The following is a 57,671-nucleotide window of genomic DNA, read 5'->3' on the forward strand; positions in this document are numbered from 1 at the left end:
TTGGTAATTCAAAGCACGCCTACAGCAGTAATTTCACCTGCTAGTTCTGGGGCAACCTTCTCTCCACCTCCTACTGGTGCCCGTACTCGTCTTGGAGTCGATGCTAGTGCTGGTGGTAAAGTTTACCGCATTGAAGTCACAGGTTATCGTGCCAAAACCTTCAATAGTATTTCCAAGTTTCGCCGTTCCAACCAAGTCTTTCTGGTGCCTTACGAAAAGCTCTCTCAAGAGTATCAGCGCATTCACCAACAGGGCGGTGTGATAGCAAGTATCACTTCTGTATAAATTCGGGTGCAAACTTAAAAAATTAAGGAGCATAAATTTCAATGGCATCCCAGACAATTCTTGAACTTTGGTCTGCTAGTGACTTAGAGGAAGTTCAAACTATCATTCGTGCAGTTTACAAACAAGTTTTAGGTAACCCTCATGTCATGGATAGTGAGCGGTTGGTGACAGCAGAATCGCAATTGTGCGATCGCTCCATCACCGTGCGGGATTTCGTTCGCGCCGTCGCCAAGTCTGATTTTTATCGTACCCGCTACTTCGAGTCTTGCGCTCCCTACCGTTTTGTAGAACTTAACTTTCTGCACTTGCTTGGTCGCGCACCCCAGGATCAACGAGAAGTTTCCGAGCATATTGTTCGCACTGTCGCCGAAGGTTACGATGCTGAAATTGATTCCTACATCGATAGCAGTGAATATCAAGCAGCCTTTGGCGAAAACGTAGTACCCTATGATCGCGGTAAAAGCAGCGAAGCCAACTTCAAGCAAGTGGGCTACAATCGAATGTTTGCTATTGATAGAGGCCCTGCTCAAATTGATAGCTCAGTCAAATCTGCACAATTGGTCTATGCTATTGCTACCAACAGTGCCAATGCCATTAATGCCTCTTCGTCTACCGTCATTGGTTCTGGCACCGAAAAACGTTTCAAAATTGTAGTGACAGGTTCCAAATTCGACGGCCCCCGCCGCATCAGTACAACTGAGTACATTGTTCCAGCTAGTAAAATGACCCCGCAAATTCAGAGGATTCATCGTACTTCTGGCAAAATTGTCAGCATTACTGAAATCGCATAGCGTTTTCCAGGGTGGGCAATGCCCACCAAGACAATTAACTTTTTTAATTTACAATTTTTCAAAAAATCACACGAAAATCTTAAATTTAGGAGGCATTAACATGGCACTTTGGATAGAAGCCGAGTCTGTTGAATTACGCCCCAACGCTACTGAGGATGATCTGCAAGGCGTGATCCGAGCAGTGTATCGGCAAGTTTTGGGCAATGCTCATGTATTTGATAGCCAACGGCTTACCAGTGCAGAGTCTCAATTGCGGAATGGTGACATTACTGTTACTGGCTTTGTCAGAGCCGTAGCTCAATCTGATCTATACCGTTCGCTGTTTTTTGAAACTTCTTCTCCCTATCGTTTTATCGAATTAAACTTCAAACATTTGCTCGGTCGCGCCCCGCAAGATCAAGCTGAAGTGGCGGAACATGTCCAAATTTACAACACTCAGGGTTACGCAGCAGAAATCAACTCCTACATTGATAGCAATGAATATATCAGGAGTTTTGGCGATAATATTGTACCCTCTGCCCGTGGTAATCGTACCCAAGCTGGGGTCAAGAATGTCGTTTTTAACCGTAGCTTTGCCTTGATGCGGGGATTTGCTGCCAATGATTTGGGCAAATCAGCAAAATTGATTAGCGACATTGGCACTAACCTAGCTACCAAAATTGTTTCCCCGCCTCGTGGTTCCGGTGCTATCAGCAATACAGGGAAGCGGTTCCGCATCGCTGCCTCCAAAGCCAATTCTGGTGTTCGGGTGAATAAAAGCATGGCAACATTTGACGTGGGATACAACCAGCTAGCCAAAAAAATTCAGAGCATCCAGAAAACAGGAGGCAAGATTCTTAGTATCACCGAAATAGCTTAACGCTACTAATGGAGAATTTCCTAGCCTCTAACATTTTGTATATGGATGATCTGTAAGGGTAAATTGGGAGATTCTCCAATTCAAAAGCAAATAGCTAAAAACACAAACCAAAGAGTTGATGAATATTACAGAATTTGTTAGAAATTCTATTGGGCGTTGGCGATCGCAACGCAGTGCCCATCATTTAGCATTCGGTCACTTTGAAGCCGTACAGTCTGAGATAGATATCATTGCTCTCCCAGATGATGATCCGGCAGTAATTGACTTGTGTAAAAGCTATAACATTGATCCTCAAACAGTTGTTTCTCCTTTTCGGATGAGTTGGGAAGGCCAATCAGACTGGGATGACAATGAAATCAAAGGTAGTTGCGTCCTAGTTCCTATCCCCGATCCAACTCATCCCCATCGTGGTAAACTTTTGCGCGATCAAGGCTATGCCGAAACGATCGCAGCAGCTGGCGATTATTACTTAACAGAAGACAGCACATTCGTGCTAGTCACCACCTACGATCACGCCGCCGCCGAAGAAAAGATATGGTTTGTCAACCCCAATGTCCGTTGTCGGGTTTCTCTAATTAAAACCAGCGCTGGTACAGGAGTTGTCACTGCCTCTTTTTCTTCCGAAATCCGCCAGAATATTCACAAATAAACTAGATATAAAAATGGCTTTCTAAATATTTTTGGTCATATATATACAACGTCAGAGCGTGCAGTTTCAATATGAACTGACCACGTTAGTTTCGTTATGTCATTAGTCTTGCAATAGACACTTTTGCCATAGCTTAAGGTCATAATTTTGAATTTTGCAGAAAGTGCGGTCTTGGGCAAAGTCTAAGAAGTAACTTTACAAAACAAATTCTGTATTGTTTATTTATCCTTATCTACTTATGAATTCTTCACCACCACATATCCGCGACAGTACATCGAATCATTTAATTACCCTAGCTCGTTGGATGTCAGGGGATTTCAGCAATTATAAACAGGCATTTGAAAATCCTAAAGATTACGCTCATATTCACGTATTATTTCGTCCATTACCATTTGAATTCTTCTCAGGAATCGGGCTTTATTCAGAACAGGTTTATGACTATGATTTATGGAGACCTTATAGACAGGGAGTACATCGCTTAGTAGATCGTGGCGATGAGATTTATATTGAAAACTACAGTTTAAAAAATGCCCTTTTCTATGCTGGTGCAGCCCGTGAGTTAAGCATTCTTAAAACCATCACCCCAGATTGTATCGCACGCAGATATAACTGCTCGATGATTTTCAAACGCGAGGGAGATAGATTTATAGGCGCTGTTGAGCCTGGAAACTTATGCTTAATTGAAAAAAATGGCTGCCAGACTTATCTCGATAGTTACGTTGAAATCACAGAAACTACTTGGGTAAGCCTAGATAGAGGGCTGGATGTCAATACACACGAGCAGGTTTGGGGATCTACCTTTGGGGCTTTGCGATTTGAAAAGCGGGAGGGTTTTGCCCATGAAGTCCCAAACATCCTATGATCTTTCCCTGCCTAATCTGGCCATTAAAGCGAATATGCTACCTCCAGAAGCGCAGAAAAAAATGCAGTGCTGGATTCGCAGCAGGCATTTAATTTGTTCAGGTCATTTCTTTGTTTTTGAAACCGTAGATTATAGTGCTATTGAGCGTTTTTCCCAATGTGTGGGAGCGTTAGGAGGAACTATTATTTCGGTTGACCCAAGTAATAAAATTTGGATGGGCGATCATCGTCAAGTGATTTTATATCAGGCAAGAGCCAGTTTGCATACACCCTGCCACAATTTGAAACAATATTGGATAAAATACGGAGGCTTTCGCACCCGATTTGATGAGCAGGCTTAAAGTTAGTAATCGCAAAGTTTTCCTCAAAAGCGATCGCCAATCATGGACTACGTGGGAGCAATGCGATTTTGTGAGGTGGGCAAGCAGGGGAGGCAGGGGAGGAAAAATAAATTAAGTGTATTTTGAAATATTTATAGTAGCACATGTTACTAAATTCTCTCTTTACTCCCCCTGCTCCCCCTGCTTCAAAAAGCGATGATTTCACATTTTCGCGTTGCTCCCGGACTACGTATACCTTAGTTACTAATAATATAAAATATAAAAGTAAGATTACTCAGAATAGTTTTATGGTTTCTCATACTGTGGCTGGACGGGGTAAATGGCTAAAAAGCATTTAGAACTTAGAAGGAAGAAGTACTTCAAACTAAGTTCACAAATAGCTCAGTTAGATAATGCACAATTGCGTTATTTGTTTGACAATAGTGAGTCGAATGAGTCAAGCACGGGTTGGGGGATGAATCACACCATCGTCCTTGGGAAATCCAAGGTCTTTGTGAAACGTATTCCGGTTACAAACATCGAATTTGACAACCTGTTCTCCACCAGAAATATTTATAACTTACCAACTTACTGTAACTACGGCTTCGGTTCCACTGGTTTTGGGGTCTTCCGGGAACTTGTTACCCATATCAAGACAACCAACTGGGTATTGTCGGGAATAATTGCCACCTTCCCATTGATGTACCATTATCGGATTATTCCTTTCTCTGGGCAGCGTGCAGATGTCGATAGTTCACGTCTAAAAGGTTACGTGGAGTACTGGGGTAATAGTGCCAACGCCGGAAATTATGTGTTAGATAGAGCGAACGCCAACTATGAGTTGCTTTTGTTTCTAGAGTACATACCGCATGTTCTGGAAACATGGCTGCTCTTAAACCCCAACAAACTTCAAAAATCCCTGGACGATTTACGCACAACGATTAACTTTTTGAGAACGAAGGGAATCATCCACTTCGATGCACATTTTCGCAACATCCTCACTGACGGTAAACAGATATATTTGACCGATTTTGGTTTGGTACTGGACAAGAGTTTTACGTTGACTACAGATGAAGAGTTTTTCTTTAAGCAGAACACATTTTACGACTATGGAGAAGTCCTGCGAAATCTTGGTCATCTTATTAGATCGTCCTATGATTTATGTTCAAAGAACGATAAACGCAAAATTATGGAAAAATATGGTATAAAAGAAGGCTTAAAACCTTATGAACTGAGGTCTATATTACTCGACAACATCGAGCAGATACATGCTGATGGGGTGATGAAGTTAGATGAGTTCTATGTTGCCAGCATCGTCAAGTACCGCAGCATCATTGCGCTGATGCAAGACTTCTTTTCTGATATGTGGGAAAATAACAACAAGGACACAAAACTTCCTCACGCAGAACTACAGCTGCTGCTCAAAGAGACAGGCTTTCTTCTTGGTGTTGGAACCCACGCCAGATAGCTGCCATCATTGGATAAAAATATACATATTTTGAGTATTTGATCAACTATCAAAACTGTGATTCTTGCAAATAGTCGAAATCCTGCATCTTGCTGCATTATCGCTTATGTTTTTAAAGTATAAAAATGTTCGTGCTATTATTTGAGCAGCGTTGTATGGAAGAGAATGAGAAACGAATTCTTGACTCATGGCAAATGAATGCTTTGTTATGGACACAAGCAATTCGTAATAAACAGATTTATAGTCGTGCGATCGCCACAGATGCCGCTATAGTCAAAGCAATAAGCCAACTTAATCCAAAAACATTTTTAGATATTGGATGCGGTGAAGGATGGCTGTCTCGACAGCTTTTTTCTTTAGGATTTGATGGCTGGGGTGTTGATTTTTGTGCCGATCTCATTGAGGCAGCAAGGCACAGTGGTGATTCTCGCTTTGTTGTCTGTTCGTACTCGGATCTTGCATCACAAAGATTTAGCACCATCAACTATTTCTCTTGCTTTATTTGCAACTTTTCAATTCTAGGCGAATGCGCTGTTGATGAGATTGCCAAGGCAGGCCATAATTTGTTAGAGGACAAAGGCAAAATAATTATTCAAACGCTTCATCCGATAATTGCTTGCGGTGATACATACTCCAATGGGTGGCGCGAAACTTCATGGCAAGCAATTGCAGACCAGCCATTTCACCCTACTCCTGGTTAAGGGGCGTAAGCGCCATATCGTTGTAGACTCTCAAGGATTATTAATTGGCGTTTTAGTGACCGAAGCTAATGCCTCAGAACGTTTAGGTGCAGTGGCTGTACTAGATGAAGCCTTAGCCTTAACTGAACTGTATTAAGTTATATTTACTGCCTTAACGAGCAATATTCACTACTTGCCAAAATAGTTTTGGTGCAATCAAGTAAATTGATAAAACGTATACGATGATACCTACAAATATGGAAACACTTAGTAATGCTAAAGGACTGATTAATGTAGAGCAGAAAAATTTAACAAGACTGATAGCAATCAACATTAATATTGTACCTACTAAAGGTATAAAACCTTGGCGTAAATAAGTGCCTATATCAATGTTGATCAACTTCCGAATCACCCAAATATCAATAGGAGCCATTACATAACTTCTAATAACATAAGCTGCTGCAACAGCAACAATTCCCCATTTAACTGATATGGCGAAAGCAATTATATTAGTGATTGCTTGTAAAAAATATAAACCTAATTCCCAAGAAGGTTTTCCTATAGCCATCATTAAAGGAGTGTTGAAATAAAAATAAGCATAAATAACTCCCATAAGATTTAAAACTTGCATGACTGGAATACTTGGTATCCACTTTGTTCCAAATATAACCACCACTATTTCAGGTGCTAATACCACAGTCGCTAAGAAACCTGGAAATGTAATTAAGCTTGCGAATTGGATTCCTTTGTAAAATGCGTTACGTAATCTTTCCGGTTCTGCTTGTAACCGAGAAAAAGTTGGTAAAGAAACTTTGACAACCACAATAGTTAGTAATTGTGTTAAATTTAGCAGCAACCGATAGGCAACGCTATAATATCCTAGTGCTACAGAACCTAGAAAATAACCAATTAACATATCGTCAGAACGACGATTTAAGAAGTTAAATAAGCTCATACCCATGACATTCACTCCAAAGGCAAATAGTTCTTTGAAGTGTTTTAGCGAAAATTTAAATCCTGGTCGCCAGTCACTTACGCACCACAGCACTAAAACTTGGGCTAAGTTATTGGCTAATTGCTGACCAACTAAGCTCCAAACTCCAAACCCCATGAATGCCATAGTTACGCCTACTATACCCCCAACAACCCCTGCTATTAATGAGCGTATAGCCAGGGATTTGAAAGCTAGTTTTCGTTGAAAAATTGCTTCTTGAACGCTACTAAAACCAGTAATTATAAAGCCTAAAGATAACCAGCGAATTATTGATGTAATCTGTGGCTCTTTGAATAAATCAGCAATCAATCCAGCACAAGCAATACTTAATATCGCTGCTAGCGCATTAACTCCTAAATTACTCCAAAAAGCAGTATCTAAATGCTCTTTTTCTAGGTCTTGACGTTGCACAATTGCTTGAGAAAGACCTTGGTCAGCAAAGATTTGCAAAAAATTTAAAAAGATAGTAGATAAGGCTATTAACCCAAAAGTTTGTGGGCCTAGCAAGCGTGCCAATACTAAGAAAACACCAATGGTTATAACTTGTCTTCCCCAACTGTCCAGAGCAGACCAAAATACTCCTTTAACAGCTTTTTGTCGTAAATTCGATGAATCTTTATTTGATTGCATTACAGAGGTTAGCTTTAGAATTACCTATGATGTAACTGTGAGGATGCACTTTAGTTTAATCCTCCAAACAAAATTTAATTTTAAAGCGTTGTTTACTTTTAATAAAGTCTTAACATTTATAAATAATTTATCAAAACTGAATTTAAATGAAGTTTATCTAAAGTAATCATGAAATTATAATATAATTTATTTAACAAATTCACTCTTAATTATTTATATGAGCAATTAAACCAATAATTTATGAAAAATCTTTAGCCTGATAATAAAATGTTACATAGCAATCTTATCTGATTTATGAACCATCTAGTGCAATACGGTTCAGTTAAGGCTCAAAGTTGTGTAAATTAAGAATTGTAATCAAGACTAGAAAGAAACTATAGTGCATCTCAAAGACTTCGCACTGTTGTCTCCAATAATACAAAGCAGTGAGCTACTAAAAGCGATAGAGACAGCCATACCGATAGCATACCTTGGCTTTTTGTCTAGTTAAAATATATTTTCCTTGCTCACTCAGGCTATCAAACCACTCAAACCCATAAAAGCCCATATCTGTAATCAGTAAACCACCCACTGGTAGGCGCTATTTGTATTTCACCCCACCAGTTGGTTTCGTTACGTTTGGCATCGGCATCGAAAAACGCCGCAACTGGGCGGTGGTTGAATGCTTCTACTACCATCAGCATTTTTCCCCCTAAAACTGCACCTGTTTTTTGTTGAAGTTGCCCCAAGTGTTTTTTGACTGCCTCCAAGGTTGACGCATCCGCAATCCATACTGCACCGAACTCTTCTACTACTGATGCCCAAACAGGTGCTATTTCATTTCTGCTTTTTTTAGCTACTAGGCGCTCTATTACTTGCTCAAATAGCTTAATAAATAAATGTGCTGGTAAGCTCTCTAGCTGTTGAGATAATGCTTGCCGACTCACAGACATTCAGTAGATCGAAAAGTTTTCCAGAAGCCTGAAGAGCCGTTCATTTGAGTTTAGGAACATAGTCTGCCGGAATCCTGTTGGAGTCTACTTTTCAAGGAACGGGCATTGTTGGTGGGTTAAGAGTGCAGTGCAAGCGATCGCGATCGTCAACCCCAAAACGTCGGCTGAAACCCTGATTATTTCGTCAACTTATAAAAGTTTTCGATCTACTGACATTGCCTTTACCCACAATAATCCTTCCACTTCCAAGCAGCGCAGCACATCTGTTAAATAATTTATTTGTCTGTACACCAAACTTAGCACTATTGCTGCCATCACTGGTAGGGGGGAGCAACGCGAAAATGTGAGATCATCGCTTTTTGAAGCAGGGGGAGCAGGGGGAGCAGGGAGAGTAAAGAGAGAATTTAGTAACATGCGCTACTATAAATACTTCAAAATACACTTAATTTATTTTTCCTCCCCTGCCTCCCCTGCCTCCCCTGCTTGCCCACTTCACAAAATCGCATTGCTCCCCTGGTAGGGTTAGTAAACGCGATGCCTACGGCGGGCTACGCCTACGCAAATTTCGGTCTTTGTCTTTTATCTCTTTGAGATTGGCAAATGTATTTGGACTGATTAACTCTAACAGCCTTGATTCTATTTCTTGGCTTGATGGGGCAGGTACAGTGACTCCATGGCAAAAATCTGGATTCCCTTGTTTTTTACGAGGTTTACTCATGACTAGTTTCAACACCACTGTGTTGAGTTCTACCATTGAATTTCTTCTACTTGACAAGACTCTAATTTTCTAAACTTGACACCAATGGCTAACACCCCATCCCACAGGAGTAGAGGTTTTCCCCAAAACCAACAGCCACGGATTACCTAATTCTGTTTGAGTGTCGTACAAAGCAGTAGCATCACTCGCTATTACTACATAGCGATACTCACGTTGATGATGTATCAAAGAAAATGCTTGACAACAGGTCAGATCAATTAAATTTTTATTATTTGTGAAAAGTTTGTGTTAGTTGCTGTATACTCATTTTTATCTTTAAATTTCGCGCTAAAACACCTAATCGGTGTTCTAAATCATGGCGAAAAACCAAGTTTTGTCAGATTACAACCCAGAATGTTTTCTTGTAAAAGTCCTTAAAACAAGATTGATCATACATTGTTTTATTAGTGAATCGTTATTCTAGCAGGTCTTGGGAGCAGTAATAGACTTATTGATGCTATCACCTATTAATAAAACCATGAAATATGTCCGAACAACAAATGAACGGAGAGGGACAACACGAAAAACTTGAAATCCAAAAGGGTAAATATCATTCTGCAATATGCGAATTAATCTTCACCAAGTGATGATAGCAAAGTCTTAATGAATTTTAATGTGCAAATTGCTTACAAAGACTGTGTAATAGAGATTTATAACTATGGTATTGTTCACACAATCAAAACTACTAACTAAGGAACAATTACAAATAAAGATTGTTGAAAACCTTGAAGAACTCAAGCCTCATTCAGAGAATTGGAATCAGCTTGCGTTTGATTCTACTCAACAGTTACCAATGACTTCTTATGCATGGGTATCATCATATTTTGAACACTATGTGGAAGTTGATGAATCGTGGTTTTGTGTATTTGCTTATAGGAATTCTGATCTGGTAGGTGTGTTGCCGCTAATTGTAACTTCACAACGGTTATTTGGATTCAATTTTTCTTTCTTAGTTACACGTAGGTCTTCGCAATCATGTTCGCTTGATATTGTAGCCACATTGGGGCTAGAAAATATAGTTATTCCAGCCCTGATTGATGCTGCGATAAAATTTTGTCCTCATCATATAGGAATAGTATTTAACCGTTTACCAGAAAACTCACCTACTATTGCTGCTTTAGAAGAGATGTCAGATATTACCCTCATTAAAGAGCTTGATTGGATGAAGGGAGCGCACTTAAAAGTAGCTAGCTGTTTTGAGGAATATCGCAAAACCCTTAGTGGGAATTTAAAAAGTACTATCAAAAGGTCGAGAAAGAAACTGTATCAACTAGAAGGTGTAAAAACTATTTTCCTCCAAGGAAGCGATGCTACTGAAAAACATTTACCTCAACTAATAGAAGTGGAAGCTGCTAGTTGGAAAAGGACGAAAGGCAAATTAATTGCAAATTCATCAATAGATGTATCATTTTACAAAAATCTTACACGTAGACTATCAGAAGCTGGTTGGCTTGAATGGCAATTGCTTGAAGCAGGAGGTAAAACAATGGCGATCAATTTAGCGATTAAGTTAAAGCGTTCAACCATTATTTGGAAATTGGCTTACGATGAGAGTTATTCCAAATTTTCTCCTGGCACTATTCTTTTTGAAGAAGTAGTTAAGTCAGCTTATACAGATAATGTTGAGGAGATTAATCTAGTTAGTGATTTTCCTTGGTATGACAATTGGAATATGGATAAACGCCCACACTATACTATAAAAGTATATTCGCATCAACCTATTTCTCTAATATTTGGATTGATACCTGCATATATTATTAATAAGCTGAAAGTCTTTAAAATAAGATTGGTAAAGCTGTATAAATTTTTAGTGCTTAAGTGTAATAAATAAAGCCATTGGAATTAACCAAAATTCCTATTAGGGCACTATTTAACACTCAAGGAAAATTGTTTCACAGAGGAAAGGCGATCGCATTCAAACTAGACCGCCTACCTCACGTTTATTACTTTAATCCTGACTGTTCTTTACTCTTGAGCTTGTCATGCTCAAAAGTAACGGTGATTTTTGAACCATCAGGATTTTTCCAGACAAATGTTGCTACTGTTGCGATCACTGTGGGGAATAATGCTTTTATCCGTAGAAAATCACGTTATTTGTATCATATTCGGAATTTTTATCTAAGGAGATTTGCTGAAAAAGAAAGAAAAGTTGACATTTACTAGGTGATCAGACCTTAGAAGTATATTCAGGTGCAAGAGAAGAAGGTAAAATAGCCCAAAATCCTTGCATCACAGTGGTCAGGCACAACATTGTGTATTATAAATCACTATGTACCGCCAAGAAGAATCAACTCTAATTCCAGCGTCAAACTTTGAACTGCCATTTGAAGGAAAGTTATCATTAGATAATCGTTGGGTACTCATGGCGAGTTTAATACCTTGGACAGAATTTGAAGAGGAATATTCTTCCTTTTTTTCTGGTGAAATGGGAGCACCAGCAAAATCGTTTCGGATGGCATTAGGCGCGTTAATAATCAAAGAGAAGCTAGGGATAAGTGACAGAGAGACAGTAGAAGATCTTAATCTACATAATCTGTTAGTATTTGCTCTTCAGTAGTGTGATCTGAAGCTATTGGGCGGCTACCATCTATTTCTAGAGTATCCTGAACTTGCAAATTACTCTTAGTGATTGGACGTTGACCGTCTATATCAAGAATCTCCTCAACATTTAAATCACTAGGGTCAATTGGACGCTTACCGTCTACATTTAGCATCTCTTGTTCTTGAAAATCGCTCTTAGTAATCGGGCGTTGCCCATCTATATTAATTGTTTTATCATAATCAGTTTCATTCTTCCCAATTGGGCGCTGACCATCTATATTAAGTGTTTCTTTTATTTCAAAATTACTTGGATCGACTGGGCGTTGACCATCTATATTAATTGTTTTATTTGTCTGTATCAGTTTATTAGATGATGAAGACATATCAGTTTCATTCTCTAGCTCCTGCCGACTCAGATTATTTTTATTATTACTAACTTCGTTTGTGTTATTCATGTTTGCTATCGTGATTATAAAACTACTTATCTACTACCAACATGACCTTAAAAAATTTTTATCTCTAAGCAAGATACGCTAAAAATTAGGTAGAGAGCATAAAATTATGATTTCTCTAACAATTCCTTTATTTAAGGATAATACTGAAGTAGAAGCAGAAAATCCTCTATCACAGCACAGAATGAATCTATAACTTGAGACGGATTTATCATTTATCAGCGCTGATAAATTTCTTAGAAATCTTGTGCGCGGCTGGGCATTGAACGGGTTAGTATCAACACTTTCCGCAGCAGGTGCTTGGCTAACCGGGAGCAAGTTGATGCAAATTACTTCTCAAAAGCTTGACAAACATCCTAATACTACTTTTTCTCCTCAGCTAAGTCAATCTAGGAGTTGGTAGTCTTGAAATCGTTAACTGTAACGCTTGCATTTGAGGAAAATCGCGTTTAATAATCTCGATAGCTTTTCTTTGACTATCTTGATTTTTAACGATCAGTTGTGCAGTGCCATCGCCTTGAGAACCCACACCTTTTCCTCCGAAGATGTAAGGCTGAAGTGGCTTGTGATGGAGAAGCAGATGCAGCCTTTTCGCAGTTAATTGATTGGGACAAGCCGGAACTACGTACCGATCAAATTCAGCTTGGGCTTTCGTCATTAAAGCTCCAATAAGCTGGGCATCTCCTCTTTGTATTGCTTCAACTGCTGCCTGGGTAATTTTAGAGCTAATAGAACCAAAATATTTTTGGACATTTTGCTGAATTTCATTAGTAGCGAAAGGATAACATTGATTCAATGCTTTTAGTATTTCTTGTGTATTTTTGCTACCGCCGAGATCGACAATCACAAAAAACAAATCTTCACTAACTTTTAGTTCAAGCAGGTCGATTTTTTCACCATCAAATATCATCAATATTGGGCGATTTCCATAAGCACAAGCCTGATCCATACGACCGCAAAGACTAGGAGTAATTCTTTCTCCCAGGTAAGCAAACTCCATTTCTTCACGAATTGTCAATTTCAAGTCATACAAACGATTAAAAGCCCTCGCAATCAGAACACAAAAGGCAGCACTCGAAGATAATCCTTTTTGAATGGGTAAGTCGGTTAGATAATTATCAACCTCAAGCCCACCGACACCATAGTGAGTAAGAAATTGATAAGCTGTACCAGCAGCATAACTAAAAAAACCACCCTTTACTGCTATGCATTTCAGGGTATTAGATTCCATAGGTAATCTCAGTGGGCCATAACCTCTGCCATCATTGAGAGAAGCACGAATAATTAACTCGGTAGAATTAGGCAAAACATCAGCATAAATTCCTTGATTAGTACCAACAATTAAGGTGTAGCCCTTTTCGATCAGAGGATTAATACTACGATATTCTCCTGCCCAATCGCTATGTTCTCCGAACAAGCAAAGACGGCCTGGAACAAAAATTCTCATTTGAAGTTTCCTGTTGTTAATCGAGGTATATACTATCCTTATTAACTTGAATTAACAACACGCCATTCATCACTTCGATAGTCCAGATCAGCAGCACTTTCGTCAATCTTAGGAGAATCTATTGTTGCTGTTCCCAGACTCAACACGGTTCAGATAAGCTTTTTTCTCCCGCCTGCTCCCCCTGCCTGCCTCAAAGGATAAATTTCTTAACTCATCAGCACCCTATCATCAGCAAGCATATCCTGTTATCTGCCAGGGCATCTGTTCAAAGTCGCAAATTTCATCTTTTATAATGTTTTTTTATTCAATGTGATAACTCTAAATCTAAATAAATTCTGGCACAAATGAACGAAATCCTTCTTATAATAGATATGCAAAATGGTTTTATGTCTGAAAAATGCAGACATATTATTCCTAATGTCATTAAGCTAATTGAACGATTTTTAATGGCTGGTAAAGTCGTTGAATTCACAAAATTTATCAATACTGCTGACAGTAATTATGTCAAATTAATTCAATGGTCAAGGTTGATACATGAACCAGAAACGAACATTATTGATGAACTTCAGCCTTATATAAATAATGTTTATCAAAAATATTATTACTCAGCATTTACGGAAAAATTTTCGACTTTTATTTTTCTTAATAAAATCAACAAAATATATCTTTGTGGAGTTGAAACTGATAGCTGTATTTTGAAGACAGCAATTGACTCTTTTGAGCGTGGTATTGAACCAGTCATTATTGAGGATGCTTGCTTTAGTGATGGTGGTCAGCAAGCACATGATGCGGGTATTTTTTTGCTGAAACGTAATATAGGAAGAAACCAAATTATAATGACTGATGAGATTCTTGAGAAGATATTATCAAAAGAAACAGAAACCTAAGTGAGTCTTAGAAATCCCCGACTGTTTACGGCGGGGAGGATGGGAATTATACAACAGCGCCCCCTTCATATTGTGTCCGGTTAAAGACCTATTATTAAGATTGCAAGGGGGCGGGGGGCAGGGAGTAGGGGGAGAAAGGGTTTTCAGGTTTTTGCACAGATGCGAAAATTATGACTAATCAGCCGGACATGATATCAGACTGTAAATCTATCGTTTGTTTGCGTTTCCAAGCAAAATGTAGGATATTTATTCCTAACTCTTGAGCGGTTCTTATGTCAGTTCGCGATCGCTGCAATTCTTCATCTAAACCCCATAATCCGCCCAGATTGCCGATCGCCAGAATAATTCCCCCGCCAGATAAAAGTTGAATTCTAGTTTGATCTATTATTGGCAACGCAGAAAATAGAAACGGCTTTATCCGCAAGGGATGGTCACGACGGGCTTCTTGTAAAGACTTTAGTGGTGTTTGCAAATGTTGAGCTAGTGCTTGGACTGATTGAATCAGTTCTGTACTTTCAACCGAAGCATCAACCAGCAAAGTACCCCCCGACTTCAGGTAGCTTTCAAGTTTCGAGAATTGATGGTTATTTAGCGATAAACCCTGATGCCCAGTCAGATATAGCAGATCGTAGGGGTGGATATCTTCATCCCAAGTGACTCGATCAACAGTTTCTGCACCTTTTAAGGATGGATAGATATCTTCAACAGCACGCAGTAAGTAGGTGAGATTGAAAAAATTTCGGCTACAGTCTGGATCGTCAGAGTTAATTTCAGCAATTTGAACCAAACCTTGGGGCCTTGCCTGGGCTTGACGGCGATAACGTAAATCTAAATCGCCGTATCCCGGAAAAAAGATATCGGCAGGTGTGCGAATCATTTCCTGCTGCGATCGCCGCAGCAAAATCCGACAAAGCTCCACATCTGAACGTTCAGGGGGACGGCTTCTCTCGTCAATTCTGAAGGTTTCCTGTACAACTTCCTGATCGGGGCTTCCCCCCAGGCGATCGGGATCTCGATACTGAGCAACCAAATAAACAGTGACAGGTTCCGATTCCTTTAACTCAGTTGCGATCCGAAAATTGATTTGATGAGGCACAACAATCGGATTCCCTTCTAAATCGATGGCAATTCCCGGCTGAATTTGCACCCAGCGATTGTCTCGATATTGAGCAGCAACTTCTTCTGGGGCTGGAATGACCCGTACTCCTAACCCGCAAACAATCCCTGGCTGATTGATTGACTGATAGTGAAGATTTTGGCGTTTGCGCTGATAGTCATGGGCGCGTTGCCAACGCTCGGCAGTTAGCAGCAAACCATCTCTGACTTGTTGGCGCTGCATGGGGGCAATAGTAGGGTTTGGAAAAGGATGACCCACAAAAATTTCTCCAATTCGATTGAATAAGTTTCAGATGAATGCTCAGTAATGGTCTGTTTTTATCTAGTACGCCACGCGGCGGAAATAGAGTAACTATTTAAGATCCCTAAAAAGCTGATTCCATAATACTTTTGACTTTTGACTTTTGACTTTTGACTTCCGCCTTGCGGTACTAGTCTGTTTCTATCCGCAAGCTGTAGGAGCAAAATGCAGGTTTCTCTTGCTCGATTATTCGCCGAACCAGCTGCTCATCAATTGGGCTGTTTGGCTGGGCCCGCAAGCGGACATCAAAGTGATAAGGCTTGCCACCGCCTATAACCGCATCTTCTCCCACGTAGGCTAGTCCAAATACACATCCTTGACCAAAGGGTTCGGTAATGCAGATTGATTTATCTTCTTCCCGGTCAATTTGTTCGTCGAGTGGTAAACCAGTATATAAATGTAAATAAAATCGAAGTCCCTTACGGGTTCCCCGACAGCGATAAATTTCTACAGCGCGTCGAATCAGCCGCCTTTGATGGTTTAAATCTAGCTGTGCATCAATTGGCCAGTCTACCCAGTGAGCTAGAAACGGCAAGAGCGTCTGAGGTGCAGTTAACGGGTCTAGATGCGCCCACATTGAACTGAAGCTATTGACTACCGGCTCGAACGCTTGCTCAAAGATTTTGATGAAGCGATGAATGTAGTCAACTTCTTGATAAACTATCGGCAAAAAAGCAGTATAGTTGCTCCGTGGTCGAACATTTAGCTCAAAATTGGATTCTTGAATCGGATGTGGACTTGACCCTTGACTCAGGCTTTGACTAGCATAAATCGACAGACAACCTCGAAAGTTGAGTTGGTTTCCCTTGCTTCCCTGAAGGACATCTTCACCCTCAAAAAAATCGTTAGGAATCAAAAACCATAAGTCAGCATGTCTGCTTTTCTTGGCAGCTACTTCTAGCGTTACGAGGTTGATAGCAGCCTCCATTACAGTGCCTGAGAGTTGCGCTACTGAGTTCTGTTTGACTGTCCCAAATTCAGGGGCGGTGGAAGCATCTATCTGTACCTGACACCATTCCAAAGGGAACGTCCCATCTAGCTTTAAGTTGAGTTGTTGAGGTTGAGACTCCCAGTTTTTAATCTCAAGGGCAACCCGACAGAGTTCTCCTGGGTAAACGACAATTTCAGATTGCTGTTGCGAACCTTCGATGGCTTCAGTTCCCAGCATCAGACTGCCTCCTTGGGAGGTGGTCGCAGAAATCTGCATAGGAGAGATATGAAGACTGGCTGATTTGGAGGTAAGTACTGGCACCATACCCTAAATCCTCATCGCAGATTTGTCTGTGAGAATATTGACACTATGTCCTGTGCGTGCCTGCGGATCTGCCCAAGAGCAGAGTAAACCCAAGGAGCCGGGATCTATGTAGTTTACAGGCATTGTTTGCCTCTGCCAAGATTCCCCATTTTTTTGAATAGGAAACAGCAGGATAGCGCCCAAATATTGAATCCCTGGTGTTTGCTGAAGGAGAGCCATTATGTCTGACGGATAAAGGGGGCGACCAAAGGGCCAGCCTGTCATCTCTACGCCGCCAGTTAAAGGATTGAGGTAGCGATAGAGCGCAACTTTGAGTTTCTGGATAATCTCGGCTTGAGCGCTTGGGTTATTATAGGCAGGCTCTAGGGTAACTTCGGCTTGAACCGATACGCCAACATAGTTGGGCTGCTGTAGCTGCAACTGAATGCCTAGCAAACGTCTTTCATCTAGATAGTGCAGAACCCGATCGCACAGAGCCGAATTTAAATTGAAGTTTTCTGGAGCAATCCCGTGTCCTAAGTCAATCAGATCGGTATTGGCTTGAGGCACAACGCACACGCTGACGCTCCCGGCAGTTTGGCTGGCAGACATCGGTAAGCACAATGCGCGAGCGATCGCACCACCGCTACCTTTGAGAGTTAAGGCTTCAAAATCTGAAGCAGTAACAGCTCGATCGTGCGATCGCAGCATTTGAGGCGCTCTCAAGACGGCCCGCTCTAGAGACTCGGCATTAGCACCGTTGACGGCAGGATGATAATTGGTCACGCGGTCTACATAAGGAATTGCCGTCTTCATAAAATTCAGCGTATTTGCCTGTACGTTTCCTTGTTTACCGCCCCCGGTACGATAGGTAAACATAATTTCAGCACCACGGGGAGGAATTGCCCCATACTGTTGCTCAATCATTTGAGGCTGAAGGTCTCGATTAGGTGATCGATCTGTTGGCTGCACTTGCTGTAAATAGGCACGAGTTTGCGTTTGCTTCTTAAGGGTTTGAGGTTCACGAATCAATGGCCCAAACTGAATAGTGCCTGCCAATACATCAACGACATAATGCCGATCGTGGGGTTTTGATTCAGCAAAGTCTTCAACCTCCTGCCAAATTTCAGGGGGCTTCCCAAGAGGAAGAACAAGCAGTTGCTCTTCTCCCCGGCGCTCCAGAATAGGCGCAGTCTCTACTTCAAAGCTCTGCCCCGGTCTTCCGTCGCTGATACCTAATATTTCCTCCTGGATCAGAACGCATTGGCTAGCTTGCACTGATCCGCCAATAGCACGCATCTCAATTGTTTTAATTCGAGGAGAATTTGAATATCCCGGCTGACGAGGGCCAGGTTCGATGAGGGTGCAGCGAATCCAACGACCTCGGTAGCCATCAAAACTAGATGTAGGCCAGCGTTCGGGCAGATGTAGAATCACATCACCGCTCTGCTGTGAGCCATCTCCCGTGTTCTCATTAAAGCTAAAGCCATTGGTGGTGTCGTCTGCTTCCTGCAAGAGTACCTTTATCCATGACTCGCCGTCCCAGGCTTCCCAACTGCGGGGAGGATGGTTCGGATCGATACCCGTAGGTGTACCTTGCGCTCCTGTGAAGGCGATCGCCAAAACATTTCCTTCTAAGGGGGTATCAGGCTCAATCACTAGATAAAAGCTATTACCAGACTGCGGCTTTTGTGGAAATAGGTGGAATTCGTGAGTCACTGCAAGACTGTCATTTTCATGATGCCATTCTCCAGTGTGGTCATGGAGCGATTGAGGAGTATTACCCGCCTCTGGTGCAGACAATATATGTTTTAAGGTCGGTTGAGCGATTAATAGGTCTCGATCAGTGGTAAAAATAATAGCTTCTTGAGTTTCAGTGCGCTCTGTTGCAACTTCTGTTCCGCGTGGAATGGTGTAGTTTTCTAGTAAATGAGTGCTGAGGTAGAAAGTCAGCCTAACTTGAGCTGGGGTTGGTGGCTGTAGACGGATTCCTAATAGTTCTAGAAAGGCTATATAGTTTTTACGGGGAACCTGATTGAATCGCATCAGCATCTGGTCGGTGAGCCAAGCAAATAGCTCGACTAAAGTAATACCAGGATCGCTGAGATTGTGATCTGTCCACTCTGGACAATAGCGGGGAATACGCAGTAGGCATTCTTCTACTAAATCGTCAAAGTTGCGATCGTCCAGACGAGAACTGGGAAGCCGAGGTAAAAAGTCAAAATTCACGATTACTCCACCTCTGAAGCTAAATAGAACGGGTAGACAAAACTATAGGGGTCGGGATGAGATTTGAGGCGATAGTCAATGATAATATTGACACGCCCTACGATCGCATCAGGATCTGCGCGAACTTCATCAACGTCAATTCGAGGCTCCCATTTTTGTAATGCTTCCAATACGTAGATCCGAATTCTTAATAAAGTATCTTTATTTAAGGGAGCAAAAGCTAGTTCTGATAGGCGACAGCCAAAATCAGGACGGTATAAACGTTCGCCCAAATCGGTACGCAAAATTAACCAAATAGATTCTTTAACCTTCTGAGCTTCAGAACTTAGCTTGATTCCTCCCTGCACATTGGTCTGCAATGGGAAAGATAAGCCTGTACCCAAATACTTTTGTGGCTGCTCGTTTATTAAGTTTGCCATCCTCATTGTCTCTAAACTTCGCTTATAAAGTTTAGGATATCTGGCGATCGCAGAAATTATATCAGCCGAAGGTCTATATGCTCAGAAAAGGGCTAAAAGTACAATATAAATAGACAATCACAGTCAGATAGTTTCTGAAATACAGAGTTTTTTCGGCAAAAATTTCTATTCCGTCTTCATACCTTTGTCTGATAGACCTTAACAATAAAAATCTATAATATAGTGTAGATAGACGATGCATAATTTGTCAAATAATTCAACATAAATTTGAAAGTTAGTCTAGCTCAGAAAGGTATCTGCACATAGAAACAGAAAATTCAATCACTAATACATCGAGGATATTATGGACAGTGGTAAGTATATTTCCAGACAGAAAAATAGCAATAGAAGAGAAGAAAGCTCACAAGGAATTGAACTTCAAAGGTTAGGATCAAACGGACATATTCAGAGCAGACCTGGAAGTAGTCAGAGTAGCATCTCTCTTCCCGAATCTCTACATGCTCCAGAATTGCAATTAGAATTAGTAAAGGAGGAGGTAAGGAAGATGAACTTTAAATACGGTCAAGGCAGTGATTGTAGAAAGTTGGCGATGGACACAATTGATTTAGCAGAAAGCAAAAACATTAAAGCTACACTACAAAAAATGCAGAAAGCAATGTTAGTAGAAAAGGGAACGATAAAAGGAGATACCCGACAATCAAATACCGAAGGCAAAGAGATGTGGTATTTTGAAGAACATTTTTGGTGCGACATTCAGGGGATTGAATACGACCCTTTGTTCGATAAACGGGGTACACCAGAAATGGATCTTGAGAGGGAGCGACCAAATTACAAGGAAGTCTATATCTCGAAATTTAATTCGGGAAAAGCTATGGTTCATGAAAGCCGCCATTGCGAGATCCCGATCACTGCCGATACAGTATTTCAATCCTACGAAGAGGCAACAAAATTTGTCGATGACAAAAATCCAAATTATACCTCAGATTCGGAATAGGAAAGTTCGTGAGCATGGCGTCAGCACCCCTACAAAAAGCCACGACAAGCAGTAAGATGCCGCTTTTGTAGTACAATCACATGAGTTTTTAGTGGTGTATTTACTGATATTTCATAGTCTGCTGAACTAGCCTGAACTTAATTGAAGCTACTTTCTACTATCGTTTCAACTACAAGGTGAAAATCATGGAATCAATTGGATACTTTTTTGGTAGAGTTTTCGGCGGATTTATTGATAGACTATCCGATCAACTGAGATACAAAATAACCGATATTGCTGAATCTAAAATCAGAGAAACGGTTGAAAGCCCATTTAATAAAAATGCAACAACCAACCAGCAAACAACAACCGATAGTCAAGAGCAAAATACTAAATCTTAATAGAGAGTATATGACTTTATTGAGCAATACGCTTGGGTTAAGGATAATTGTAGGTTGGGTTGAACTTTAGTGAAACCCAAAAAATACCCGAAAATGTTGGGTTTCGTTCCTCAACCCAATCAACGCAAATTTATTTTTCTGGCTTAACCCAAGCGTATTGCTTTATTGAGACAAAATTAGAGCAATCAAAATTGTCTATTAGCCCTAAATAGGTAAGAATAGATAGCTCTAAAACTGTAGCAAATGATTATAGCAATGGATGAAATACCAGATAGCTACCAATAATATAACTTTCTAATTTTTTGGAGAATGACAAAGTTTCTTTAATCAAACGTGAAACTCTTGGACGTAAAGCACAGTTAAATCTCTCAATGCCGTTAGTTTTAGCACTAGTTTTGCTAATAGCTTTTTGAATTACGAAATTATTGCAAAGAACAGAGCGATCGCTCTGTTCTTGAGTGTTTAATAATATTTCAAGCACCCTGGCTTCTGTTTTATCTAAGAAGAAAGTTATAAGACTAATATTCTAACTCTAGATTCACGCGCTAACTAAACAAGGATGAGTTTCATGCATTGCCATTTAATTTGAAGTATGATTCAACTCAACTTGCAAGCAAATCAACCCATCCTGACCTAGCTGTAATTTATCTCCATGACTCAATGGATGAGGTGCTCCACGAGGTAATAATTTATCATTGAGGTAGCTACCGTTTCGGCTATCATCAACAATCATGTAAGTTTGTCGAGCAATATCCCAGTAGAGATGAGCATGGGTACGAGAGATGATACCTGCATGGGGCAGTCCTGTTAAATCGATTTCAGGTCGCATTCCGTTAGAGAGATTTTGACGACCAATCACGCCAGATTCCCTAAGCAATAGAAAACTTTGTTTGCTGGGATGAAGCAACTTTAACTGAGGACGTTCCTGATTATTGATTGTTGATGATAGCTGGGGCGAGGGGGTCGAGGTTTGAGTATAGCGGGCTGTCGAGGCTACCATAGCAGGGGGTGGTTGTACTGCCTGTGCTAATGAAGTACCGCACATTGGACAGATTTTAGCGTTGTGCGGTAATACCTGATTAAAGAAAGAGCAGCTTGGCTCTGGACAACGATGAGTTTGGATTGCCATAGTAATTGCACTCCTTAACGATTCAGAATAGATGACGATAAAGTGTAGTTTTTGGGTGGAGTTTGTAGCGGCACAAGACCTGCTTGCTGAAGGAGATACTGCCCATCTTGAGTTTTGAGAAAATTAGCAAAGAGCGGCCCTGATACATTCCCAGGCAAATTATTATCTCTAGGATATGCAATAATCAACGGCGTGCTGAGTGGATAGGTAGCTGTATGAAAAGCCGATATATTAAGTAAGGGCTTTTTCTCCAGACAGAGATTGTCTGATGGAGAAATAGGTTGCATTACGCCGTTGCTAGTCTCTTTTAGCAGAGGCTGTACTGGGTCTAGATTTTTTTGGGCAATAGCTAGGGGGTAAATTTTGCATTGATCCCAGGTTTGGGTCAATAGTCCGAAACTAATTGAGCCAGCCTCAGTTTTTTGCGCCTGCTTTTCTCCAACTGCGATGGAACGCAAGGTATTAAAGGTTGAACGTTGCTCAATCTTGCTAAATTGGGCAATCAGACTCGGATCGTTGCCTAAAACTTTCTGTTGGAACAAGCGTAATGCTTCAGGTTCCATCGGTCGATAGGGTTTGATCGGCAGATCAGGAAAATCTGAACCTAGCTGTTTCCAGTTGGTAAGTTGCCCTGTAAAAATTTGCTGCAATTGGGCAAGACTGATCTTACCTTGTAATGCACTTGGTAGATTTTGACTCTTATAGGCAGGTACATAAACTAAAAGACCATCGTAGGCGATCGTTTCCTGAATTAACCCTTCGGGTAGTTGGGTTGATAAACTAGCGATCGCAAAATTTGCCTTGGTGTTCGCTTCGAGAACTTCAGTAAGGGGAGATCGTTGAGGGGCATAAGTTCGGTAGTTAAAAATAGCTGCTATATCCAACTTGGGCTGAGTTAGGAATACTCTCAGTTTGCGATCGCTCGCGGGTTTCTTGTCTAAAACTATTGTCCAAGTTCCCAGCGCTTCTCCCGTATACGGATACTGTCCTGGCCCAATACCATTAACGTCTGCAAAGGATGGCAAAAGCTGCTTAAAGTTAGCCATCTCTGCATTAGAATTTGATATAGATCGGGGCAATAGCAACCACAATAGTCCTCCCAATAGAGGCAAAGCAAGTAAACTCAAAAGCCAATACTTTCGATTCGGTTTCGCTGGAGACTCTGGGCTAAAATTTACATGAAAACCAGCAGCCGTTTCAGGTTGAGGCAGTTTAATTAAAGCCTGACGCGCCTCTGCCGCAGAGTTAAACGGGGTGTCTAACCCTAGTAAACGATGCAGAAAATCTCTCAGGGGTGGATCGTTCTGGGGCCAATGTTGAGCCTCGCGTGGATTTAGCGGTGCGTTAAACCCAGAGTGAATCTCTTGAGCCGTCCAGAGAGCAAAGGCGACCGATCCAAGATCGATTAAGTCTTGTTCCGGTAACAGCATTTGGCGCGGCGCAGGGATAAAAAGCTGCTCCCAGGATGCCAGATCGCAGACATAGACGTAGCCGCTATCACTTATGAGCAGGCTGTCAAGCCCTAAGTTGCCGTGAGCAGTTCCTATGGCAACAGATGCAAAACTTGATGGCTGACTATGGAGGAAATGTAGCGACTGGAGCATTTGATTTAAAACTTGTCGCACTTGCGATGCAGAAAAGGCTCCTGTCTCTGTCAAAGTTTGCTTCAGGGTAGGAAGTGCCGCGATTTCGCCTGAAAAAATCAGATAGACGCGATCGCTCAATGGATCTGCAATAATTTCTGATGGACTGACCAGCCGAAACTCCCGACCCTTCGCGGTGGTCAAATTGCCCTTTGCCACCTGACTCAAGGCTGTTCTGCGCTGTTGTGCTTCCACAGCATTAAAATATTGCTTAGGCAGTAAATACTCTTTCACCACAACGGATTGACCATTGCTGATCTGAGTTCCTCTGTAAAGCCGTCCCATTCCCTGAGACCTAAGTATTTCAGAAATGCGATAGGTGCCTAAGCTGCCCCGGAGTTCAGTTTGAATTGGTAATGTAGTGGGGAATCCGCATTCCAGACAAAACTTAGCACCCGGTATTTTCTCAGCAGTTTCTATTGGCTTTTGACAGCTCAGAGGTGCATTTTGGGTACATCGGTAGAATTTAGCTAGTGCATTAGAATCAACAATAGGCATAGAATCTTCTCGATAGTTAGGGCTAAACCAAAAGGGAGCATTCCAAATGTGCAAGTTTATTTTTATATGGGATTTTGGCTTAGAACAATAATCAAATAACGAACCGCCCTTCGGGTGACGCTCCTTCTCTGCGAGACGCTACGCGAATGTCGCTAACGCTACGCTAACACCAGTCGCCTACGGTGGGAAACCCGCCTACAGCGCTGGTTCATCAAGGACGCCAAGAGCGCCAAGGAAAGAAGTTTGTACAGGGTTTTTGTGTCAGTCCTGTACCTTTTGGCTTGCATTGGGATGCTCTCAACCAAAATGATTGAACCCAATTACGACTGAACCAGATTCATCTTGATGGCTGCTACAATAGCTTGTGTCCGGCTTGTTACCTGTAGCTTCAGAAAAATATTAGTGATATGAGTTTTAACAGTAGACACTGAAATGTAGAGTTGCTTCGCAACTTCATCGTTTGAGGCTCCTTGAACGAGCCAATATAAAACATCGCTTTCTCTCTCGGACAGAGTGCAAGGCTGACCAATCTGTGAAGGTAACGAGGCTTGGGCTTTTTGGAATTTTCTAAAGAACCCAGTGGCAACTTCAGGTGGTAAATAAATTTGGTTCTGCATAATAGTAGCGATCGCATCTAGCAACTGCTGTGAAACCTGACCCTTAAATACATAGCCATCCGCCCCCGCCTGCATAGCCTGATAAATCCAGTAGTCTTCTTGATGACCTGATAGAACCAGGGTTTTACTCGATGTATTGTTATCTTGGAGCTGCTGTAATAGAGAGAGGCCATTTCCCTCAATTAATTCCATGTCAATCAGAATCAGGTCGGGAGTATGCTGCTCGGCAAGGGATAAAGCCAGAGCCGGACGATTCGCTTCCCCAACCACCTTAATGCCTCGATCCTGAATCTGGGAGAGGCTTAGGAAGGTTCTGATTCCAGCCCGAAATTGATCATCATCATCAACTAAAAGCGTCGATAGGGTTTTGGTTTGTTCTACTTGGGTTAACATGCGGTATTGTCCTCTGATAAGTTAATGCATGGAATCAATCGAGGTAGGCTTATCGAAAATTCTGCACCTTTTTTGGGAGCATTTCTTGCCCATAATTTCCCTCCGTGGTCGAGTACAACTTTTTGGGCAATAGCTAACCCTAAACCTGTTCCCTCCGAGCGGCGGGTATAGAAAGGCTTAAACAACTTCTGTAAATCCTCGGTGGATAGACCTGGGCCTTCATCTCTCAAGGTCAGTAAAACATCGCCCTGTTGCTCTTGCCAATCAATGAAAATTTTTGCCCCTTGGGGACTAAAATGAATGGCGTTACTCAATAAATTGCTGATAGCCTGTTTGATTTGGAGTGGATCGAGTTTTAAAATAAGTGTGCGATCGCTGCAACAAACCTGAATATCTTTCTCCGAAATCCAGCCTTGAAATTCTTCTAGTGTTTTATGGACGAGGTTACGAATATCTTGCGGTACAATCTGCAACTTTTTACTACTTGCACACTGCACAATTTCAGTGAGAGTTTGATTTAAGCTGTGAGCAGTCTTGCAAATAACTGAAGCTTGTTCTTGCTCTTTACTCGGAGCCAAAAGATGAGTAAGATTATGGGCATAGAGACTAATTAAACCCAAAGGATGACGTAACTGATGCCCCACTCGTTGAACAAGATGCTCTAAAATTTGAATCTTCTGGCGGTGTTGCCAGTTTTGTTGATGTTCGTCTAAATATTCACCGATACTAGCAGCAGTTCGCTTAATGAATTGCCGTTGAGTATGAGACAAAGGCCCCTTAGCAAATAATAATAAGTATTGATTAGGCTGACTTGATTCACCAAAATGACAATAATAGAAGCCTTTTTCTATTGTCTCTGCATCAATCGGCTTTAACGCTAGAGCAGATGAAACATTAGCTAACCAACCTTCATTCTGTAAGTAAGCTAGAGTCTCTTTCGCAAAAGAAAAAGGCATTTGAGAGGTTTCAATAACTTGTTGGCGATCGGACATCTGCGGATCTTGATAAACCACTCTCGTCCATTGAATCTGCGGTTGAGCTGCCAGTTGCTCGATCTGTAGCTGCAAGAAATGCTTTAGTTTCTGGGTGTAATATTGGGGAGTCCCTTTTTCGGACTGAGGACTCAAATTTTTTAAAAGTTTAAGACCTATGCCTGGGTTATCTGTGAGACTATCCATAACTTTCCTCCAAATTATATGCTTTACTTCTGGTTCTGTTGCAAAAAAGGTTGTGTTGCAAAAGTGAATCAGATGGTAAGGTAGTAAAGCCTTCTTGTTAATGATCGGCTTCCTATGAGAGAGCAGTGCGATTTTGTGAAATGCTAAAAATTAGGCTATAAATCACCTATTTAATAATATGTAGGTGTAGCACTAGTAGGCATCAGAGCGATATAGGGCGTTGCATAAATACGGGATTAATTGGTGGGTGAAATCATTGGAAATACGTTATAAATTGTGCGAAATCATCCCCTAATTCAACAACCCCCGATATAGCTGTTTTTATTGATAATTTAGCTTGGTAACTGAGAATTAGAATTCGATTAATAAAATTGCATTGTTTCCTTTCATTTGGGCATTTTCAAGATTTCTTACTTGGAGTTGGTAAAGCAAGAAATTCAATGAATGCAGTCAGTTTATGTTGTAACTGATAATTATGGCTTCAAGCGATGTTATCTCAATTCCGCAATTTTGTTAAAAATAGATAGTTATTAGGGATGTTTGTCAGCAAGCATAAGTAACGACTTAAAGGCAAAGCCGAGCTTACGCTTCTGTATCACTCATTGGGATAACTGAAATCAGAATATGCAGCCTTTAAGATGATTATTGCTATTTAGGCTAAGAAATCACAAAATGACCCAGAGTGGAATGGCACTAAGATAACGGCAAATCCCTTGTTCATAATCTTCATGTTTTGGCTCAAATGCCACTTATGAATCCAATCCAAAATACATGCATAATTATATTGATTTGTCAATAGCTTCTATTAAACTGGCACTAAGCCAAGATTTCATCTTTTCTTAGTGCCATTCGACCCAGAGTGAATTAGACAGAAGTCGGATCTATTCCAATCAAAGTTGTTATTCAATATTAAAATAACCCATATATCTCTTTATTATGCTTGCCAGCTCAATTATCGATGCTAGCTTGACCAAGCAAAATATAGCCTTTCGCCCCGGTGGGCCATCAGTTTCATTTGGTGTTTCGGTGATCAACCGCAGCAATCAGTTTGCGTCGTTTCAACTTGAAATTAAAGCGGCGGGAGCAGGCGAGCAGAGTAACTGGTATCATCTTTCTCCAGATGTATCTACAGCTAAATCACCGGGCGATCGCACTGATTTTCAAGTTGAGATTTTAGACTCTCCCATCCCTGATTTCGTTGGGATCGTCAATCTAACGGTGCGGATTTTTTCGCCCCAGCTCTCTGAAGAACGACGATTAGTTCTGCGATTAACGTTAGAACCTAGTGGTGAATTAAATCTACTGCGGATCGCACTACCTGCAAAGCGGTTTCAAGTTTATCCTCGTAACGTCGTGGATATTCCCGTAACTGTTAAGAATGTGGGGTCGCAGCCTTCAGAAGTGCGCTTGCAATGTGCAGAACTTGAGTCTTCCTGGCTAGTTGGTAGCTCAGAACAGTATATAGAAGTTCCAGCAAATGGAGAGACAACAGCAACTTTCCAATGTCAGCCCCCTAGAGCAGATCGAGTTCCGAGCCGCGATTATCTTTTTGTCATAATTGCCAAAAGTCATTTGAGTTCTACCGTTGAAGTGCAAGGAATTTTAGAAGTTCTGCCCGTTGGCTTCATGCAGTTTGAAGTCCAGCCTCAGCAGCAATGTATCCCAGCTAAAAGACCCTGGCTCCCGAATTGGCGATCGCGTAGCAGTACCTTCCAATTGATGTTTAAGAATAATAGTAATCTGGTGCAAACGCTCGATCTTGAAGTCCGAGGCCAAGACGCGAAACGATGCCAAATTGAGGTTAGTCCAGAAAAACCCGTTCTCGCATTGGGAGAAATAACTTCTACAAACCTAACCCTCTCTCCCCGTCGTCCCTGGATTGGTTGGTCACGAAAACTCAAGTTTGAACTCAAGCCTTGGCTATCAGACCCAAGATTAGGGAGTAGCGATCCAGCAACCCAGATTTTATTTTTAAAGGTTTTCCCAATTGTACCTCTATGGTTATTAGTAGCATTGCTCTTAACAATTGCAGCTGCTGTGTTTAGACCAACGCCCATCACTCATTTGGCTGGCGTTAATGCCGTGCGACTCAGTGGCACGAGTGGCAGATCGCCGCTTGTAATGAGTGTCTCAGACGATTGTTCAATTCGCACTTGGGGCGTGACAGATTGGGGAACGCTAACCGCTCAAGGTAGCTTGAGCAAGGGGACGTTAGCCAAAACCTGCACCAATGCTCAACCTAAGTCTTCTAAGGGACTTCTGGCAATTACTCAGCAAGCAATCCGATCGCTAGCATTAACTCCGGTGAAAAATAATCAGGTCTTTGCAGGTTTAGAGAATGGAACCGTTCAGGTTTGGGATATCAACACTGGCAAGGGACTCTATACGCTCAAAGATCCCAAAGATCAGACAAGCGATCGCATTTTGGACTTGATTTTTACTCGTAATTCTCTGACGCTATATACTAGCTATGGAAGCGGAACTATTCGGAGTTGGCAAAGACCAAGGGATGTCCGTTTTGACTCAAAGCCTGCCAAGGTTTTGAAGGTGCCCGATCACTTCGCATATCAAGCCTGGTCTTTAGCACTCAGTCCAGATGAAAAAATCCTTGTGAGCGCCGGACAGTTTAAGCGGCTTGTCTTGTGGGATGTCGCAAACTCGCAACCCCGGCAGCTAAAGCTTTCAGACAATGCTCAAAATCGCGGAGAAAACGACTTTTTCTGGGATGTCAGCTTTGCGCCCAATACTCCTATACTAGCTGCCTCTGATTCTGATGGTTACGTTACTCTTTGGGACTTAAGTAAATGTCAGAAAGCAGCGCAAAAAGGGTCGCCTAAAGAGCAACTTCCTCAGCAAAGCTGCGAACAACGGGCGAGGTGGCAGGTTTCAAAAACATCGGTTCGCAGCATTTTATTTACTCCAGATCAACGATGGCTCATCAGTGCAGGTGATGATGGTCAGATCCTGGCCTGGCGTCTAACCGCAAACTTCACTCCCGATCTGACTCAAAAACCGAAGCAGATCGCAACCCTGTCCAGCAGAATTACTTCCTTAGACTTGATTCCTAAAGAGCAAGGAGTTTGGATTGCCAGTGGCTCTGATGATGCACAAGTTCGCCTCTATCGCTTTAACCCAGATGAATAAAAGTTACTGACAAAAAATAGTCCAGTGCCATGATTGATAAATATACCCAGAATTTTATAATGTGCTACTTATCACTGAGTATACTTGTATTACTCAGCAGTATATCTTTAAGTCCACAGGTGGGCAGGATAGCCTTCGGGGATACCGTCAAGATTATCTGCTGACAGAGAATGGCGTTGTTTCTGCGGAAGTTCAAGTACCAATTCTGCACTTACCCCAGATAAATAGCACATGACAGGTTGTCTTGTTTGTAGATTTTGGTGTTGACTGGAATAGTTCTGGTAGAGAGAATCCCGATCCTAATACTCTAGCTGCTGTTGGTCTGGGGTTGCGTTGGTTACAGAGCGATCGCTTCACCGTTCGTCTTGACTAGGGCGTTCCTTTAGTATTTGTTAACTCATCAAATGAGAGAACATTACAAGAAAACCGCCTATATTTTAGTTTACTTTATAATCCCTTTTAAAATAAAGCAATAAAGAGCTATCTGAATGTTAAACAGCAAGAATAAATATTAAGTTGACTGCAAACCAAAGAAGCCGAATTTATCAGAACGACAACCATTTTTTCTAATTTCGATAAAGCTGCATTCTGGACATTTTCTTTTTTTGTGTAACTACCATTCCATTTGGGCAACGCCATAGTCCTTTACTGAAGATGCTGTAGAGATGTTGAATCTTATCACACCACTCAAAGTTATACTGAATCCTCCCACCCGCCTAGAGGGTTTTCCAGGGGAGAGCGTTACCCTTGACATTAGTCTGATTAATCAAGGCGAACAGGGAGCCACAATTGATGTGTTTGTCGATCCCACGACTCAAACCCTACTGTCATGGTGTCCATCTGCAAGAAAGCGGGTCGCCCTCGACTCCCAACAAGCTTGTGAAGTCAGCCTGCTCTTTGAGATTCCCTCAGACGCTCTACCAGGAAGTTATCCCTACACGATAGTAGTAGATGCCCCAGAGCATTATCCAGAAGAGACTCCGATTCATTACCCAGGCCGTCTTGAAGTTCTAGTCAAAGAGCAGACTGTTATACGGTCACAAAACCTTACCTTTTCACTTAGCCCAGCAACTAGTCCCGTTCAGCCTTTACTAGTTCAGCCCAACCAGCACCAGAAGCTATCAGTAATCGTGAACAATCACTCCAATCGAGTGGATCGGTTTCGGCTCTATTGTCTTGACTTGGATAAAACGTGGTTCACGATTCAATATCCTTCTAATGAACTGAGTGAGTTAGGTATCGTTTCCAGTACCGATGGTTTGGAGCTTAATCCGGGAGGTCAAGGCGAAATCATTATTGAGTTCCATTATCCAATAAACATGCCTGCTGGTCATTATTCACCGACTCTCCAGCTCACTTCTGATAATGCTCCAGAGCAGGTTTTTTTGGATCTGGTGTATTTAGAGGTAAAGCCAAAATTTAACTTGAGTGTTGAACTGGAGACTATTCTTGGAAAAGTCAGTCACAGTCCAGGACAGTATCGACTCACACTGACAAATCACGGAAATTCAATTCGAGAATTAGCCGTAAGTGCTAGCAGCCGAGATGAAACGGAATTGTGCAACTATGTTTGCAGTCCGTCTTCTGTCAATTTGTTGATTGGGGAAACAGCAACAATTAGTCTAACTGTTTATCCTATACAGAAATGGCGACGTCCCTTCTTTGGGTATGGCTTAGAGCTACCGTTTCAAATCCATCTTCAAGATATTCAAGCATTACCGACGCCAGAAAAGTTACCGATGGGGTTATTAGTCTGGAAAGCACGCCCTTGGTGGCAATTTCTGCTGTTGCTGCTGGCAGGGGTTGGTGCATTGTCGGGACTCGGCTTTTTGATTTGGTTTGTGTTCTTTAAACCCACTCCAGAGCCAATCCTGGCAGAATTCAAACCGGATAGTGCTAGTTATACGGAGGGAGGCAGGGTACGCTTAAACTGGACGATCTCGAATTCAGATAGGCTTGAGCAGCTGGTAATTTCTGCAACCAAAGATCAAATTGCGAGCAGTCCCCAAGTTTACGACTTTCGTCAAGGCTTACCGACAGAACTGAACCGTTATTGCCAAATTCACGATCGCGATCGCAATTTAACTTGTACCAACGTCGATACAGGTGCCCGACTGGCGGGAAAATACACCTTTCAACTTCAGATTAAGGCAAAATCCGCAGAAAAACCTATTCAGCAGAAACTTGATGTCGTAATTCAACCTAAGCCACTGCCTCAGGTGGCAAGCATTACAGCACGCCAGTCTCAACTCGAAAAAGGGAAACCCTTAACTCTTAGTTGGAATATCAAAAATTTTAGCCAACTCGTTCAGCTTCAGGTTATTAGTCAACTCAAAGAGGATAAACCAACGCTCCTCAAGACTTATGATTTTCAAAAACAAATTCCTCCAGAACTAACAAAGCAATGTCAACCTCCAGTCAACGAAACATTGAGTTGTTCCAACGTGGATATAGGGCTTCCAGCTAAACCAGGCGACTATACGATTAGCCTTCAACCTGTGTCTAGTGGAAGTCAAAAACAATCGCCACTCTCTAAAGCAATTCAAGTCCAGTTAAAGGCAACACCCCTTCAAATTATTGACTTTACGCTCAATAATCAAAGTTCAGAAACGAATCCCTCAATGTTCTTAAAAGTTGGACAAGTTGTGACTCTCAACTGGAAGGTACAGGGGGATGGTGCTAAGGTTAAACTCGAACCTTTAGGTGATGTCCCAGCTAGCGGTTCTAGGACACTGAAAGCGACCACAAGTCTTTCTCAAATTGTCCTCACGGCTGAAACCGAACAAGGTCAATCAGTCAAACGTGCGTTTTTGCTCCAAGTTGATACGCCAAAACCGCTTCAGAAGCCGACTAATACAGATTCTTTAAAACTAAAGCTACAGATGACAAAGCAAAATTAGCGAGTTCAACACGAACTTTAGTTGACTTAAAATGTCAGCTTTTTTGATGGCTGAAATTTATCCTTTCTTCTGCCCAGCAGGATTAATGGCTTGATACTAACCTGAGTCCCAGTACACCTGCCAAAATTAAGCCAATGCAAATAAAACGCTTTACTGAAGCAGGTTCACCAAATAAAACTACCCCTAATAAAGCCGTACCCATTGCCCCTATCCCAGTCCAAACGGCGTAAGCAGTACCTACTGGTAATGTGCGTAGTGCTATCGATAAAAAGAAAAAACTCAATATCATACAAACAACTGTGGGAATACTGAAAGCCAGCTTAGTAAAGCCTTGTGAATATTTCAGACCAATTGCCCATGCAATCTCTAACAACCCTGCAACCAATAAATATACCCACGCCATTGTTTATTTTCCTGCACATTGTAGAAATTAAAGCTTTTATCTTCTTAACGATTTTTTCTTATATTAAATATAAAGAAATATTACAGAAGCTGAATGCATGACACAAGACAAGCTATTCCAGACGTTTAAATTTCAACTCGCCACGAAATTCACGCAAAAAGGTTGGGTTTTGCGATCGCAAAATCCAACCTATAATTATCCTTAATATCAATTTCATGTGAAGCTGCACAAAATGATTAACCCTCTATTCTTGGCGTTCTTGGCGGTTCGTTTTTAATTCTATGCATCTTCATAAAGAATTGGTATAAGTCAATACACTTGGTCTAAAATCCAATTTCAATGGTGAAACTGCGAATCTTTCCTGTATCTGCGTCAGCCTGATCTGCAACTTCTAGAGTCCAGGTTCCTTCGGGACTTTTACCTTTTAAAGCAGCAAGTTTAAGGGTATTTATCTCATGATAAGTAGTTTTAATATTATCTGTAGCTCCGCCCTGGCGATCGTGCAGAATTACAGGAAGTACGCCTGTTTGCACTGGGGGAAGGAGAGTAACTATAAGATCCCCAATAAAAGTATGCTCGATGTCTACATTAACTTTGATAGATTTTATCAGGTTAGTACTAGTGATCGCCAACGATAATGTTGATTTTTGTAAGTCGTTAATTGGGACATCTTGCACTGCCTGAAATCTGCTGATGGGTGATGTTTCAGGTGGCTTGGCCAATTCTACAGCTTTCAAAGCATTCATTCGACCGTAACCGTAGAAAGGACTACGACCATTAGTATCATATTTACCTCCAGCTTGATCAATGCGATCGCAAGAGCGTTTAATAATATCTCGCACTTCGTCCCAACGCAGATTTGGGTTTCTAGCAATAATTAGGGCTGCAACACCAGCCGCACCCGGACAAGCACTAGAAGTTCCGCCGAATTGATTCGTGTAGTTACCTGGAACGTCACCCAAATTCCGATTACCAGAATTGTAGCCAACTACACCAGAGCGATCGCTTGTCCAAATTCCAGGGGTTTGAGAACTATCGCCATTATTGCTGGGGAAGGCACACCACACCGCCTGACCAAAGTCACTGTAAGCGCTTCTCGTGCCGTAGTCGTTACAAGCTGCCACAGCAATCACCTTTTGATAGCTGGCGTAGCCATCATTATCGACGCTTTCGTTACCATTACCAGCTGCAAATAAAATTACACAGCCCTTACCGTTACGTCCTTTACTAATTGCAAACTCCATAGCAAGGCGTGTGGAATCAGGCAGAGGTACTTTCTGGTTATGTAGAGGATCGTTTGGCTCATACCAAACACCATCTGCGGGCCCCCAGCTACAAGAAATTACATCAGCACCATTTTGAGCCGCCCAAACAAAAGCATCAGCTTCATCCTGCGACCCCAGCGCCGAAGCTAAACGAATCGGCATCAGCCTTGCACCGGGTGCTACACCAGATGCACCAAAGTTGCCGTTTCCACAAGCTACTCCTGCACAACTTGTCCCGTGGTTATCGTCGTTTCCGGGTCTGGGATTGTCAGTTTTACGTGTGACATCACGCGGGGCAACAATTTTTCCAGAGGAACGGAACTCTTCATGCTCAAGATCCACACCGTCGTCAATAATTGCAATAATCGTCCCAGTGCCATTGCTCAATTTCCAAGCTGCCTCAACGTTGGCATGGGCATTAATTACATTACCATTAATTGTTGTTTGCTTTAAGTGCCACTGTTGCGGAAAAACCTGACGTCGACGTGATTCACGCACTAGTTCAGGATGGCACAGTTCAACTGATTCTTCATTCAAAAGTCTTTCGGCGATGTCAAAGATAGCTATACCAGTATTTGTAGGAGCATTGACAAAATAAGCATTTGGTGCATATTCCAGTTGGCGTTTAATTGTTAAGCCGTAACGTCTTAAGACCTCTTGGCAGACAGTTAACTCTTCTTCATTATTGAATTTAAGGAAAAGGTTTTCGGTGTAAATTATCGGTTGACTGGATGCTGGATCGATCAGAACCCGTCCGGCAAATTGGACTTCAGACTCATTGTTGAGAATATCACGGGCGCGATCGCGCAAAGCCACACCTTCAGTCGGAACTTTCGTTCGCAAAATTTCTACACCTGCTTGCCGAAACCGTGTTGTTAACTCGAATTGATTCAGGATGCTGCGAGCTGTGGGTGATATTGGTGCGACTTCAAAGGGTCTGGCACCAACAAGACCACTGCGGCTTTCGGTACGCACTACAACGTGTTCCTCACTGATAGCAAGTTCATATTGTTGGCCATTCTGCCCACCATAGCGAACTTGAACCATAATTTTATCTCCTGGGATATTTGAAATATTACTATCTTAAAAATTAGGCATTTGGATGGGAAAAACTGCATCATACGTTATGTTCTTGCAGTGTGCGCTTGGGATTTACGTTTAGTTTATGGATGCTTCTGATTTCTTATGTTATATGTGTATTACGGTTTAAAAAGATACAACTCAAACAGAATTTAATTTATCTAAGTTCATACAAGCCTTTGATTCGTCTTTCCAGAAAAAAGGGATTCAAGGTCAATGAAGAGGAAAGGGGGCAGGGGGCAGGGAGCAGGGGGGAGAACCCCATAAATAAATTTAGAGGCAAGAAAACGGACGCATTATTTCTCGTGCTACGCATCGACGCTCGATAGCGTAGCGTTAGCGACGTAGGAGCGTCTGACTCGCTAACGCTGCGCTATCGAAATAAATATTTTTGCCTTTGGGCATAAATAAATTTAGGGGGTTGAAACCCAAATGGCAGGGGAAATGAGCGAATCTTTCTCCTCTGCTCCCCTGCCTCTTTGGTCAGGCTGTTTTAGGAATCTTCAATATGAATAAAGGCGTATAGCTCTGCATTCCGATGGAAGATTTGTATTCCACATCATTGAAAAACGCTATAACATCATTAGAACTTGAAAAAATGTTTTATTTCCCGGCAGAGTATTTTCTACAGGTGTACTCTTTACCCCTGATTCCTGAAGTGAGATTTCAAAAAGATTACTTTTCTGAATATCCTGAACAAATTCGCGTTGGCAGTGATGCCTACGCCGGGCTACGACTACGCAATGTTATATCTTACACTCGTAAGCCTGGATATTATGCAATACATTACAATCAACCCAAGACCATAGTAACAGGAGCAATTTTACAACTTAACGATGGTAAAATAGCAGTTTTTCCAGGTGAACCCAATCAATCAGAACAGGGAACACTAAGTCCAATTTACACATTACAATCAAATGGTTCCCTAGCAGTACCAACCGGACTGGTTTTCATCCGCTTTGCTGAAAGCGTTGATGTGAAGTCGCAACGCGAGGTAATTAATCGAGCCGGTTATGAAATAGTAGAAAGCCTTGACTATGCACCTCATACGGCTTGGTTACGTGCCCAATCAGGTAATATTGTAGATGCGATCGCTAGGATTCCTCAGTTAGAAGCGATACCTAAAGTTGAAAATATCGAACCTCAGATGCTTATGGAAAGAGGCTTGAGACTAGGGTATTGATTTCTTTAGAAATGAGCCTAAGATTTTTCATTAATATATCAATCCTATGCTGATAACAAGAGAGCTAAAAACTGCGGGGATGAAAGCTTTTTGACTCCCTAGTACTGAAAGGCGATCGCAGTGGTCACAATTGCGAGAAACTGAAAACAGATTAATTAGGAGAGGAGAACCTAATGAGTTGGACTAAAGTTCTTGCAGTCGAAGCACTTTCACCAGGTACGCGACAAGTGGTGAAAGTTGGCAACCGGAAAATTCTGGTTTTGAACCACGAAAATCAGCTTTATGCAGTAGATAACAACTGTCCCCACTTAAAATTACCGTTGAAAAGTGGGAAAATCACTGAAGATGGGGCAATAGTTTGTACCTTTCATCGCAGTGCTTTTGATCTGCGTACAGGTGAGGTAAAAGACTGGTGTTCTTGGCCACCTGGTGTAGGTAAAGTACTCTCAATGGTTTCGCCACAAAAAGTATTACCAGTATTTCCTATTCGTGTGGAAGAAGGTAGCATCTGGGTTGATGTTCAAGAGGAATAGCGCTATCTATTTTTTAGGAGTTAATACCAATGCAAAAAAATGCGACAAATAGATCATTTGTAGAGACGCGATTCATCGCGTCTTTACCCAAGGATGTGTTGCAATCATGAATTGAAATGGTATAACCGACAAAAACCCCAGTCGATAAGTTTGGCTGGGGTTTTTCTCAAAATGCAACTATTTCACAGATATAAGAACTATTGAATCAGAGAGAACATTTTCTCAAGTAGCTTAAACGTTTTGTTGTGATGTAATATTGGGTTGTGTATTACCATTGCCAGCTTCTATAGAAGCTGTAGCACTTTGAGAATGGCCTAAATTCACTTTAAATACCTTGTTTTGCTCTTGCTCCAGTTTAGGTAAAGTCAGAATTAAAATGCCATCTTTCATATCTGCCTTAACTTGTTGATTCTGAACTTTGCTTGGTAGAGGAACTACTCTAGTAAAGCTGCCATACCGAAATTCAGAATGAACTTTAGCGTTAGATTCGGAATGTTTTTCGTAACGATGCTCACCAGCAATCGAGACTGCATCTTGAGTAACTTGAACATCTAGGTTTTTAGCGTCCACGCCTGGAATCTCAACTCTTAAGATGAACTCTGAACCATTGTCAGATAATTCAACAGCAGGAACCCACGCTGTTCTTGATGATGCAGAAATATCAGAGTTACCGCGCTCGGCTGCTGTAAGCTCAGAGAACAGTTGATCCATTTGACGACGTAGAATTTCCATTTCACGGAATGGTTCCCAACGAATGAGTGCCATATCTCAATCTCTCCTTAACTTTTTAATTGACTTTTGAGTAATCAAACTTAGTTTTAGAGGAATGTAGAGATTTCAGATATTTAATCAATTATCGAACCTCTACGTTTTGAGAGAGAAGCTTTGTTTGTTTTGTTTCATCTCTCTAGAAACTAATTTAATAAAAGAAAAATCTAAAAAAAGTTGGGTAAACCGTACAGGCATAAGTTGGATTTACCGTATCAAACAAAAAAAGGATGGAAAGATAGAGAATAGTTGATGTCAAAGTATCTTCTTGGCGTAGCAATTGACTTATGCACAAGAACGAACAGCGACTTCTCCATTCATGAGCAGTGAATGCCAAACAAATCGCGGGCAAGCAATGTATAGTTTAAAACAAGCTTCTTCAGTGTCGTGTTCTTGTCGCAGACAGAGCTATTGTATAAACTGTATAGGACTTAGGCAGAAAGGCAGTTACGTTATAAACTTGTGCAAATGGGGAACTCTATGATTAGAGATTGATCGTTTAAATTATTTTTTGTTTGGAATATCCACAAGAGGCGCTTGTTAATGATTAGTATAATTACACCAGTTTATAACGGAGAGAAATTCATAGAATCTTGCATTCAAGTTGTCATTGACCAAAACTGTTTAGAAGTGGAGCATATCATTGTCGATGGAGGTTCAAGCGACAAGACAATAGACATTATTAAGAATAAAGCCAATCAATATCCCCATATCCGATGGGTTAGCGAAAAGGATCGAGGGCAATCTGATGCTCTCAATAAAGGAATTGCTATGGCACAAGGAGAAATTATTGGTGTTTTAAATGTTGATGATTTTTATGAAACAAACGTTCTTAACCGCGTCTGTGAAATTTTCAAAAATTTACCAGAGCCTAGCTTGATTGTTGGTAACTGTAATGTTTGTAATTTGGAAGGTGAACTAACTTTTATTAATAAAGCTAAACAATTAAGGACGATTGATTTATTGTTAGAACGACGAATTAATGACGATGGAATTATCGATGCTTCTTTTCCGTTAAATCCTTCTGCTTACTTTTATCACAAATCATTGCATCAGCAAATCGGACTATACAAAGTAGAAGAACATTATGCAATGGATGTAGATTTCCTTTTGAAAGCGGTTAGATCATCTCATGTTAAGTATTTCAATGAGACTTGGGGTAATTATAGATATTATCCAGGAACCAAAACATTTGATGATTCTGCAAAAGGAATGAGCTTAGTGCGAATGAGGCAATTGTTTAATGATTATATGAAAACATTACCACTAATAGAACAATGGCAAATTTGGTTAGCTCGTAACATTAATTTTAGTTTATTAAAAATATTTTATTTCTCTAAGCATCCAGAACAATTATCTGAATCGATTAAGCAGCGATTAACTAATATCAATTCCTGAAAATCCCAATCCATATATAGAGTTCTTATTTGATTTTGAAAATACACGTAATGGCGCTACAACGCAGCCAAACAAAGAGGGATGCTTACCGTGAGCTACGCTCACGGTAAAAAATACTAGTTTATAATCCAGTTTTTCAGAAAATGCACAAAAGCTGATTTTTAGAGAACACGATAAACTAAGCTAATTGCTTTACTATTAGCTTTTATTGTATCGTCCTGGTGACTATATTCCATTAGAGTTGTATATAGAGGGGTAAGGAGGCGAGCGACGTTCGCCTCCTTACCCCTCCCTTATCATTGTTAACAAGATAATTTTGAGTATTTTAACTGATTGACAAAAAAATTATCTTAACCTCTCACGGATAACAACCTTCTAATTAGCAATCCTAAGCAAAAGTCAGTTTTTTGCTCAAAAAGCTAAGTAAACTTTTGTAACCAAAATCCGATACTCGCGTAAAAAAAGTTGCAGTAACAAGAGAAACAAATAGGGGCTGTATCGAAACTACATAGGTTATGAGTATAAAAAACTCCACCCATAAAAGAATAGAGGCTACCATCGCTTTCAATGAATTCAAGAAAATAAAGTCTGATTTAAAGGATTGAAATGCTTTCATAAATTTGCAGGAAGCGGTAATTCTGATTCGAGCAGCTTAGTGATGAAAATTCATATTTAAAAGCTTATTCAGTAATTGCAGTGACTTGAACTATGTTTATTAGCAACCGCATTTTAGAGCAAAATAATTTTCCAATCAGACTGCTACTAGAAAAAGAGTTACAGCATACTAAGTCCGTAATTGTTGATATGGAAGATGCAGTTTTCTGGGTAAAGCCAAATGCGCGGTTTCTCTACGCTAATGATGCAGCGTGTAATTTGGTGAGATGTTCTCGTGAAGAATTACTCTCTATGACTATGCACGATATCAAACCAGACTTTTCGCCAGCAGTTTGGTCAAAGCATTGGAGAACTATTAAAGAGCAGGGCTACCTATATTTTGAATCTTTATATAGAACTAAAGAAAAGCAGACCTTTCCCGTAGAAATTACTATTATCTATTTGGAATACAACTCTAGCGAATATGGCTGTATCTTTATCCACAATATCAGTCAACGTCAGCAGGCGTCTATTGTTTTACAAAAGGTTAATGAAGTATTAGAGTGCAAAGTGCAACAGCTTATAGCTGAATTAAGAGATGCTAACCAGAAATTATACCGAGAGAAAATTTTGCGCCATCAGGTAGAGACGGCTTTAGAACAAGAAAAACTACTCATTGAACACAAAGCGCACTTTTTCTCTATGCTTTCTCATGAATTTCGCACTCCGTTAAATGTCATCTCACTATCCGCTAGTTTACTGAAACGTCATCTTCATCGGTGGACTGAAGAGAAAAAATTACAATACTTGCAACGCTTGGAAATGGCAGTGCAAGAAATCAGCCAATTGATGGATGAAATTTTTCTCAACGCTAGGCCAGAAACAGAAAAGCTCAAGTTTGAGCCAAAACCACTTAACCCGATCCAATTGTGTACTGACATATTGGCAGAAATGAATTTGAACGAAAGCAACGCCAGTTGCTTGATGCCGGGAGACCCTTTTGAAGTTTTTTCCCGGGAAGAACCACACGACTTGCTACTACCAAAAGAATCCCCCGTTGTGTCTCCCAAAGGAGAAGTTTCGAGTAAAAAAAGCTTCTACTCCAACAATGGACAAAAGAAAAACTTCCCAATATTCGCGTCCCCGGAATCCCCTCACAACGTAGTCACCTTAATTAGCCAACGTGATTGTACAGTCTGTGCAGATCAAAAATTGTTACAGCCTATTCTCAGGAATTTACTCTCAAATGCAGTCAAGTATTCTCCAAGTGGTAGCACGATTGATTTAATAGTTTCTCGCCAGGATGAAGAAGTGATTTTCCAGATTAAAGATCGAGGAATTGGCATTTCTGTAGGAGATCAACAACGACTATTTAAGCCATTTCATCGCGGTACGAATGTCGGTAATATCCCCGGTAATGGATTGGGATTAGCACTTGTCAAAAAGCTTGTAGACCTGCATGGTGGTCAAATTTCAGTTGCCAGCGAGGTTGGGATAGGTACTACATTCACAATTGCCCTACCGGTGCAGTGACAATCTCTGCAACAGGACAGCCAGAAAGTCTATGAAAATTGATAATTCATCTGACGCTTAACATCAAGAGGACACTATGACTAAAATTCTAGTGATTGAAGATGAGCAAGAAAGCCGAGATATATTTTTAGACAGTTTAGAAGCAGAAGGGTTTGAAGCGATCGCTGCGGAAAATGGTCTTGTTGGTATTCAGCAAGCACAAGAACACTTGCCTGATTTAGTGCTTTGCGACATTCTGATGCCAGAACTAGATGGTTATGGTGTCCTGAATACATTGCGCCAAAACCCTTTAACAGCAACAATTCCCTTCATTTTTCTCAGTGCCAAATCTACAAAAACTGAGGTTCGTCAAGGGATGAATTTGGGAGCAGACGATTATCTTACCAAACCCTCGACAGTAGAAGAATTGTTGGAAGCGATCGCTACCCGATTAGAAAAACAAGCAACCATGCGCCAGTGCTATGTTGCTCAGTCCCCACCAGTTCCAGAACTCCAAAGTACTGATGCAGACACATTAGCAAATTCCCAATCACTCTTGCCTACTTGTCCTCAACTTAAAGAGGTTTTCGACTTTATCGAAGCCAATTATTATCAATCCATTACCCTGTGTGACGTAGCCCAAGCAGTAGGTTACTCCGCAGCTTACTTAACCGATTTAGTACGACGCCAGACAGGAAAACCAGTGAATCATTGGATTGTCGAGCGCCGGATGGCAGCAGTGCGTACCTTACTTTTAGAAACTAACCAATCCGCAAATCAGATTGCTGAGGTTGTGGGCTATCAGAATGAGGGTCATTTCTTTCGTCAGTTTCGCCAGTATCACGGGACTACCCCTAAAGCTTGGCGAAAGGCGCAGCAAATCCAGTAGTTAAAAGCTGAACTAGCGCCTCAGTAATCAGAAAACCCGTTTGTTGCTCAAACTAAAGGCTTTGAAGCCCCACTACTGACTGGGTTCACTACAATCTTGAACTTTTGCTAAGGAGTTTCAGGCGCAAAGCAACAATTAAAACACCGACACCTAGCAAGCTTAAAGTTGCAGAAGGTTCGGGGACTGATTTGGGTTCCACACCCAGTGCGACAATAGCCTTGTCTGCCTGGATCAGTCCGAAGCCAAGTCTGGAGTCGAAGCCTAATGAAGGGCTGTCAGCCGTATCTCTTAGAGCATCATAGATTTCAGTAGGTGTTGCGCTTGGATCGCCCTCTAGTAACAGTGCTGCAACTGCGGCTGTGAAAGGAGCCGATGCCGAGGTACCTAAAAAGGTGTAGAAGTCGGGGTTGGCATTAAGAGGAGAACTTCCACCTAAATTGAAGGAAATTGCTAGCCCATCCGGAGCCACAACATCCGGCTTGAAAGAATCCGGGTTGCCTTCTGAAGAAAATGGTTCTAGCTGACCCTGCTTTACAACAACATCGAACGTTTTACTTGAGTAGGATTTTGCGTTCCCGTAGTACACTGCTCCAACGGTCAGCGTATTAGGGTTATTTGGATGCCCATATATTGGAATACCAGGCACTCGGCTATCGGGGGGAAGATAATTATTATCGGCACTAGTGAAGTAAGAAATCCCCCGGTTAACTACTGTGTTAATTGCCTGGTTAATTGGCCCGTCTGGAGGCTCCAAATCTAGTAGGTTTAAAGGTGCATCAGGAGGAGTGATCGGAGGGTAAAAATAGCCCCAATCATCCACAATTATATCTGCACCGGCAGCTGCTAGAGCCTGAATGCCTTGACCAAAGCTATCCGTGTTGCTCAAGCTTGTGTGAAACGCTAAGTTAGCCCCTGGAGCCACAGCATGGATGATCTGTAATAAAGCGCGACCCTCATCCGTGGTACCAGGTTTAGCATAGTCATTTAGCACGTTAACATTAGATGGTAAGTAGCCATCGGCTATATTTGTAGCATAAGTATCCTGGTTGTTAGAGGTATCGAAGGTCTTTGCTGTGGCGAAGCTATCTGATAGTACGCCGATAGTGATTCCAGTGCCATCTAGACCGTAGCGATCGCGCAAAACATCAACCCCTGTAGCTTTGGCTGCTGCTTCAATTGGTAGGGTAAAGGTAGCCGCCTGTACCTTGGCAACAAAGCTCCCAAGTGCAGCAGTTGTCACAATCATCCCTGACGTAACGATTGTTTGCAGGAGTTTCAAATCTCTCGGAAAGGTTTGTACAATCTGTCTAAAATTGCTAAACTTTCCTGATCTGAAGGCAATATTTTTTTTTAGATTCATTGAAAAAAACTTTTACTTCCAAAAGTTACATTGAGAATAAAGAGCAGCTAAACAAGTATACTTAGCTGCTCTTTAGCTTTGGTTATTATTTAGAAGTCTACCAGAGTAGAACTACTACCTAGACTGATGGAGCTATGCTGGGCCTTGGGCACCACCGACAGCTCCAATCCCTGCCTTCTTAGCTAAATCCCCTCCAGAATCGCCATCGACTAACGCAGTTCCTGCTCCAACAATGGCACCTCCAAGAGCACCGAGACCAGCACCTACTGGCCCTCCTGCTGCTCCTGCTACTCCTCCAGAAACTGCTTCTAACTCGGCATCGCTTAGACTGCTACCAATAGCAGCTGCTTCAGTAATTTGATTGAGCAACTGCTGAGATTCTTCTGGAGTGAAATTATATCCTGCCGCTCTTATAGCTACAGCACGTTCCTCATTAGTTTTAGGGCTTTTAAGTTGGCTTCGTAAATTATCATCCGTAATCATTGCATTAAAAAACGCCTTAGCATCTTGGATAGACATATCTTTCTCCTTCAGTAAATAACATTCAGTTTGGTTACAGATTGAGTTGTTAACTCTAAGTTGCATTTTGATCACTGTTCGTGATTCTCAGCAAACTTTGCTCAGACATTTCATCTTTTTATGCTTTAGCAATCAAGTTAGAAGTGCTGAACCTGTAAAAAGACTAACTGAGTTTTGAAGGTAATTACCATACACTATCTTTTGATGGAACTAATAATTTTTTTGATATCAAGGTAAAAAAAATTGTTAGTCTTACATAAATATTATGTATTAAATTTAGCTTTTAGATATCTTAATCTATTAGATATTAATCTAACCTTCAGTTCGCTCAAATAAAAAGTTGATGAATTTAATGAAAAATGCAAATAATTAACTTTAGTCACCGATAGTATTTCGATACAGTAAAATAAAAAATCCAAAGGGAAAATATACCATGATGAACAATTTAATTAATCATAAAAATAAAATTGATGCCCAACAGCAATCTAATGAGTTATCTGATGAAGAGCTTACTTCAGTTTCTGGTGGTATAGAATTAGGCAAAGTAGTAGACGCTGCTAAGGACTTTGTTACTGACGTTTACAAAGAGGGCAAAGACTTAGTTTCTGATATTGGGGAAAACCTTGATAAACATTTCTAAAGGAATTTAATTAAATGTTTTAAAACTCAATGGTTGAATCTTTAAAAACCTGATTGTCAAATAAAGCAAAACAACTTTCAGGCATCTTGATTTTGAGGAATTTTTTTACCAAACTCAAGTCGAGTTAATGGTAATTGGTAATTCAAGCTTCTCTTCTATTGAATGAAGCGATCGCATCCAGTGGTCAGATAGCTGGCAGGATGAACCCAAATCTACTTACGCCCTAGCAAGAGGTGTAATATGAGCAAAACAACAAGTAATTCTGCTGCTTCAGAGAAAGAATCACTTCCCAACCAAGGAATCGACAATGTTTTGGATGCTCGGTTTTCTATCCTATCGGGTTCTGGTTGGCAAAATCGGCAAGCCTTTTTAAAGGTTCTTGTTAAGGCGAAGCAGTCCCTATTTAAACCCTCTGCCTGGTCTATCAGAACGAAACTCTCGGTAGCACTTCTCTGTGTTGCTCTTATACCGATGAGCTTCACCACCTATCACAACCTCCAAGAAAGCCTTAAGAGTGCAGAGGACAGCGAATATCGCAAACTGGAACTCTTAGCCACCAGTAACGCTAGTCGCCTCGACCAGTTAATTATCGATATCCAGCGTGTTGCAGTCCAAGTCAGTACTGATAAGGATGTAGTGGGTTTTCTGTCTGCTACTAATCCTCAGAAGCAAACAGCCTTTCGTTCTTCGATGCAACGAACGCTAAATAATGTCTTTAGCTCTAACCCCGACTATGATGTTGTCTACATTATAGATACAAAGGGGCGCTGTCTTGCTGCTACCGACCCCACATTCATTGCTCAAAACTATGCCTTCCGTGAATACTTCCGCTTTAGCATTCAGGGACGCCCTTACGTTTCCAGCATTATAGTTGGTACAACAAGTGGACGGCCAGGCATCTATTTCTCCAATCCTATACGGTCTGAGAGCGACAAGATTGTCGGTGTGGCGGTCTTAAAAATTAAGGGAGAAGACATCTGGGCGATTGTAAATGCGTTGCAGGCTGGCTCTCAAAGTTATGCCTTCTTGGTTGACGAGCGTGGCGTAATCATTAGCCATCCTGATAAATCGCTGCTTTATCATAGTCTAGTCCGCTTGCCAGCTAACAAACAACAGCAGGGCGAAACCGATAGGCTTTATGGCGTCAAGCAAATCAAAAGCTTGGAAATTCCAGAGTTAGCAGATGCGATTGTTGGAGCTAAACAGACAAGTCACACCAGCTATCATTCCCCAATTGAGCAGACACGCCAGATGATCGGCTTTGCTCCCTTACAAGAGCAACCTTGGGTGTTAGGGGTGAACAAAGCTCACGCACAATTTGATGCTCCCTTGAATGAACTCATTTGGCAGAATAGCTACAGCTTACTGGCAGTAGGAGCGATCGCAACAATCATCGCCTTGATTTTAGCGCAAAGTATCGCCAAACCGATTCGTGCCCTAACAAAAGCAGCACAATCACTGGTAGAGCAGGATGATTTTGAGACTCATCAGCTAGCTAAAGTGTCTGACGCGAATGATGATATTGGTCAACTAGTGCGTGTTTTCCTGCAAATGGCCCAAGAAGTGAAGGCGCGAGAGCAGAAGTTGAAACAGCAGGTGATGGAATTAAACGTTGAAATCGACGAAGCGAAAAAGGTACGTCAGGTAGCTGATATCACACAGACTGATTACTTCCAGCAACTCCAACAAAAAGCCCAAAAAATCAAAGCGCGAACAAGCAAAGATGATGAGACAGAAATCGACTATTTCCAACAGTTACACCAAAAAGCACAAAATCTTAAAGGTCGCGTTGTAAAAGTAGCTGATTGAAGAAATCCCCAAATAGCAACTATATCCAATACTTTTCGGATAAACCCAATAATCTCTCTTTTGGTCTGGGGAAAGGTTAAAGGGCAAAGGGGAAAGGTAAATTCAAACCCTTTCCCTTTCCCCTTTCCCCCTTAACCGAAAAGTATTGCAACTATATCAAATTCACATAGCTAGGGTATGGCATTATGTCCAAAATTATATCTATTCATTCGTTTCGTGGTGGTACGGGAAAATCAAATTTAACTGCTAACTTAGCAGCTACTATTGCACGTCTTGGAAAACGTGTAGGTATCATTGACACCGATATTCAATCACCAGGGATTCATATTATTTTTGGTCTAGACGAGGAAAAGATGAACCGCTCCCTCAATGATTACTTGTGGGGACGGTGCGCGATCAAAGATGCTGCCTACGATGTCAGTAATACTTTAAATATGGAAGGGGAGACATCTAGAGCAAACGGCAGCCTCTACCTAATTCCTTCCAGTATTAAAGCAGGAGAAATTTCCCGTATCTTGCGCGAGGGTTATGATGTAGGCAAACTCAACGACGGCTTTGAGGATCTAATCCGCTATCTCAACCTGGACTATTTGTTGATTGATACTCACCCTGGTTTGAATGAAGAAACCTTACTAGCGATCGCTATTTCTGATATCTTAGTCGTCATCCTGCGTCCAGATCGCCAAGACTTCCAGGGTACTGCGGTAACGGTGGAGGTGGCGAAAAAATTAAAGGTGGACAAAATGCTGCTGGTAATTAATAAGGTGCTACCAGCAATGGATTTCAACGCTCTCCGGCAGCAAATGGAGACAATCTACAACACCCCAGTGGCTGGTATTGTGCCTCTTTCAGAAGAGATAATTCAGCTAGCCAGCAGTGGTTTGTTTTGCCTGCGTGACGCTGACCATCCTTTTAGCCAGACGGTGCAAGAAATTGCTCGGCAGATCATGGATCAAGTTGAGTTAAAGAAGGCATTAGTGGGAGGCAATCGCTTTTGAGCAATCAACACCAACTTCGTGCTAATGTACTTGCCTCTTATGGTGCTACTGCAAGGGAGACAGAAGAATTACTTGCCTACAATCAAAACACCTTTGATCACAGTTTTTCAACACTCCCCGCCAAGTTTCCGCTTCCACCCGAACCCCATGTAGCCGCCTGGGAAGAATACGCCACTTTGGCTCAAGAGGTAGGAGTCTTTCAAGCTTTATCAACCAAATTGGTACAGTTAAAGTTCCCCATACTTAAAGGCATCAGTCAAACAGAGGCATATCGCTTTGCTACCCGTAAGGGTATTCCAGTGGATAGCATGATTGAGGCGACTAGTTTGATTTTGCAGCAACCCGAACAACTCCAGTTGATGATACATCAAAGCTTGGCTGGAGCCATCCCCGTTTTGCTGACCAGGAACCGAAAAGATTTTGTTTCTTTGGTACAGGCGCTAACAATGCGGAATGAACCACTACCAGTCCCTGCTTCTATGGGAGCCTGCATGATTATTGGTTTAAACAACTGGGATCGGGTTCGCCAGTATCGCCAACAATGGGAAGTTAGAAATTTTGATAACTGCTCAGAAAGTAGTTGGTTAGAAGAATTTCGACGACTAATCCCGCAAAAGCAGCTTTATCAAGATCGGTTGATGATTTTGAGTGACGGTTTCTATAGCAATGTTTCAGCTAGCGACATCGGACTTTCGCAATCAGAATGGCGGCGTATTTCCCTAAATATTCGGCTGGAACATGAATGTACTCACTACTTCACACAGCGCTTATTTGGCTCCATGCGAAACAATCTGCTCGACGAACTTATTGCTGACTACAGAGGTATTGTGGCAGCTATCGGACACTATCGGGCTGATTGGTTTTTGCGTTTTTTGGGGTTGGAGTTATTTCCAGATTACCGAGAAGGGGGCAGATTGCAAAATTACCGGGGTCAACCACCGCTTTCAGAGGGCGCATTTAAGATTCTGCAAGCATTGGTGAAGTCTGCTGCTGAGAATTTGGAACGCTTTGATGCTGAACATGGAGGCAAGTTAAGAACTCTTAATAGTCAACCGATTATGTTAATAGCTTTAACTTATTTGACATTAGAAGAATTGGCTGACTCTCAGGCGCACTCCTATATCCAAAAAATTCTAGACCAATGGCTGACAACTCTCACAAACAAGCAAGCAAAGCATCCAAAAACTGAACTTAAATTTATATGAGTTATGACAGAAGTTCTACTTAAAGAGTTGAGTAATAGCGACATCAATTGGATGATCGCTACGGGTCAAAAAAAGGAAATACCTGCTGGCACTATCCTTGTGCAGCAAGGAAAAACCCTGGATACCCTACACATCATACTGGATGGAACATTCACAATTACTGTTTCGCAAGCTACAAACAATCCTCTAGATCGAGCTTTTGCAGCAATGGAGGATAGCGAAACATTAGGACGAGAGATTGCACGGGTTTCAAGTGGTGAGATAGTAGGAGAAATCCCGTTTATTAATGTCCGCGCAGCTGTTACCACTGTTGAAGCAGCTGAAAATTCATTGGTAATATCGATTTCTCGGCAGCAATTGACCGCAAAATTGCAGCAGGATATTGGTTTTGCATCTCGATTTTATCGAGCGATCGCTATTCTACTAGCAAACAGAATCACTCAACTTGGTCATAGCAAACTTGTTAAGAGCAATACGCTCAGAGATATGCTGTTTATTTTGGAACAATTGCATGATAGTGACATCGATTGGATGATTGCTACAGGTGCTAGCCAAAAAATTGCCGCTAACACAGTACTCATCCGTGAGGGAGGACCTGTGGATGCACTGTATATCCTACTGGATGGAACAATGACAGTTTCTGTTTCTGAGGATGAACGTAATCCTTTAACTCGCGCCTTTGCGGCTTTAGAGGGTGACGAAACTACAAGCAGAGAGATAGCAAGATTATCAAAAGGCGAAATCGTCGGAGAAACAGCTTTCATTGATACCCGTTTGCCTTTTGCCACTGTTAGGGCTAGTGGAGACTCGCTTGTATTGTCAATTCCTCGACAACAATTAGCAGCAAAATTACAACAGGATATAGGTTTTGCCTCTCGATTTTATCGGGTGATTGCTACTCTGCTTGCAAATCGATTAGAGGGAATGTTCAGTCGGCTTGGTTATGGCAGACGAGTTTATAGCAAAGGTCAATCACTCGATGAGAATGTTGAATATGAAGATGAACTGGATTCTAATATTTTAGATAGCATGGCACTGTCCGGAACAAAATTTGATTGGATATTAAGCCGTTTAAGAAAAAATTAGATTTATTTCGATACTGATAACTAATATAATTGATAACTGTTTTAACAGTAGTGTCTGTTTGTCCTATCTCCTCAAGATGCACACTATGAAAATCGACCGATTGCAGGAACTTAAGCAAAAACTGACGGACGTTGCAGACTTGTCCGATATTTGGTCATTTTATATGGATCATTTTGCGGATTGGCCGGAATTCACTGACCTGGGTGAACCTGTTTATAATGAATATTTAGATGCTGTCCTCCACACAACTTGTCAGCAGATGTTTGACAAGGCAATCAAGATTACTGACTTTTTCTTGATATACATAGCTCCGTATCATTTATTTCATGGAGCTTTCCAAGTTGAAGGGCGTATTGGGGGTGTGATTTATTTCCAGGATATAAAAATTGGGTTACTTGCAGTGTCGGCGGATTATCCCTCTACCGATGCAGTTAAGTATTCACGTTTTTCGGAGATAATTCAACTGTCAACACCTAATGGCAACGAGCGCAATTGAGATTTACTCTTTAATATACAGTCAAAAGAATTCCGTTATCTTTGGGTTTTAATTTGAGAATAAATGGCACAGCTTTCAATACCCAATCGGACACGAGTGTATAATTAGCAGCTTCTTCTCCAAAGCTAATTGAGAGCATATCTGTATAAATAATTCCTGGATTGGGAGGTATAGCTGCCATACCAGTCGGCAATTCTTGTGCCAAAGAACGAGTCAATCCTTTTATTGCTCACTTGGAAGCACAGTATGGTGTAACTTGGGCTGAAGTAGAACGTCCCTAACCAGAACTAAAGTTAACAATAATACCCCGTTTGTTTTTCACCATTGCTGGTACAAAATGGCGAATTATATTCACTACTCCTTTGATATTGATATCTATTAAATTGGAAAATTCTTCGGATGAGATATCCCATAAAGGTGCTGGATAATTAATAATTGCCGCATTATTAATCACTATATCTGGTGGTTCATATTTTTGAAGTACGTGTTCTGCCCATTGTTTTACAAGCTGTTCATTTGCCACGTCTACAGATGTGAAATCATTGGGCGCACTAAACTTATGTGGCGTATTTTAGTGATCGCATCTGATGAACGGGCGCAACCAATAACAGTATGTCCTTGTTGAATAAAACCCTCGGTCATGGCATAACTTAGACCTTTGCTTATGCTTGTAATCAAGATGAGTTTAGTCATATTTTTCTGCTATTCCTGACAACAAGAAACAATTCGTGGGAAAAAATAACCACTACCTCTTGCTGTCAAGATAAATTCTGGGTTATTGGGGTCGGATTTTATCTTTGTCCGCTTTTCTAGAAATAGGTACATTTACTATACTAGTATCTGGATGAACCTCTGGTACAAAACTCCATAATTGTAACACTTCTAATCACAAAAAGATTTTTATTGAATGATTTACTAACAATTCTAATAAGCTAAACTCCACACCATAGTTATCAGCACCTAACTCTAAAGCAGTGATTCTGTCTGCTACGCATTAATTTGCTGAACGTGTCTTTAAATATATCTTATTTTTGAATATATTTTTTTACAAAAATATCTAACAATCTATCCGTTGTTATTAAGAAACTATATCTAAAAAAATGCTAGTTTTATCAAAAAAAAGTAGATTGTTTTCAGAGATTTTACTACTTACACTTTTAAATAGAACGGGTACTCAGCTTTTTAATGTCAGCCATTTAACTTAACTTCAGCAACAACGGTAGCCTTTGATCAGGAATTTAAACCTGCCACCAAATTTTTCAGTCCTCAGTTCAAGCAGAAGTGATTGTCGAGGCATTCTAAATGGTCGAACAAAAACAAAACCTATTCCGAAAAGAGTCATTGGAGCGTTTATCTTCACCTGAAAGACTAGATCAATTAATGCAGGTGGTCAGTCCTAAAAGCTGGCTGCCTCTAACTGCTTTGGGTTCTTTGGTAACAGTTGCCGTAATCTGGAGTATCTATGGACGGATTCCCATTACAGTAGAAGGTCAAGGGGTATTAATTTATCCACGCAACGTTTTGCCGTTGCAATCGAAAGGTGCAGGGCAGTTACTGGCTCTAAATGTCAATGTTGGAGATGTGGTCAAAAAGGGAGATGTATTAGCAACAGTTGACCAAGTTGATTTGCGTAAGCAATTACAACTAGCGCGAGCTAAACTAGTCCAACTGGAGGATCAGGATCGCAACGCTAGTTTGTTACAAGGGCAGCGTCAGCAGCTTGATACAAAAGCAATCCAAGAGCAACGGTTAACTCTTGAGCAAAGACTCAAGATTGTGCAGGATTTGACACCCGTGTTGAGGGAGAAAGGGCTAGTGTCAATCGGGCGCGATCGCCTCAACTTACAGCGACGCTTGCAAACACTCCAAGGGCTGCTTCCTACTCATAAAAAAAGACTACAAAACCGCCAGAAGCTATTGAAAGAAGGGGCAATTCCTGATGATGTGGTCTTAGAAGCACGGCAACAATACGACGATGCCCGTGCAAGCATTGATGAAGCACAATCTCAGTTGAAGCAACTAGACCTTAAGGAAGCAGATGCACAACAGCAATATCTCTCAAATCTGAACGAAATCAAAAACATTCAAGCTCAGTTGCAAGAACAGAATAGTAAAGCAGCGACTCTCGCTCAAGAAGACCTGCAAACTGCAACTACCCGCAAAAATGAGATTCAAGAAGTCAGGCGAGAGATTGCCAAACTAGAACAACAATTAGGTAATAACAGCCAGATTATCTCTCAACACTCAGGACGTATTCTTGAAATCACTGTGACAACGGGGCAAGTCATTAATGCTGGAACCCGTTTAGGAAGCATAGATGCAGAAAATCCATCTAGCAAAATGGTTGGCATTACCTATTTTCCGGTTGGAGAAGGCAAAAAAATTCAACCAGGTATGACGCTGCAAATTACACCCCAAACCGTAAAGCGGGAACGCTTTGGCGGTATTGTCGGTAAGATTACCACTGTCTCATCATTTCCCATTACCAGAGAAGCAGCCGCTAGTGTAGTGGGTAATCCTGAAGTGCTAACCGGTTTGATGGGTGAGAAGCAAGAGGCAGTTATTCAAGTATTTGCTGACTTGCAGCCAGATTCTACCACTTTTAGCGGTTATAAGTGGTCTTCTTCCGATGGGCCGCATTTAAAAATTTCTTCTGGAACGACTACATCTGTGCGAGTCAAGGTGGAAGAGCGATCGCCAATTACATTTGTTTTACCTATTCTGAGGTCTGTCAGTGGTATCTACTAATCCATCATTAGTGGCACCGATTAATCCTTTGCAGTACCTGCAAAACCTGCTGAAAAACCCAGGCAAGCGGGTAAAGACACCCACGCTTTTGCAAATGGAGGCAGTAGAATGTGGTGCCGCAGCTTTGGGAATTATTTTGGGTTACTATGGTCGGATTGTGCCTTTGCCAGAACTGCGTCGAGAGTGTGGAGTCTCCCGCGATGGCAGTAAAGCTTCCAACGTCCTCAAAGCTGCCAGAAGCTATGGACTCCAAGCAAAAGGCTTTAAGAAGGAACTGGATCAACTTCCAGACCTTAGCCCTCCCTATATTGTGTTTTGGAACTTCAACCACTTCTTGGTAGTAGAGGGATTTAGTTCTAATTGGGTCTATCTTAATGACCCAGCCACTGGGCCGCGAAAGGTGTCTCAACAGGAATTTGACGAGGGGTATACCGGAGTAGTGTTGGTTGTAGAACCAGGGTCAGATTTTGAAAAAGGGGGACGTAAACCTAGCCTGATTTTATCGCTGTGGTCACGACTAAAGGGTGCTATTGGTGTTTTAATTTACTGTCTAGTCGCAGGGTTTTTGTTAACACTTGTCGGGCTGGCGGTACCAGTATTTAGTCAAGTGTTTGTAGATGAAATCCTGGTGCAAGGACGGCAGCATTGGCTACGTCCATTGTTATTGGCAATGGCGATCGCAGCAGTCCTACAAGGAGTATTAACACTACTGCGGTTGCGTTATCTGCGCCGCTTGAAAGTCAAGCTGTCTGTGGGAATGTCCAGTCGTTTTCTCTGGCATATCCTGCGTTTACCAGTTGGTTTTTACGCCCAACGGTTTGCAGGTGAGATTAGTAACCGCACTAGTCTCAACGACCAAGTTGCTGATGTGCTTTCAGGGCGATTGGCGACCACAGTTATTGATGCGGTAATGGTAATTTTTTACGCTTTAGTCATGCTCCAATATGACTGGGTACTGACTTTGGTTGTAGCTAGTTTTGCTGCTGTAAATGTTTTAACCTTGCAATGGATCTCCCGTCAGCGCGTCGATGCTAATCAGCGATTAATTCAAGAGTATGGTAAAGCGGCTGGCGCATCCATCGCAGCTCTCCAAAGTATAGAAACTCTCAAAGCATCAGGGTTAGAATCAGATTTCTTTTCGCGGTGGTCAGGGTACTACACCAAGGCGATCAATTCTCAGCAAGAACTAGGGGTGACAAACCAGACTTTTTCAGTATTACCTACACTTTTGTCTTCGCTCTCATCAATGGCTTTATTAGTTGTAGGTGGTTTACGAGTGATGGATGGACACCTCAGCATCGGAATGCTAATAGCCTTTCAAGGACTGATGCAGAGCTTTTTGCTCCCTGTTAACAATCTCGTCAATTTCGGCAGTACCCTCCAAGAAATGGAGGGCAATTTGATTCGCTTAGATGATGTGTTGGATAACCCAATTGAGGGAGTAGGGGAGCAGGGGAGCAGGGAGCAGGGAGCAGGGGGAGAAAAAATCTTTTTATCTGACTCATCTTTTCTGCCTAGATTACAGGGGTATGTCGAACTAGAGAATGTGACATTTGGCTATAGCCGCTTAGATCCGCCTTTGATTGAAAACTTTAGTCTCTCGGTTAAGCCTGGAGGGCGAGTAGCTTTAGTAGGCGGGAGCGGGTCTGGCAAATCTACTATTGCCAAACTAGTAAGCGGACTCTACGAACCTTGGGAGGGAGAAATTTGCTTTGATGGTCAACCTAGAAAGCAGATTCCGCAATCGATATTAACTAACTCCGTCGCTTTGGTGGAGCAGGATATTTTGATGTTTGGCGGAACTGTTAGGGATAATTTAACTTTATGGGACACCACAGTACCAGATAAAAATTTAGTGCGGGCTAGTAAAGATGCTGCCATTGATGATGTAATTTTCTCCATGTCTGGCGGATTTGATGCAGAACTAATTGAAGGAGCCGCCAATTTAAGTGGAGGTCAACGACAGCGATTAGAAATAGCTCGCGCCTTGGTGAACAATCCCTCAATCCTGATTATGGATGAAGCTACCAGCGCCCTAGATTCGGAGACGGAAAAAATTATTGACCAAAATCTGCGGCGACGTGGGTGTACCTGCCTAATTGTTGCACACCGATTAAGCACGATTCGTGATTGTGATGAAATCATCGTCCTTGAACGTGGAAAAGTAGTGCAACGAGGTACTCACGAAGAATTATGGCAAGTAGAGGGGGTGTACTCACGGTTAATTAGCAGTGAAGAGGGAGCTTAATTATGGTCATTAACCAAATCAGAGGCAAAGACTTACAGGGGCAACTATACAGCCTAAAAGGCAATGAGCCAATACTGCTAGACGACCCGCAGACCATTTGGGTGGTGCAGTCCGGCTCTGTAGCGTTGTTTGCTGTCACTATTAAAAATGGCATCACCCAAGGAAATCGCCGTTATTTGTTCACTCTTCATCCCGAAGAAGCACTTTTCGGAACGGCTTTTGACTGCATTCATCAGCACCGCCAACTTCTTGCAGTGCCAATGGGAGAAACAGAATTGCTGAAGGTAGACCGAGAATACTTTGAAGAGTTAGTTGTTGATGCGGATACTAGAATAGTTTCTTTGGTGGAGGGTTGGGTAGAGCAAATCAACACTACACTTTCCCATATCGCCACTCCAGCAATTCAAGTCCGAGCAGTGGGAGAAGCGCGATTTTCTTTGATTGATGGTCAAACTCTCCAGCCAGAACCCCAGGCGATCGCTTGGGTACAAATTCAGCAAGGAAATGTCCACTGGATGGGGCTTGAGGAACTAACTCTAGATCCGACATCGGGAATTTTCCCCCTTAGCGATGGTATCTGGTTACAAGCTGTAGGGGAAGTTCAGCTTGCCACTCAAACCACAAGCGCCATCCGCAATGCAGATATCCTGCTTGAGGGACTTTCCCAGTTTCATACTCAACTGCTGGAATATATCAACTTCCTAGAACAGCAGGAAACCCAAGAAGAACTACAACGCCTGACTGATCGGGAACGTCTCAATCGTCAAGTGACAGCAGAAGCTCTAGGCGAACTAGCATCTTCCTTGGGAACTCAAGAAGCAACTTTTTTCCTGGAAGGCGCGCCGTTGTTAGTTGTTGCTGGTGCTGTGGGCAGGTCTTTAGGTGTAAAAATTCGCCCCCCAGCTAAGTCAGAGAACCTGAAGCGGGTGAAGGAGCCATTGGAAGCAATTGTTAGAGCTTCGCGGTTAAGGATGCGACAGATTTTATTGCGGGACAACTGGTGGCAAAAGGACTGTGGCCCTTTGGTTGCCTACACCCAAGAGGATAACCGACCAGTGGCACTCCTGCCCGTTTCTGCTACTCGCTACGAAATATTTGATCCAAGCGATGACACTCGTCTGACCGTAGATGCCTTTATTGCTTCTACACTAGCGCCCGTTGCTTATATGTTTTATCGGTCTTTGCCCGATAAAGTTCTTAACGCTAGCGATTTATTTCGGTTCGCGCTTAAGAATCGTGGCAGAGATATACTAATCGTTTTTTTAACTGGGATTGCCACGACACTGCTGGGTATGCTCACACCCCAGGCCACTGCCATTTTAATTGACAACGCCATTCCAGATAGCGATCGCGGATTATTACTCCAAGTTGGTTTGGGGTTGCTGGTTGCAGCTTTTGGGACGGCAGTATTTCGGCTGGCTCAAGGATTTGCCCTGTTGCGGGTGGAAACAATTTCCGATGCCTCTACTCAAGCTGCTGTGTGGGATCGGCTGCTAAACCTACCAGTATCCTTTTTCCGCCAGTATACTACAGGGGATCTTCAGTCTCGTGTGACATCAATTAGTACAATCCGTCGCCTACTAAGTGGCACAACCCTGACTACTCTGATCACTGGTCTGTTTTCATTATTAAACTTAGGACTTTTGTTTTACTATAGTTGGAAATTAGCTTTGGTTGCTGTGGCTGTAGCAGTAGTTGTTGTAGCTGTTACTACACTCTCTGGTATGCTCCTCGTCCGCAAAGTTCGCCCACTGCTGGAAATCAAGGGAAATATCTTTGGACAGACAGTACAACTAATCAATGGCATTTCTAAACTGCGTGTGGCTGGGGCGCAAGAGCGCGGTTTCGCCTCTTGGAGTAAAAACTACAGCCGACAAATAAAACTCGAACTCAGCACCCAAAACGTTGAAGATGGTGTTGCCCTTTTTAATACAGTCATGCCCACGGTGACTTCTGGTGTTCTGTTTTGGTTTACTATCCAACAGCTTCAGGAGGCTCAGACGACAGGTGCGACTGGACTAACAATTGGGACTTTTTTAGCTTTTAACAGTGCGTTTGGTACTTTTATTAAAGGTGCCACAGACGTAAGCAATACAGTTACTGGCGCTTTGCAAGTTGTCCCTCAGTGGAAACGCGCTCAACCAATTTTAGAAACTATACCAGAAGTGGATCTGGGCAAAGCCGATCCTGGTAAGCTCATGGGCAAAAT

At 41.8% G+C, this 57,671-nt stretch carries 52 protein-coding genes and 4 pseudogenes (2 of these 56 running past the window's edge); 33 read left to right on the forward strand and 23 right to left on the reverse strand.

The window, feature by feature from the left end; all coding sequences use genetic code 11:
- The 9 genes and pseudogenes from RMZ43_RS01925 to RMZ43_RS01965 all read left to right on the forward strand — a co-directional run.
- Positions 1-285 carry the end of a phycobilisome linker polypeptide gene (locus RMZ43_RS01925; RefSeq protein ID WP_322645912.1) on the forward strand. Its footprint begins 576 nt before the window's first position, so 285 of the gene's 861 nt are visible here — the last part of the coding sequence; the start codon falls outside the window, past its left edge; the stop codon is at positions 283-285.
- Positions 286-326: 41 nt separating this feature from the next.
- Positions 327-1,076 carry a phycobilisome rod-core linker polypeptide gene (locus RMZ43_RS01930; protein WP_322653286.1) on the forward strand — a complete coding sequence of 250 codons (750 nt, stop codon included), beginning with the start codon at positions 327-329 and terminating at the stop codon, positions 1,074-1,076.
- A 100-nt stretch (positions 1,077-1,176) separates the two neighbouring features.
- Positions 1,177-1,935, forward strand: coding sequence for a phycobilisome rod-core linker polypeptide (locus RMZ43_RS01935; RefSeq protein WP_322653285.1), 759 nt, complete (start codon positions 1,177-1,179; stop codon positions 1,933-1,935).
- Positions 1,936-2,053: 118 nt separating this feature from the next.
- On the forward strand, positions 2,054-2,584 hold the full coding sequence (locus RMZ43_RS01940; protein ID WP_322645915.1) for a phycobiliprotein lyase: 531 nt from the start codon (positions 2,054-2,056) through the stop codon (positions 2,582-2,584).
- A gap of 238 nt (positions 2,585-2,822) precedes the next feature.
- Positions 2,823-3,446, forward strand: a complete 624-nt coding sequence (locus RMZ43_RS01945) for a chromophore lyase CpcT/CpeT (protein WP_322653284.1) — start codon at positions 2,823-2,825, stop codon at positions 3,444-3,446.
- Positions 3,424-3,786, forward strand: a complete 363-nt coding sequence (locus RMZ43_RS01950) for a CpeR family transcriptional regulator (RefSeq protein ID WP_322645917.1) — start codon at positions 3,424-3,426, stop codon at positions 3,784-3,786. Before RMZ43_RS01945 ends, RMZ43_RS01950 begins: the two co-directional genes overlap by 23 nt.
- A 319-nt stretch (positions 3,787-4,105) precedes the next feature.
- Complete coding sequence (locus RMZ43_RS01955) at positions 4,106-5,233, forward strand: hypothetical protein (RefSeq protein WP_322645918.1); 1,128 nt, start codon at positions 4,106-4,108, stop codon at positions 5,231-5,233.
- 194 nt (positions 5,234-5,427) lie between these two features.
- Complete coding sequence (locus tag RMZ43_RS01960) at positions 5,428-5,934, forward strand: class I SAM-dependent methyltransferase (protein WP_322646023.1); 507 nt, start codon at positions 5,428-5,430, stop codon at positions 5,932-5,934.
- A pseudogene (locus RMZ43_RS01965) lies at positions 5,930-6,049 on the forward strand (transposase); the annotation flags it as partial. The gene RMZ43_RS01960 and the pseudogene RMZ43_RS01965, both read left to right, overlap by 5 nt.
- 36 nt (positions 6,050-6,085) lie before the next feature.
- Here RMZ43_RS01965 and RMZ43_RS01970 read toward each other — a convergent pair.
- The 4 genes from RMZ43_RS01970 to RMZ43_RS01985 all read right to left on the reverse strand — a co-directional run bounded on the left by RMZ43_RS01970 (position 6,086) and on the right by RMZ43_RS01985 (position 9,415).
- Positions 6,086-7,537, reverse strand: coding sequence for a lipopolysaccharide biosynthesis protein (locus RMZ43_RS01970; protein WP_322645919.1), 1,452 nt, complete (start codon positions 7,535-7,537; stop codon positions 6,086-6,088).
- 527 nt (positions 7,538-8,064) lie between these two features.
- Positions 8,065-8,469: a hypothetical protein gene (locus tag RMZ43_RS01975; protein WP_322645920.1), complete on the reverse strand. Its 405-nt coding sequence runs from the start codon at positions 8,467-8,469 to the stop codon at positions 8,065-8,067.
- Between the two features lie 538 nt (positions 8,470-9,007).
- Positions 9,008-9,223: a hypothetical protein gene (locus RMZ43_RS01980; RefSeq protein WP_322655536.1), complete on the reverse strand. Its 216-nt coding sequence runs from the start codon at positions 9,221-9,223 to the stop codon at positions 9,008-9,010.
- Between the two features lie 33 nt (positions 9,224-9,256).
- A complete protein-coding gene (locus tag RMZ43_RS01985; RefSeq protein ID WP_322655537.1) occupies positions 9,257-9,415 on the reverse strand; it encodes a hypothetical protein in 159 nt (52 codons plus the stop codon).
- A gap of 469 nt (positions 9,416-9,884) precedes the next feature.
- Here RMZ43_RS01985 and RMZ43_RS01990 point away from each other — a divergent pair, with 469 nt between their 5' ends.
- From RMZ43_RS01990 to RMZ43_RS02000, 3 genes and pseudogenes are all read left to right on the forward strand, one after another.
- Positions 9,885-11,057, forward strand: a complete 1,173-nt coding sequence (locus RMZ43_RS01990; protein WP_322655538.1) for a GNAT family N-acetyltransferase — start codon at positions 9,885-9,887, stop codon at positions 11,055-11,057.
- 5 nt (positions 11,058-11,062) lie between these two features.
- Positions 11,063-11,389, forward strand: coding sequence for a hypothetical protein (locus RMZ43_RS01995; protein ID WP_322655539.1), 327 nt, complete (start codon positions 11,063-11,065; stop codon positions 11,387-11,389).
- A gap of 106 nt (positions 11,390-11,495) precedes the next feature.
- Positions 11,496-11,747 (forward strand): annotated as a pseudogene (locus RMZ43_RS02000) (IS5/IS1182 family transposase); the annotation flags it as partial.
- Here RMZ43_RS02000 and RMZ43_RS02005 read toward each other — a convergent pair.
- Positions 11,746-12,222 carry a hypothetical protein gene (locus RMZ43_RS02005; RefSeq protein WP_322645924.1) on the reverse strand — a complete coding sequence of 159 codons (477 nt, stop codon included), beginning with the start codon at positions 12,220-12,222 and terminating at the stop codon, positions 11,746-11,748. The pseudogene RMZ43_RS02000 and the gene RMZ43_RS02005 overlap by 2 nt on opposite strands.
- Positions 12,223-12,598: 376 nt before the next feature.
- Positions 12,599-13,666 carry a mevalonate kinase family protein gene (locus RMZ43_RS02010; protein ID WP_322655540.1) on the reverse strand — a complete coding sequence of 356 codons (1,068 nt, stop codon included), beginning with the start codon at positions 13,664-13,666 and terminating at the stop codon, positions 12,599-12,601.
- A 344-nt stretch (positions 13,667-14,010) separates the two neighbouring features.
- On the opposite strand from RMZ43_RS02010, the gene RMZ43_RS02015 reads away from it, so the two are divergent.
- Positions 14,011-14,553: an isochorismatase family cysteine hydrolase gene (locus tag RMZ43_RS02015; RefSeq protein WP_322655541.1), complete on the forward strand. Its 543-nt coding sequence runs from the start codon at positions 14,011-14,013 to the stop codon at positions 14,551-14,553.
- 178 nt (positions 14,554-14,731) lie between these two features.
- Here the strand turns inward: RMZ43_RS02015 and RMZ43_RS02020 are convergent, their stop codons facing one another.
- The 4 genes from RMZ43_RS02020 to RMZ43_RS02035 all read right to left on the reverse strand — a co-directional run bounded on the left by RMZ43_RS02020 (position 14,732) and on the right by RMZ43_RS02035 (position 19,852).
- On the reverse strand, positions 14,732-15,928 hold the full coding sequence (locus tag RMZ43_RS02020) for a DUF4159 domain-containing protein (protein ID WP_322645927.1): 1,197 nt from the start codon (positions 15,926-15,928) through the stop codon (positions 14,732-14,734).
- Between the two features lie 172 nt (positions 15,929-16,100).
- Entirely contained in the window at positions 16,101-17,225 is a 1,125-nt protein-coding gene (locus RMZ43_RS02025; protein WP_322655542.1) for a phage tail protein, read from the reverse strand.
- 3 nt (positions 17,226-17,228) lie between these two features.
- The gene (locus tag RMZ43_RS02030) at positions 17,229-19,433 is read right to left on the reverse strand and encodes a putative baseplate assembly protein (RefSeq protein ID WP_322655543.1); all 2,205 of its coding nucleotides are present in this window, start codon (positions 19,431-19,433) and stop codon (positions 17,229-17,231) included.
- A 2-nt stretch (positions 19,434-19,435) separates the two neighbouring features.
- A complete protein-coding gene (locus tag RMZ43_RS02035; RefSeq protein ID WP_322645930.1) occupies positions 19,436-19,852 on the reverse strand; it encodes a GPW/gp25 family protein in 417 nt (138 codons plus the stop codon).
- Positions 19,853-20,195: 343 nt separating this feature from the next.
- Between RMZ43_RS02035 and RMZ43_RS02040 the strand changes: the two genes are divergently transcribed.
- Together RMZ43_RS02040 and RMZ43_RS02045 are read left to right on the forward strand one after the other, a co-directional pair.
- Positions 20,196-20,846, forward strand: a complete 651-nt coding sequence (locus RMZ43_RS02040; protein WP_322655544.1) for a hypothetical protein — start codon at positions 20,196-20,198, stop codon at positions 20,844-20,846.
- Positions 20,847-21,031: 185 nt separating this feature from the next.
- Entirely contained in the window at positions 21,032-21,226 is a 195-nt protein-coding gene (locus RMZ43_RS02045; RefSeq protein ID WP_322655545.1) for a hypothetical protein, read from the forward strand.
- 228 nt (positions 21,227-21,454) lie between these two features.
- On the opposite strand, the pseudogene RMZ43_RS02050 reads toward RMZ43_RS02045, so the two are convergent.
- From RMZ43_RS02050 to RMZ43_RS02060, 3 genes and pseudogenes are all read right to left on the reverse strand, one after another.
- Positions 21,455-21,608, reverse strand: a pseudogene (locus RMZ43_RS02050) (IS1 family transposase); the annotation flags it as partial.
- A 198-nt stretch (positions 21,609-21,806) separates the two neighbouring features.
- Positions 21,807-22,355 carry an FHA domain-containing protein gene (locus tag RMZ43_RS02055; protein ID WP_322655546.1) on the reverse strand — a complete coding sequence of 183 codons (549 nt, stop codon included), beginning with the start codon at positions 22,353-22,355 and terminating at the stop codon, positions 21,807-21,809.
- A gap of 14 nt (positions 22,356-22,369) precedes the next feature.
- Positions 22,370-24,496, reverse strand: a complete 2,127-nt coding sequence (locus tag RMZ43_RS02060) for a substrate-binding domain-containing protein (protein ID WP_322655547.1) — start codon at positions 24,494-24,496, stop codon at positions 22,370-22,372.
- Between the two features lie 182 nt (positions 24,497-24,678).
- Between RMZ43_RS02060 and RMZ43_RS02065 the strand changes: the two genes are divergently transcribed.
- Positions 24,679-24,810: a hypothetical protein gene (locus tag RMZ43_RS02065; protein WP_428850693.1), complete on the forward strand. Its 132-nt coding sequence runs from the start codon at positions 24,679-24,681 to the stop codon at positions 24,808-24,810.
- Positions 24,811-24,816: 6 nt separating this feature from the next.
- On the opposite strand, the gene RMZ43_RS02070 is transcribed toward RMZ43_RS02065, so the two are convergent.
- Positions 24,817-25,506 carry a response regulator transcription factor gene (locus tag RMZ43_RS02070; RefSeq protein WP_322645936.1) on the reverse strand — a complete coding sequence of 230 codons (690 nt, stop codon included), beginning with the start codon at positions 25,504-25,506 and terminating at the stop codon, positions 24,817-24,819.
- Positions 25,500-26,684 (reverse strand): sensor histidine kinase, encoded by a 1,185-nt coding sequence (locus tag RMZ43_RS02075; RefSeq protein WP_322655548.1) that lies wholly within the window; start codon positions 26,682-26,684, stop codon positions 25,500-25,502. The genes RMZ43_RS02070 and RMZ43_RS02075 overlap by 7 nt, the downstream gene beginning before the upstream one ends.
- A 936-nt stretch (positions 26,685-27,620) precedes the next feature.
- Here RMZ43_RS02075 and RMZ43_RS02080 point away from each other — a divergent pair.
- The 3 genes and pseudogenes from RMZ43_RS02080 (at position 27,621) to RMZ43_RS02090 (ending at position 32,728) form a co-directional block, all read left to right on the forward strand.
- The gene (locus RMZ43_RS02080; RefSeq protein WP_322655549.1) at positions 27,621-29,828 is read left to right on the forward strand and encodes a hypothetical protein; all 2,208 of its coding nucleotides are present in this window, start codon (positions 27,621-27,623) and stop codon (positions 29,826-29,828) included.
- A 118-nt stretch (positions 29,829-29,946) separates the two neighbouring features.
- Positions 29,947-30,291: pseudogene (locus tag RMZ43_RS02085) on the forward strand (BamA/TamA family outer membrane protein); the annotation flags it as partial.
- A gap of 202 nt (positions 30,292-30,493) precedes the next feature.
- On the forward strand, positions 30,494-32,728 hold the full coding sequence (locus RMZ43_RS02090) for a hypothetical protein (RefSeq protein ID WP_322655550.1): 2,235 nt from the start codon (positions 30,494-30,496) through the stop codon (positions 32,726-32,728).
- An 82-nt stretch (positions 32,729-32,810) separates the two neighbouring features.
- Here RMZ43_RS02090 and sugE read toward each other — a convergent pair whose 3' ends face one another.
- Both sugE and RMZ43_RS02100 read right to left on the reverse strand, forming a co-directional pair.
- Positions 32,811-33,131: a quaternary ammonium compound efflux SMR transporter SugE gene (gene sugE, locus RMZ43_RS02095; RefSeq protein WP_322645941.1), complete on the reverse strand. Its 321-nt coding sequence runs from the start codon at positions 33,129-33,131 to the stop codon at positions 32,811-32,813.
- 323 nt (positions 33,132-33,454) lie between these two features.
- On the reverse strand, positions 33,455-35,443 hold the full coding sequence (locus tag RMZ43_RS02100) for a S8 family serine peptidase (protein WP_322655551.1): 1,989 nt from the start codon (positions 35,441-35,443) through the stop codon (positions 33,455-33,457).
- A 631-nt stretch (positions 35,444-36,074) separates the two neighbouring features.
- Here RMZ43_RS02100 and RMZ43_RS02105 point away from each other — a divergent pair.
- Both RMZ43_RS02105 and RMZ43_RS02110 read left to right on the forward strand, forming a co-directional pair.
- Entirely contained in the window at positions 36,075-36,659 is a 585-nt protein-coding gene (locus tag RMZ43_RS02105) for a hypothetical protein (protein WP_322655552.1), read from the forward strand.
- Positions 36,660-36,832: 173 nt separating this feature from the next.
- Positions 36,833-37,192: a Rieske (2Fe-2S) protein gene (locus tag RMZ43_RS02110; RefSeq protein ID WP_322645944.1), complete on the forward strand. Its 360-nt coding sequence runs from the start codon at positions 36,833-36,835 to the stop codon at positions 37,190-37,192.
- A 231-nt stretch (positions 37,193-37,423) separates the two neighbouring features.
- Here RMZ43_RS02110 and RMZ43_RS02115 read toward each other — a convergent pair whose 3' ends face one another.
- Positions 37,424-37,957, reverse strand: coding sequence for an Hsp20/alpha crystallin family protein (locus RMZ43_RS02115; protein WP_322655553.1), 534 nt, complete (start codon positions 37,955-37,957; stop codon positions 37,424-37,426).
- A gap of 546 nt (positions 37,958-38,503) precedes the next feature.
- Here RMZ43_RS02115 and RMZ43_RS02120 point away from each other — a divergent pair.
- The 3 genes from RMZ43_RS02120 (at position 38,504) to RMZ43_RS02130 (ending at position 42,353) form a co-directional block, all read left to right on the forward strand.
- A complete protein-coding gene (locus RMZ43_RS02120) occupies positions 38,504-39,358 on the forward strand; it encodes a glycosyltransferase family 2 protein (protein WP_322645946.1) in 855 nt (284 codons plus the stop codon).
- A 708-nt stretch (positions 39,359-40,066) separates the two neighbouring features.
- Positions 40,067-41,485: a sensor histidine kinase gene (locus tag RMZ43_RS02125; protein ID WP_322645947.1), complete on the forward strand. Its 1,419-nt coding sequence runs from the start codon at positions 40,067-40,069 to the stop codon at positions 41,483-41,485.
- Between the two features lie 76 nt (positions 41,486-41,561).
- Positions 41,562-42,353, forward strand: coding sequence for a response regulator transcription factor (locus RMZ43_RS02130; protein WP_322645948.1), 792 nt, complete (start codon positions 41,562-41,564; stop codon positions 42,351-42,353).
- Positions 42,354-42,441: 88 nt separating this feature from the next.
- Here the strand turns inward: RMZ43_RS02130 and RMZ43_RS02135 are convergent, their stop codons facing one another.
- Together RMZ43_RS02135 and RMZ43_RS02140 are read right to left on the reverse strand one after the other, a co-directional pair.
- On the reverse strand, positions 42,442-43,593 hold the full coding sequence (locus RMZ43_RS02135) for a S8 family peptidase (RefSeq protein ID WP_322655554.1): 1,152 nt from the start codon (positions 43,591-43,593) through the stop codon (positions 42,442-42,444).
- Between the two features lie 252 nt (positions 43,594-43,845).
- Positions 43,846-44,232: a Nif11-like leader peptide family natural product precursor gene (locus RMZ43_RS02140; protein ID WP_322645950.1), complete on the reverse strand. Its 387-nt coding sequence runs from the start codon at positions 44,230-44,232 to the stop codon at positions 43,846-43,848.
- A gap of 433 nt (positions 44,233-44,665) precedes the next feature.
- Here RMZ43_RS02140 and RMZ43_RS02145 point away from each other — a divergent pair, with 433 nt between their 5' ends.
- The 6 genes from RMZ43_RS02145 to RMZ43_RS02170 all read left to right on the forward strand — a co-directional run bounded on the left by RMZ43_RS02145 (position 44,666) and on the right by RMZ43_RS02170 (position 50,466).
- Positions 44,666-44,872 (forward strand): bacteriocin, encoded by a 207-nt coding sequence (locus RMZ43_RS02145; RefSeq protein ID WP_322655555.1) that lies wholly within the window; start codon positions 44,666-44,668, stop codon positions 44,870-44,872.
- Positions 44,873-45,112: 240 nt separating this feature from the next.
- Positions 45,113-46,681: a cache domain-containing protein gene (locus RMZ43_RS02150; protein WP_322655556.1), complete on the forward strand. Its 1,569-nt coding sequence runs from the start codon at positions 45,113-45,115 to the stop codon at positions 46,679-46,681.
- 185 nt (positions 46,682-46,866) lie between these two features.
- The gene (locus RMZ43_RS02155; protein ID WP_322655557.1) at positions 46,867-47,679 is read left to right on the forward strand and encodes a MinD/ParA family ATP-binding protein; all 813 of its coding nucleotides are present in this window, start codon (positions 46,867-46,869) and stop codon (positions 47,677-47,679) included.
- On the forward strand, positions 47,676-48,884 hold the full coding sequence (locus RMZ43_RS02160; RefSeq protein WP_322655558.1) for a DUF7005 family protein: 1,209 nt from the start codon (positions 47,676-47,678) through the stop codon (positions 48,882-48,884). The genes RMZ43_RS02155 and RMZ43_RS02160 overlap by 4 nt, the downstream gene beginning before the upstream one ends.
- A gap of 3 nt (positions 48,885-48,887) precedes the next feature.
- Positions 48,888-49,970, forward strand: coding sequence for a cyclic nucleotide-binding domain-containing protein (locus RMZ43_RS02165; RefSeq protein ID WP_322655559.1), 1,083 nt, complete (start codon positions 48,888-48,890; stop codon positions 49,968-49,970).
- A gap of 85 nt (positions 49,971-50,055) precedes the next feature.
- Positions 50,056-50,466, forward strand: coding sequence for a hypothetical protein (locus tag RMZ43_RS02170; RefSeq protein WP_322655560.1), 411 nt, complete (start codon positions 50,056-50,058; stop codon positions 50,464-50,466).
- 10 nt (positions 50,467-50,476) lie between these two features.
- Here the strand turns inward: RMZ43_RS02170 and RMZ43_RS02175 are convergent, their stop codons facing one another.
- From RMZ43_RS02175 to RMZ43_RS02185, 3 genes are read right to left on the reverse strand one after another with little or no spacing between them, the layout of a single operon-like run.
- Positions 50,477-50,683 (reverse strand): hypothetical protein, encoded by a 207-nt coding sequence (locus RMZ43_RS02175; protein WP_322655561.1) that lies wholly within the window; start codon positions 50,681-50,683, stop codon positions 50,477-50,479.
- Between the two features lie 60 nt (positions 50,684-50,743).
- On the reverse strand, positions 50,744-50,989 hold the full coding sequence (locus RMZ43_RS02180; protein WP_322655562.1) for an SDR family oxidoreductase: 246 nt from the start codon (positions 50,987-50,989) through the stop codon (positions 50,744-50,746).
- Positions 50,990-50,991: 2 nt separating this feature from the next.
- Positions 50,992-51,159, reverse strand: a complete 168-nt coding sequence (locus tag RMZ43_RS02185) for a hypothetical protein (protein WP_322655563.1) — start codon at positions 51,157-51,159, stop codon at positions 50,992-50,994.
- A gap of 609 nt (positions 51,160-51,768) precedes the next feature.
- Between RMZ43_RS02185 and RMZ43_RS02190 the strand changes: the two genes are divergently transcribed.
- The 3 genes in view from RMZ43_RS02190 to RMZ43_RS02200 are tightly spaced (at most 2 nt apart) and all read left to right on the forward strand, a layout consistent with a single transcriptional unit that may run on beyond the window.
- A complete protein-coding gene (locus RMZ43_RS02190; RefSeq protein WP_322655564.1) occupies positions 51,769-53,214 on the forward strand; it encodes an NHLP bacteriocin system secretion protein in 1,446 nt (481 codons plus the stop codon).
- Entirely contained in the window at positions 53,201-55,462 is a 2,262-nt protein-coding gene (locus RMZ43_RS02195; protein ID WP_322655565.1) for an NHLP family bacteriocin export ABC transporter peptidase/permease/ATPase subunit, read from the forward strand. The genes RMZ43_RS02190 and RMZ43_RS02195 overlap by 14 nt, the downstream gene beginning before the upstream one ends.
- A 2-nt stretch (positions 55,463-55,464) precedes the next feature.
- A protein-coding gene (locus RMZ43_RS02200) for an NHLP bacteriocin export ABC transporter permease/ATPase subunit (protein WP_322655566.1) crosses the window boundary here: on the forward strand, positions 55,465-57,671 show its 5' portion. The gene runs 709 nt beyond the window's last position; the window shows 2,207 of its 2,916 coding nt (coding positions 1-2,207); it begins with the start codon at positions 55,465-55,467; the stop codon falls past the right edge of the window.

Source organism: Nostoc sp. CmiVER01, assembly GCF_034531135.2.
GTDB lineage: Bacteria > Cyanobacteriota > Cyanobacteriia > Cyanobacteriales > Nostocaceae > Nostoc.

What these genes read in the sequence shown, in the direction of transcription:
- RMZ43_RS01930 (WP_322653286.1), top strand. Translation starts at nt 327, where the DNA reads ATGGCATCCCAGACAATTCTTGAACTTTGGTCTGCTAGTGACTTAGAG.
- RMZ43_RS01935 (WP_322653285.1), top strand. Translation starts at nt 1,177, where the DNA reads ATGGCACTTTGGATAGAAGCCGAGTCTGTTGAATTACGCCCCAACGCT.
- RMZ43_RS01940 (WP_322645915.1), top strand. Translation starts at nt 2,054, where the DNA reads ATGAATATTACAGAATTTGTTAGAAATTCTATTGGGCGTTGGCGATCG.
- RMZ43_RS01945 (WP_322653284.1), top strand. Translation starts at nt 2,823, where the DNA reads ATGAATTCTTCACCACCACATATCCGCGACAGTACATCGAATCATTTA.
- RMZ43_RS01950 (WP_322645917.1), top strand. Translation starts at nt 3,424, where the DNA reads ATGAAGTCCCAAACATCCTATGATCTTTCCCTGCCTAATCTGGCCATT.
- RMZ43_RS01955 (WP_322645918.1), top strand. Translation starts at nt 4,106, where the DNA reads ATGGCTAAAAAGCATTTAGAACTTAGAAGGAAGAAGTACTTCAAACTA.
- RMZ43_RS01960 (WP_322646023.1), top strand. Translation starts at nt 5,428, where the DNA reads ATGAATGCTTTGTTATGGACACAAGCAATTCGTAATAAACAGATTTAT.
- RMZ43_RS01970 (WP_322645919.1), bottom strand. Translation starts at nt 7,537, where the DNA reads ATGCAATCAAATAAAGATTCATCGAATTTACGACAAAAAGCTGTTAAA.
- RMZ43_RS01975 (WP_322645920.1), bottom strand. Translation starts at nt 8,469, where the DNA reads ATGTCTGTGAGTCGGCAAGCATTATCTCAACAGCTAGAGAGCTTACCA.
- RMZ43_RS01980 (WP_322655536.1), bottom strand. Translation starts at nt 9,223, where the DNA reads ATGGTAGAACTCAACACAGTGGTGTTGAAACTAGTCATGAGTAAACCT.
- RMZ43_RS01990 (WP_322655538.1), top strand. Translation starts at nt 9,885, where the DNA reads ATGGTATTGTTCACACAATCAAAACTACTAACTAAGGAACAATTACAA.
- RMZ43_RS02005 (WP_322645924.1), bottom strand. Translation starts at nt 12,222, where the DNA reads ATGAATAACACAAACGAAGTTAGTAATAATAAAAATAATCTGAGTCGG.
- RMZ43_RS02010 (WP_322655540.1), bottom strand. Translation starts at nt 13,666, where the DNA reads ATGAGAATTTTTGTTCCAGGCCGTCTTTGCTTGTTCGGAGAACATAGC.
- RMZ43_RS02015 (WP_322655541.1), top strand. Translation starts at nt 14,011, where the DNA reads ATGAACGAAATCCTTCTTATAATAGATATGCAAAATGGTTTTATGTCT.
- RMZ43_RS02025 (WP_322655542.1), bottom strand. Translation starts at nt 17,225, where the DNA reads ATGGTGCCAGTACTTACCTCCAAATCAGCCAGTCTTCATATCTCTCCT.
- RMZ43_RS02035 (WP_322645930.1), bottom strand. Translation starts at nt 19,852, where the DNA reads ATGGCAAACTTAATAAACGAGCAGCCACAAAAGTATTTGGGTACAGGC.
- RMZ43_RS02040 (WP_322655544.1), top strand. Translation starts at nt 20,196, where the DNA reads ATGGACAGTGGTAAGTATATTTCCAGACAGAAAAATAGCAATAGAAGA.
- RMZ43_RS02045 (WP_322655545.1), top strand. Translation starts at nt 21,032, where the DNA reads ATGGAATCAATTGGATACTTTTTTGGTAGAGTTTTCGGCGGATTTATT.
- RMZ43_RS02055 (WP_322655546.1), bottom strand. Translation starts at nt 22,355, where the DNA reads ATGGCAATCCAAACTCATCGTTGTCCAGAGCCAAGCTGCTCTTTCTTT.
- RMZ43_RS02060 (WP_322655547.1), bottom strand. Translation starts at nt 24,496, where the DNA reads ATGCCTATTGTTGATTCTAATGCACTAGCTAAATTCTACCGATGTACC.
- RMZ43_RS02070 (WP_322645936.1), bottom strand. Translation starts at nt 25,506, where the DNA reads ATGTTAACCCAAGTAGAACAAACCAAAACCCTATCGACGCTTTTAGTT.
- RMZ43_RS02075 (WP_322655548.1), bottom strand. Translation starts at nt 26,684, where the DNA reads ATGGATAGTCTCACAGATAACCCAGGCATAGGTCTTAAACTTTTAAAA.
- RMZ43_RS02080 (WP_322655549.1), top strand. Translation starts at nt 27,621, where the DNA reads ATGCTTGCCAGCTCAATTATCGATGCTAGCTTGACCAAGCAAAATATA.
- RMZ43_RS02090 (WP_322655550.1), top strand. Translation starts at nt 30,494, where the DNA reads ATGTTGAATCTTATCACACCACTCAAAGTTATACTGAATCCTCCCACC.
- sugE (WP_322645941.1), bottom strand. Translation starts at nt 33,131, where the DNA reads ATGGCGTGGGTATATTTATTGGTTGCAGGGTTGTTAGAGATTGCATGG.
- RMZ43_RS02100 (WP_322655551.1), bottom strand. Translation starts at nt 35,443, where the DNA reads ATGGTTCAAGTTCGCTATGGTGGGCAGAATGGCCAACAATATGAACTT.
- RMZ43_RS02105 (WP_322655552.1), top strand. Translation starts at nt 36,075, where the DNA reads ATGTTTTATTTCCCGGCAGAGTATTTTCTACAGGTGTACTCTTTACCC.
- RMZ43_RS02110 (WP_322645944.1), top strand. Translation starts at nt 36,833, where the DNA reads ATGAGTTGGACTAAAGTTCTTGCAGTCGAAGCACTTTCACCAGGTACG.
- RMZ43_RS02115 (WP_322655553.1), bottom strand. Translation starts at nt 37,957, where the DNA reads ATGGCACTCATTCGTTGGGAACCATTCCGTGAAATGGAAATTCTACGT.
- RMZ43_RS02120 (WP_322645946.1), top strand. Translation starts at nt 38,504, where the DNA reads ATGATTAGTATAATTACACCAGTTTATAACGGAGAGAAATTCATAGAA.
- RMZ43_RS02125 (WP_322645947.1), top strand. Translation starts at nt 40,067, where the DNA reads ATGTTTATTAGCAACCGCATTTTAGAGCAAAATAATTTTCCAATCAGA.
- RMZ43_RS02130 (WP_322645948.1), top strand. Translation starts at nt 41,562, where the DNA reads ATGACTAAAATTCTAGTGATTGAAGATGAGCAAGAAAGCCGAGATATA.
- RMZ43_RS02140 (WP_322645950.1), bottom strand. Translation starts at nt 44,232, where the DNA reads ATGTCTATCCAAGATGCTAAGGCGTTTTTTAATGCAATGATTACGGAT.
- RMZ43_RS02145 (WP_322655555.1), top strand. Translation starts at nt 44,666, where the DNA reads ATGATGAACAATTTAATTAATCATAAAAATAAAATTGATGCCCAACAG.
- RMZ43_RS02150 (WP_322655556.1), top strand. Translation starts at nt 45,113, where the DNA reads ATGAGCAAAACAACAAGTAATTCTGCTGCTTCAGAGAAAGAATCACTT.
- RMZ43_RS02155 (WP_322655557.1), top strand. Translation starts at nt 46,867, where the DNA reads ATGTCCAAAATTATATCTATTCATTCGTTTCGTGGTGGTACGGGAAAA.
- RMZ43_RS02165 (WP_322655559.1), top strand. Translation starts at nt 48,888, where the DNA reads ATGACAGAAGTTCTACTTAAAGAGTTGAGTAATAGCGACATCAATTGG.
- RMZ43_RS02170 (WP_322655560.1), top strand. Translation starts at nt 50,056, where the DNA reads ATGAAAATCGACCGATTGCAGGAACTTAAGCAAAAACTGACGGACGTT.
- RMZ43_RS02185 (WP_322655563.1), bottom strand. Translation starts at nt 51,159, where the DNA reads ATGACTAAACTCATCTTGATTACAAGCATAAGCAAAGGTCTAAGTTAT.
- RMZ43_RS02190 (WP_322655564.1), top strand. Translation starts at nt 51,769, where the DNA reads ATGGTCGAACAAAAACAAAACCTATTCCGAAAAGAGTCATTGGAGCGT.